The sequence below is a fragment of the Bradyrhizobium sp. MI1.7 genome (assembly GCF_055811795.1).
Window position 1 is genome coordinate 14,252 of sequence record NZ_JBVVPO010000046.1, and the last position, 56,401, is coordinate 70,652.

General features: G+C 64.5%; 55 protein-coding genes (1 of these 55 only partly in view). 39 read left to right on the top strand and 16 right to left on the bottom strand.

Going from position 1 to position 56,401, the window contains the following annotated elements:
- Positions 1-73 precede the first annotated feature (73 nt).
- On the bottom strand, positions 74-1,618 hold the full coding sequence (locus AC0L3X_RS31965; protein WP_063985756.1) for an acyl-CoA synthetase: 1,545 nt from the start codon (positions 1,616-1,618) through the stop codon (positions 74-76).
- 177 nt (positions 1,619-1,795) lie between these two features.
- Positions 1,796-2,968, bottom strand: a complete 1,173-nt coding sequence (locus tag AC0L3X_RS31970; protein WP_063985755.1) for an acetyl-CoA C-acetyltransferase — start codon at positions 2,966-2,968, stop codon at positions 1,796-1,798.
- A gap of 238 nt (positions 2,969-3,206) precedes the next feature.
- Here AC0L3X_RS31970 and AC0L3X_RS31975 point away from each other — a divergent pair, with 238 nt between their 5' ends.
- The 8 genes from AC0L3X_RS31975 to AC0L3X_RS32010 all read left to right on the top strand — a co-directional run bounded on the left by AC0L3X_RS31975 (position 3,207) and on the right by AC0L3X_RS32010 (position 12,363).
- Positions 3,207-3,785, top strand: coding sequence for a TetR family transcriptional regulator (locus AC0L3X_RS31975; protein WP_231143663.1), 579 nt, complete (start codon positions 3,207-3,209; stop codon positions 3,783-3,785).
- Between the two features lie 55 nt (positions 3,786-3,840).
- On the top strand, positions 3,841-4,599 hold the full coding sequence (locus AC0L3X_RS31980) for an SDR family NAD(P)-dependent oxidoreductase (protein ID WP_063985753.1): 759 nt from the start codon (positions 3,841-3,843) through the stop codon (positions 4,597-4,599).
- A 185-nt stretch (positions 4,600-4,784) separates the two neighbouring features.
- Positions 4,785-5,591 (top strand): enoyl-CoA hydratase/isomerase family protein, encoded by an 807-nt coding sequence (locus tag AC0L3X_RS31985; RefSeq protein WP_063985752.1) that lies wholly within the window; start codon positions 4,785-4,787, stop codon positions 5,589-5,591.
- Positions 5,592-5,635: 44 nt separating this feature from the next.
- Positions 5,636-7,507: an AMP-binding protein gene (locus tag AC0L3X_RS31990; RefSeq protein WP_063985751.1), complete on the top strand. Its 1,872-nt coding sequence runs from the start codon at positions 5,636-5,638 to the stop codon at positions 7,505-7,507.
- 158 nt (positions 7,508-7,665) lie between these two features.
- Complete coding sequence (locus AC0L3X_RS31995; protein ID WP_231143662.1) at positions 7,666-8,793, top strand: acyl-CoA dehydrogenase family protein; 1,128 nt, start codon at positions 7,666-7,668, stop codon at positions 8,791-8,793.
- Between the two features lie 119 nt (positions 8,794-8,912).
- Positions 8,913-10,157 carry an acyl-CoA dehydrogenase gene (locus tag AC0L3X_RS32000; RefSeq protein WP_063985749.1) on the top strand — a complete coding sequence of 415 codons (1,245 nt, stop codon included), beginning with the start codon at positions 8,913-8,915 and terminating at the stop codon, positions 10,155-10,157.
- Between the two features lie 123 nt (positions 10,158-10,280).
- Complete coding sequence (locus AC0L3X_RS32005) at positions 10,281-11,525, top strand: acyl-CoA dehydrogenase (RefSeq protein ID WP_231143661.1); 1,245 nt, start codon at positions 10,281-10,283, stop codon at positions 11,523-11,525.
- A gap of 136 nt (positions 11,526-11,661) precedes the next feature.
- Positions 11,662-12,363 (top strand): nitroreductase, encoded by a 702-nt coding sequence (locus AC0L3X_RS32010; protein WP_063985747.1) that lies wholly within the window; start codon positions 11,662-11,664, stop codon positions 12,361-12,363.
- A gap of 96 nt (positions 12,364-12,459) precedes the next feature.
- On the opposite strand, the gene AC0L3X_RS32015 is transcribed toward AC0L3X_RS32010, so the two are convergent.
- Positions 12,460-13,008 carry a sigma-70 family RNA polymerase sigma factor gene (locus AC0L3X_RS32015; RefSeq protein WP_014491704.1) on the bottom strand — a complete coding sequence of 183 codons (549 nt, stop codon included), beginning with the start codon at positions 13,006-13,008 and terminating at the stop codon, positions 12,460-12,462.
- A complete protein-coding gene (locus tag AC0L3X_RS32020; RefSeq protein ID WP_063986724.1) occupies positions 13,008-13,238 on the bottom strand; it encodes a NepR family anti-sigma factor in 231 nt (76 codons plus the stop codon). The genes AC0L3X_RS32015 and AC0L3X_RS32020 overlap by 1 nt, the downstream gene beginning before the upstream one ends.
- 221 nt (positions 13,239-13,459) lie before the next feature.
- Between AC0L3X_RS32020 and AC0L3X_RS32025 the strand changes: the two genes are divergently transcribed.
- Positions 13,460-14,266: a response regulator gene (locus tag AC0L3X_RS32025; RefSeq protein WP_014491706.1), complete on the top strand. Its 807-nt coding sequence runs from the start codon at positions 13,460-13,462 to the stop codon at positions 14,264-14,266.
- 82 nt (positions 14,267-14,348) lie between these two features.
- Here AC0L3X_RS32025 and AC0L3X_RS32030 read toward each other — a convergent pair whose 3' ends face one another.
- Positions 14,349-15,197 carry an energy transducer TonB family protein gene (locus tag AC0L3X_RS32030; RefSeq protein WP_354115282.1) on the bottom strand — a complete coding sequence of 283 codons (849 nt, stop codon included), beginning with the start codon at positions 15,195-15,197 and terminating at the stop codon, positions 14,349-14,351.
- A 200-nt stretch (positions 15,198-15,397) separates the two neighbouring features.
- On the opposite strand from AC0L3X_RS32030, the gene AC0L3X_RS32035 reads away from it, so the two are divergent.
- The 5 genes from AC0L3X_RS32035 to AC0L3X_RS32055 all read left to right on the top strand — a co-directional run bounded on the left by AC0L3X_RS32035 (position 15,398) and on the right by AC0L3X_RS32055 (position 19,424).
- The gene (locus AC0L3X_RS32035) at positions 15,398-16,012 is read left to right on the top strand and encodes a nuclear transport factor 2 family protein (protein ID WP_063985745.1); all 615 of its coding nucleotides are present in this window, start codon (positions 15,398-15,400) and stop codon (positions 16,010-16,012) included.
- 264 nt (positions 16,013-16,276) lie between these two features.
- Positions 16,277-16,702, top strand: a complete 426-nt coding sequence (locus tag AC0L3X_RS32040; protein ID WP_071909388.1) for a hypothetical protein — start codon at positions 16,277-16,279, stop codon at positions 16,700-16,702.
- A gap of 135 nt (positions 16,703-16,837) precedes the next feature.
- Positions 16,838-18,715, top strand: coding sequence for a molecular chaperone HtpG (gene htpG, locus AC0L3X_RS32045; protein WP_063985743.1), 1,878 nt, complete (start codon positions 16,838-16,840; stop codon positions 18,713-18,715).
- Between the two features lie 127 nt (positions 18,716-18,842).
- Positions 18,843-19,121, top strand: coding sequence for a DUF3551 domain-containing protein (locus AC0L3X_RS32050; protein ID WP_063985742.1), 279 nt, complete (start codon positions 18,843-18,845; stop codon positions 19,119-19,121).
- A 33-nt stretch (positions 19,122-19,154) separates the two neighbouring features.
- Positions 19,155-19,424: a DUF3551 domain-containing protein gene (locus AC0L3X_RS32055; RefSeq protein ID WP_063985741.1), complete on the top strand. Its 270-nt coding sequence runs from the start codon at positions 19,155-19,157 to the stop codon at positions 19,422-19,424.
- A gap of 44 nt (positions 19,425-19,468) precedes the next feature.
- Here the strand turns inward: AC0L3X_RS32055 and AC0L3X_RS32060 are convergent, their stop codons facing one another.
- Positions 19,469-20,182: an SGNH/GDSL hydrolase family protein gene (locus AC0L3X_RS32060; RefSeq protein ID WP_354102782.1), complete on the bottom strand. Its 714-nt coding sequence runs from the start codon at positions 20,180-20,182 to the stop codon at positions 19,469-19,471.
- A 285-nt stretch (positions 20,183-20,467) separates the two neighbouring features.
- Here AC0L3X_RS32060 and AC0L3X_RS32065 point away from each other — a divergent pair, with 285 nt between their 5' ends.
- From AC0L3X_RS32065 to AC0L3X_RS32085, 5 genes are all read left to right on the top strand, one after another.
- Positions 20,468-22,282 (top strand): long-chain-acyl-CoA synthetase, encoded by a 1,815-nt coding sequence (locus AC0L3X_RS32065; protein ID WP_063985739.1) that lies wholly within the window; start codon positions 20,468-20,470, stop codon positions 22,280-22,282.
- Positions 22,283-22,430: 148 nt separating this feature from the next.
- On the top strand, positions 22,431-22,676 hold the full coding sequence (locus AC0L3X_RS32070; protein WP_014491754.1) for an acyl carrier protein: 246 nt from the start codon (positions 22,431-22,433) through the stop codon (positions 22,674-22,676).
- Positions 22,663-24,045: a class I adenylate-forming enzyme family protein gene (locus AC0L3X_RS32075; RefSeq protein WP_063985738.1), complete on the top strand. Its 1,383-nt coding sequence runs from the start codon at positions 22,663-22,665 to the stop codon at positions 24,043-24,045. Before AC0L3X_RS32070 ends, AC0L3X_RS32075 begins: the two co-directional genes overlap by 14 nt.
- A complete protein-coding gene (locus tag AC0L3X_RS32080) occupies positions 24,038-24,760 on the top strand; it encodes an SDR family NAD(P)-dependent oxidoreductase (protein WP_063985737.1) in 723 nt (240 codons plus the stop codon). The genes AC0L3X_RS32075 and AC0L3X_RS32080 overlap by 8 nt, the downstream gene beginning before the upstream one ends.
- A 126-nt stretch (positions 24,761-24,886) precedes the next feature.
- Complete coding sequence (locus tag AC0L3X_RS32085) at positions 24,887-25,096, top strand: hypothetical protein (RefSeq protein ID WP_155794867.1); 210 nt, start codon at positions 24,887-24,889, stop codon at positions 25,094-25,096.
- A gap of 4 nt (positions 25,097-25,100) precedes the next feature.
- On the opposite strand, the gene AC0L3X_RS32090 is transcribed toward AC0L3X_RS32085, so the two are convergent.
- The gene (locus tag AC0L3X_RS32090; RefSeq protein ID WP_231143659.1) at positions 25,101-25,478 is read right to left on the bottom strand and encodes a hypothetical protein; all 378 of its coding nucleotides are present in this window, start codon (positions 25,476-25,478) and stop codon (positions 25,101-25,103) included.
- A gap of 225 nt (positions 25,479-25,703) precedes the next feature.
- Between AC0L3X_RS32090 and AC0L3X_RS32095 the strand changes: the two genes are divergently transcribed.
- Entirely contained in the window at positions 25,704-26,858 is a 1,155-nt protein-coding gene (locus AC0L3X_RS32095; RefSeq protein ID WP_063985734.1) for a DUF3095 domain-containing protein, read from the top strand.
- On the opposite strand, the gene AC0L3X_RS32100 is transcribed toward AC0L3X_RS32095, so the two are convergent.
- From AC0L3X_RS32100 to AC0L3X_RS32110, 3 genes are all read right to left on the bottom strand, one after another.
- On the bottom strand, positions 26,855-27,289 hold the full coding sequence (locus AC0L3X_RS32100; protein WP_063985733.1) for a DUF2147 domain-containing protein: 435 nt from the start codon (positions 27,287-27,289) through the stop codon (positions 26,855-26,857). The two genes, AC0L3X_RS32095 and AC0L3X_RS32100, sit on opposite strands and share 4 nt — an antisense overlap.
- A gap of 96 nt (positions 27,290-27,385) precedes the next feature.
- A complete protein-coding gene (locus tag AC0L3X_RS32105) occupies positions 27,386-28,771 on the bottom strand; it encodes an MATE family efflux transporter (RefSeq protein ID WP_473317113.1) in 1,386 nt (461 codons plus the stop codon).
- An 82-nt stretch (positions 28,772-28,853) separates the two neighbouring features.
- The gene (locus AC0L3X_RS32110) at positions 28,854-29,381 is read right to left on the bottom strand and encodes a GNAT family N-acetyltransferase (protein WP_063985731.1); all 528 of its coding nucleotides are present in this window, start codon (positions 29,379-29,381) and stop codon (positions 28,854-28,856) included.
- Positions 29,382-29,612: 231 nt separating this feature from the next.
- Here AC0L3X_RS32110 and AC0L3X_RS32115 point away from each other — a divergent pair, with 231 nt between their 5' ends.
- From AC0L3X_RS32115 to AC0L3X_RS32180, 14 genes are all read left to right on the top strand, one after another.
- A complete protein-coding gene (locus AC0L3X_RS32115) occupies positions 29,613-30,209 on the top strand; it encodes a superoxide dismutase (protein ID WP_063985730.1) in 597 nt (198 codons plus the stop codon).
- 215 nt (positions 30,210-30,424) lie between these two features.
- Positions 30,425-31,036: a permease gene (locus tag AC0L3X_RS32120; protein ID WP_063985729.1), complete on the top strand. Its 612-nt coding sequence runs from the start codon at positions 30,425-30,427 to the stop codon at positions 31,034-31,036.
- Entirely contained in the window at positions 31,033-31,533 is a 501-nt protein-coding gene (locus AC0L3X_RS32125; protein ID WP_008138982.1) for a hypothetical protein, read from the top strand. The genes AC0L3X_RS32120 and AC0L3X_RS32125 overlap by 4 nt, the downstream gene beginning before the upstream one ends.
- A gap of 44 nt (positions 31,534-31,577) precedes the next feature.
- Positions 31,578-31,826: a hypothetical protein gene (locus AC0L3X_RS32130; protein ID WP_063985728.1), complete on the top strand. Its 249-nt coding sequence runs from the start codon at positions 31,578-31,580 to the stop codon at positions 31,824-31,826.
- 2 nt (positions 31,827-31,828) lie between these two features.
- Positions 31,829-32,581: a metal ABC transporter ATP-binding protein gene (locus AC0L3X_RS32135; RefSeq protein ID WP_063985727.1), complete on the top strand. Its 753-nt coding sequence runs from the start codon at positions 31,829-31,831 to the stop codon at positions 32,579-32,581.
- 6 nt (positions 32,582-32,587) lie between these two features.
- Positions 32,588-33,457, top strand: a complete 870-nt coding sequence (locus AC0L3X_RS32140) for a metal ABC transporter permease (protein ID WP_063985726.1) — start codon at positions 32,588-32,590, stop codon at positions 33,455-33,457.
- 2 nt (positions 33,458-33,459) lie between these two features.
- On the top strand, positions 33,460-34,323 hold the full coding sequence (locus tag AC0L3X_RS32145; protein ID WP_063985725.1) for a metal ABC transporter solute-binding protein, Zn/Mn family: 864 nt from the start codon (positions 33,460-33,462) through the stop codon (positions 34,321-34,323).
- A gap of 55 nt (positions 34,324-34,378) precedes the next feature.
- Positions 34,379-35,419, top strand: coding sequence for a CobW family GTP-binding protein (locus tag AC0L3X_RS32150; protein WP_063985724.1), 1,041 nt, complete (start codon positions 34,379-34,381; stop codon positions 35,417-35,419).
- On the top strand, positions 35,419-36,438 hold the full coding sequence (locus AC0L3X_RS32155) for a WD40 repeat domain-containing protein (protein WP_354098032.1): 1,020 nt from the start codon (positions 35,419-35,421) through the stop codon (positions 36,436-36,438). Before AC0L3X_RS32150 ends, AC0L3X_RS32155 begins: the two co-directional genes overlap by 1 nt.
- A gap of 211 nt (positions 36,439-36,649) precedes the next feature.
- Complete coding sequence (locus tag AC0L3X_RS32160; RefSeq protein WP_063985722.1) at positions 36,650-40,192, top strand: FG-GAP-like repeat-containing protein; 3,543 nt, start codon at positions 36,650-36,652, stop codon at positions 40,190-40,192.
- Between the two features lie 321 nt (positions 40,193-40,513).
- Positions 40,514-43,663, top strand: a complete 3,150-nt coding sequence (locus AC0L3X_RS32165) for a beta strand repeat-containing protein (protein ID WP_354132633.1) — start codon at positions 40,514-40,516, stop codon at positions 43,661-43,663.
- A gap of 108 nt (positions 43,664-43,771) precedes the next feature.
- Positions 43,772-44,482, top strand: coding sequence for an MgtC/SapB family protein (locus tag AC0L3X_RS32170; RefSeq protein ID WP_283017745.1), 711 nt, complete (start codon positions 43,772-43,774; stop codon positions 44,480-44,482).
- A 101-nt stretch (positions 44,483-44,583) separates the two neighbouring features.
- Complete coding sequence (locus tag AC0L3X_RS32175; protein WP_063986723.1) at positions 44,584-44,916, top strand: hypothetical protein; 333 nt, start codon at positions 44,584-44,586, stop codon at positions 44,914-44,916.
- Between the two features lie 94 nt (positions 44,917-45,010).
- Positions 45,011-45,751: an acetoacetate decarboxylase gene (locus tag AC0L3X_RS32180; protein ID WP_063985719.1), complete on the top strand. Its 741-nt coding sequence runs from the start codon at positions 45,011-45,013 to the stop codon at positions 45,749-45,751.
- A 63-nt stretch (positions 45,752-45,814) separates the two neighbouring features.
- Here AC0L3X_RS32180 and AC0L3X_RS32185 read toward each other — a convergent pair whose 3' ends face one another.
- The 5 genes from AC0L3X_RS32185 to AC0L3X_RS32205 form a co-directional block, all read right to left on the bottom strand.
- On the bottom strand, positions 45,815-47,257 hold the full coding sequence (locus AC0L3X_RS32185) for a homospermidine synthase (protein ID WP_063985718.1): 1,443 nt from the start codon (positions 47,255-47,257) through the stop codon (positions 45,815-45,817).
- 68 nt (positions 47,258-47,325) lie between these two features.
- Complete coding sequence (locus AC0L3X_RS32190; RefSeq protein WP_063985717.1) at positions 47,326-47,715, bottom strand: RidA family protein; 390 nt, start codon at positions 47,713-47,715, stop codon at positions 47,326-47,328.
- 134 nt (positions 47,716-47,849) lie between these two features.
- The gene (locus tag AC0L3X_RS32195; protein WP_283017744.1) at positions 47,850-48,437 is read right to left on the bottom strand and encodes a GNAT family N-acetyltransferase; all 588 of its coding nucleotides are present in this window, start codon (positions 48,435-48,437) and stop codon (positions 47,850-47,852) included.
- Between the two features lie 145 nt (positions 48,438-48,582).
- Positions 48,583-49,725 (bottom strand): type III PLP-dependent enzyme, encoded by a 1,143-nt coding sequence (locus tag AC0L3X_RS32200; RefSeq protein ID WP_063985715.1) that lies wholly within the window; start codon positions 49,723-49,725, stop codon positions 48,583-48,585.
- Positions 49,726-50,400: 675 nt separating this feature from the next.
- Positions 50,401-50,655, bottom strand: coding sequence for a hypothetical protein (locus tag AC0L3X_RS32205; protein ID WP_063985714.1), 255 nt, complete (start codon positions 50,653-50,655; stop codon positions 50,401-50,403).
- Positions 50,656-50,792: 137 nt separating this feature from the next.
- Here AC0L3X_RS32205 and AC0L3X_RS32210 point away from each other — a divergent pair, with 137 nt between their 5' ends.
- From AC0L3X_RS32210 to AC0L3X_RS32220, 3 genes are read left to right on the top strand one after another with little or no spacing between them, the layout of a single operon-like run.
- Positions 50,793-52,874, top strand: coding sequence for a M3 family metallopeptidase (locus AC0L3X_RS32210; protein ID WP_063985713.1), 2,082 nt, complete (start codon positions 50,793-50,795; stop codon positions 52,872-52,874).
- Positions 52,874-53,512: a DUF1007 family protein gene (locus AC0L3X_RS32215; RefSeq protein ID WP_063985712.1), complete on the top strand. Its 639-nt coding sequence runs from the start codon at positions 52,874-52,876 to the stop codon at positions 53,510-53,512. Before AC0L3X_RS32210 ends, AC0L3X_RS32215 begins: the two co-directional genes overlap by 1 nt.
- A complete protein-coding gene (locus AC0L3X_RS32220) occupies positions 53,509-54,639 on the top strand; it encodes a nickel/cobalt transporter (protein ID WP_187387826.1) in 1,131 nt (376 codons plus the stop codon). The genes AC0L3X_RS32215 and AC0L3X_RS32220 overlap by 4 nt, the downstream gene beginning before the upstream one ends.
- 175 nt (positions 54,640-54,814) lie before the next feature.
- Here AC0L3X_RS32220 and AC0L3X_RS32225 read toward each other — a convergent pair whose 3' ends face one another.
- Complete coding sequence (locus AC0L3X_RS32225; RefSeq protein ID WP_063985710.1) at positions 54,815-55,213, bottom strand: MAPEG family protein; 399 nt, start codon at positions 55,211-55,213, stop codon at positions 54,815-54,817.
- A gap of 82 nt (positions 55,214-55,295) precedes the next feature.
- Here AC0L3X_RS32225 and hemH point away from each other — a divergent pair, with 82 nt between their 5' ends.
- Positions 55,296-56,333, top strand: coding sequence for a ferrochelatase (gene hemH, locus AC0L3X_RS32230; protein ID WP_063985709.1), 1,038 nt, complete (start codon positions 55,296-55,298; stop codon positions 56,331-56,333).
- Between the two features lie 11 nt (positions 56,334-56,344).
- Positions 56,345-56,401, top strand: partial view of an ABC transporter substrate-binding protein gene (locus tag AC0L3X_RS32235; RefSeq protein ID WP_063985708.1) — the start only. Its footprint extends 921 nt past the window's final position; 57 of the gene's 978 nt are visible here — the first part of the coding sequence; the start codon lies at positions 56,345-56,347; the stop codon falls past the right edge of the window.

Sequence of the window (56,401 nt, forward strand, 5' to 3'; positions counted from 1 at the left end):
GACTGTCACCCCGCCCCGCTGCGCATTCCGCTTCGCGCCGACCCTCCCCCTCCAGGGGAGGGTAAGCAAGTGGCTAAATCTTTGCCGTCGTCTTCGGCCAATACCGGTCGCGCAGATGCCGCTTCACCAGCTTGCCCGTCGGCGTGCGCGGCAGCTCGGCTTCGAAATCGATCGAGCGCGGGCATTTGATCGCCGAGAGACGTGTCTTGCAGTAGGCGATCAGGTCGGCTTCGAGCGCCTTGCCGGCGCGGCTCATGTCGTGTGGCTGCACCACCGCCTTCACCTCTTCGCCCATCTCCTCGTTCGGCACGCCGAACACGGCGACGTCGGCGATATCAGGGTGAGTGATGAGCACGTCCTCGGTCTCCTGCGGGTAGATGTTCACCCCGCCGGAGATGATCATGTAGGACTTGCGGTCGGTGAGGAACAGAAAACCGTCCTTGTCGAGGTAGCCGACGTCGCCAAGCGTCGACCAACCCTTGGCGTTGTAGGCCTTCTTCGTTTTCTCTGGATCGTTGTGATAGGTGAAAACAGGCGCATCGGCGAAATAGACCGTGCCGATCTCGCCCACCGGCTGCTCCTCGTCGTTCTCGTCCAGGATCTTGATCTTGCCGACCACGGCGCGGCCGACGCTGCCGCGATGCTCCAGCCATTGCTGCGAATTGCAGACGGTGACGCCGTTGCCTTCCGAGCCGGCGTAATACTCGATCAGGATCGGTCCCCACCATTCGATCATTTTTGCCTTGACGTCGACAGGGCAGGGGGCAGCGGCGTGGATCGCGCCCTTCAGCGTGGAGACGTTGTACTTGCCGCGAACCTCGTCCGGCAGCTTCAGCATGCGCACGAACATGGTCGGTACAAGCTGTGACTGCGTGACCTTGTACTTCTCGACGAGCTTGAGAAAATCCTCGGCGTCAAAATGCTCCATGATGATGGAGGTGCCGCCCAGCACGATCGCCATCATGTTGAAGCGCAGCGGAGCCGCGTGATAGAGCGGCGCCGGCGAGAGATAGGTGCTCTCCGCATTCATGCCGCACATGTCGGCGCAGAGGACGCGCAGGAAGGCGTTCGGCACGTCGATCTTGTTGCCTTCGAAGGCCCTCTTGATGCCCTTCGGTCGGCCGGTGGTGCCGGACGAATACAGCATGTCGTAGCCGGCGACCTCGTCCGCAATCGGCGTTGTCGGCTGTGCCGACGCTTCCTTGTCGTAGGAGCGGAAGCCGGGCTGGGGTTCGTCGACCATGTAGAAGATCGGCTCGCCTGCGGTCCCCTTGATCAGGGCCCTGATCTGGTCGGCGCATTTCGGCGTGGTGATCACGACCTTGGCGCCGCAATCGCCGATGATGTAGTCGATCTCGTCCTGCTTCAGATAGCGGCTGATGGCGGTGTAATAGAGCCCGCTGCGTTGCGCGGCCCAGCAGATCTCCATGAACGCGAGACGGTTTTCCATCAAGAGCGCGATGTGGTCGCCGGCCTTCAGGCCGAGCGAGCGGAACAGGTTTGCGCCCTGGTTCGAGAGCTCGTCGAGCTCGCGATAGGTGATCGCCTTGCCGGTCCCGGCCATCTGGTAGGCGATCTTGTCGGGCGTGGTTTTGGCGTAGACGGACGGATGGGTCATAAGCGTAGGTCCCAAGGCACACGAGATGTCGTCCCGGCGAAAGCCGGGACCCATAACCACAGGGCGTCGTTTGGCAGAGGATTGTCGTTCGGTACTGCGACCAACCACAATCGATAGATTTCGCGGTATGGGTCCCGGCTTTCGCCGGGACGACACCGTTAGTGTGGCAGCAGCAGCTTACAGCCGCTCCACGATCGTTACATTCGCCATGCCGCCGCCTTCGCACATGGTCTGAAGACCATAGCGCTTGCCGCGCTGGTGCAGGGCGTGGACCAGTGTGGTCATCAACTTGGTGCCGGAGCCGCCGAGCGGATGACCGAGCGCGATGGCGCCGCCATTGACGTTGAGGCGGGCTGGATCGGCGCCGGTGGTCTTGAGCCAGCCGGTCGGCACCGAGGCGAAGGCCTCGTTGACCTCGAACAGGTCGATGTCGTCGATCGTCATGCCGGCCTTCTCCAGCGCGCGCTTGGTGGCGTGCAGCGGAGCATCGAGCATGATGACGGGATCGCCGCCGGTCATGGTCATGTGATGGATGCGCGCCAGCGGCGTGAGGCCGAGCTGCTTGAGGCCGCGCTCGTTCACCACCATGACACCGGAGGCGCCGTCGCAGATCTGGCTGGCGCTCGCCGCCGTCAGCTTGCCGTTCTCGGCAATCAGCTTGACGCCCTTGATGCCGTCGAGCGTGGCGTCGAAGCGGATGCCTTCGTCGATGTGATGGGTGTCCTTGCTGCCGTCGGCGCGGGTGATCTCGAGCGGCACGATCTCCTTCTTGAAGTGGCCGGCTTGCGTCGCTGCGATCGCGCGCTGATGGCTGTTGTAGGAGTATTCGTCGAGATCATTCTTCGACAGGCCGTACTTCTCGGCCATCATCTCCGCGCCGGTGAACTGGCTGAACACGATGTTCGGATATTTGTGCTCGATGCCCGGGCTCTTGTAATTGCCAAAGCCGTTCTTGGCCGGAAGCTGCGAGGACAGGCCCATCGGCACGCGCGTCATCGATTCCACGCCGGCGGCGATCACCACGTCCATCGTGCCGGACATCACGGCTTGCGCGGCGAAGTGCAGCGCCTGCTGCGAGGAGCCGCACTGCCGGTCGATCGAGGTGCCCGGAACGCTCTCCGGCAGCTTCGAGGCCATGATCGCGTTGCGCGCGACGTTGTTGGACTGCTCGCCGACCTGCATCACGCAGCCCATGATCACGTCCTCGACCAGGGCGGGATCGACCTTGGTGCGATCGACCAGTTCGTCCAGCACCTTCGCGGCGAGATCGGCCGGATGCCAGCCGGCGAGGCGGCCCCCCTTGCGCCCGCCCGCGGTACGCGCAGCGGCGACGATGTAAGCCTCGGCCATGTCGGTCTCTCCCTGGATTGTTCTCTATCGAGTTTGGATTGTCGCGGCGGATTTAATGGGCGCGATATCGTTTAGTCAATCGATCAATTAACTCTTGTGATGAGGCGCTGCTTCGGCTTATCTGCGGCCGCTTCAAGCGGCGAGAACAGGGAACTCCGTGACTACCAGCGTACCGAACAGGCTCCCCAGCGGAAAGAATTCCACGGCAGAGAAATTGCTCGTGGCCGCGAGCGAGCTGATGATCGAACGCTCGTCGATCGAGATCTCGCTGTCCGACATCGCCCAGAAGTCGGGCGCCAATGCCGCGCTGGTCAAATATCATTTCGGCAACAAGGACGGCCTCTTGCTGGCGCTGCTCGCGCGCGATGCCGCGACCGAGATGTCAAATCTCGAATATCTGCTGGCGCAACCGATCACATCGACGGCGAAGCTGAAGCTGCACATCGCCGGCATCATCCGCGCCTATTACCGGTTCCCCTACATGAATCGGCTGATTCACTATCTGCTGCATGAGACCAATGCCGGCTCTGCCGACGAAGTCTCAAAGTTCTTCGTCGCGCCGCTGCTGGATTTCCATCGCCGCCTGCTCACTGAGGGCGTCAGCCGCGGCGAGTTCCGTGCCACCGATCCGGTGCTGTTCTACACCAGCCTGATCGGCGCCTGCGATCACCTGTTCTTTGGCCGGCACGCGATGTCTCGCGCGACCGGCGTCGGTCCGGTCACCGATGACGTATGCCGGCAATACATCAAGCACATGGAAACGCTGATTTGCGGTGGCATCCTCACGCAAGCCGAGGAAGCTGCCGCGGCCGGATAATCCGGCCGAGACGTACAAGTCTAGAGAAGAAACGCCCAAGGAAAGGTAGCCTGTCATGGAATTGAAAGACGTAGCCGTTCTCATCACCGGTGGTGGTTCGGGTCTTGGTGAAGCGACCGCGCGCGCCATGGCCGCCAAGGGCGCCAAGATTGGTGTGATCGATCAGAACAAGGACAATGCAGAGAAGGTCGCTACCGAAGTGAAGGGCGTCGCGCTTCATGCCGACGTCACCAGCGAGGAGCAGATCAAGGCAGCAATCGCGAAGGCGGAAGCCGCGCACGGCGTCGCGCGCGTGCTGATGAACTGCGCCGGCATCGGCGGCTCGCAGCGCATCGTCGGCCGCGACGGCATCTATCCGCTCGAAAAGTTTGCGCGCATCATCAACGTCAATCTGATCGGCACCTTCAACTGCCTGCGTCTGTTCGCCGAGCGCCTCGTCACGATCGAGCCCGTCGGAGAAGAGCGCGGCGTCATTATCAACACTGCCTCGGTGGCCGCCTATGAAGGCCAGATTGGCCAGATCGCCTACTCGGCCTCGAAGGGCGGCGTCGTCGGCCTAACGCTGCCGGCCGCGCGCGACCTCGCCAGCCAGAAGATCCGCGTCAACACCATTGCGCCCGGCCTGTTCTTCACGCCGTTGTTGATGGGTCTGAATGAAGAAGCCCGCAAGAGCCTCGGTGCCCAGGTGCCGCATCCCTCGCGCCTCGGCGATGCCAAGGAATACGGCTCGCTCGCGGTGCATATCGTCGAGAACGCGATGCTCAACGGCGAGACCATCCGTCTCGACGGAGCCATCCGTATGGCGCCGCGGTAGTAGATGCGCTCTTCCTTCTCCCCTCGTGGGAGAAGGTGGCGCGAAGCGCCGGATGAGGGGTCTCTATCCGCGGAGACAGACCCCTCACCCCGGCGAGTATGTGGCTAGCGATGTACATGCCCTCTCCCGCAAGGGGAGAGGGCACAATAATCGGCACCGCCAAGACCGGTAAGCAGGAGCGCACCATGTCCCAACCGCTGCTGATCGAGCACAACGACGGCGTCGATACGGTGACGCTCAATCGTCCTGAAAACCTCAATGCCCTCGATCCCGCGCTGATCGATGCGCTCAACGTCTATTTCCAGGGCCTCCAGCGCAACCGCGACACGCGCGTCGTCGTGCTGAAAGGCGCCGGCAAGAATTTTTGCGCCGGCCTCGACCTCAAAGCGGCGATGGCCCGCCGCGCCGGGCAGCAGGAGCCGCCCGGTGTCACCGAGTCGCTCGACTCGCAGCGCCGCATCGCCGACATCGTGATGCTGATGCGGCGTTGTCCGCAGCCGATCATCGCTCTGGTACAGGGCGCGGCGGCCGGCGGCGGGTTCGCGCTGGCGCTTGCCTCCGACATCCGCATCGCGACGAAGTCGGCGCGGATGAACTGCGCCTTCATCAAGCTCGGCCTCGGCGGCTGCGACATCGGCACCAGCTACTTTCTGCCGCGGCTCGTCGGCGTCTCTGTGGCGTCCGAATTGATCCTGACCGGACGTTTCATCGGCGCCGAGCGCGCGCTCGCGGTTGGGCTCGTGTCCGAGGTCGTCGATGAAGATAAGCTCGATGCTGCTGCTGCGCCCTATGTCGATGCGATGATGACGGCGTCGCCCGTGGGACTGCGCCTGTCAAAAGAATGTCTCAACATGAGCGTCGATGCGGGATCGCTGGAAACCGTTATCGCGATAGAGGACCGCAACCAGGTCCTGTGCAGTCGCTCCGAGGAATTTTCGGAAGGCATCAGGGCCTTCCTTGAGAAGCGAAAGCCTGTCTATATCAGGCGCTGAAACGAGAACGATCCGCAAAGGACGATAATTCCGGGAGACGCAAAATGAGTGGAAGTGCGGCGGCCGTGATGACGAAGCCCGCCTTTCGCAAGGTCGAGTGGCTCGCGCGCGACATCGACGTCGAGCGGCGCGACGACGGCACGGTGGTGCTGAAGTCGCGCATTCCGCTGCAAGCCTACGAGACGCATCTTCCGGCCTCGCTGGCGAAATGGGCCAGGCAAGCGCCTGAGCGCATCTGGCTCGCGCAGCGCGGCGGAGCGAACCGCGAATGGCGCAAGGTCTCCTACGGTGAGGCCAAGCGCACCGTGGATGCGCTGACGCAGGCGCTGCTTAATCTCAGGCTCGAGGGACGCCCGGTCACGATCCTCTCCGGCAATTCGATCGAGCACGCGCTGATGACGCAGGCCGCGATGCAGGCGCGCTTGCCAGCAGCGCCGGTGTCGCCGGCCTACTCGCTGATGAGCCATGACCACGTCAAGCTGAAGTATCTGTTCGACCTGATCAAGCCGGCCGTGGTGATGGTGCAGGACGGCCCGACCTTCGAGAAGGCGCTGAACGCACTCGACCTCACCGGCGTCACCGTCGTTCACGTCGCTCGTCCCTGCGACGGCATCACGAGCGTCAGCTTTGCCGAGCTCGCGGCAACGTCCGTGACCGCCGATGTCGAAGCATCGATCGCGAAGATCACGCCGCAGACCGTGGGCAAGCTGTTGTTCACCTCCGGCTCGACCGGCATGCCCAAGGCGGTCATCAACACGCAAGAGATGATGTGCGCCAATGCGGCGATGATGATGCAGGTGCGGCCGCGCGATCCCGGCGGTCCGATCTCGACCATGCTGGACTGGATGCCATGGAACCACACCATGGGCGGCAATGCGGCGTTTCACCCGGTGCTGGTCGACGGTGGCACGCTCTATATCGATGACGGCCGGCCGATGCCGGGCCAGTTCGAGGAGACGCTGCGGAATCTGCGCGAGATCTCGCCGACCTATTACGCCAACGTGCCGGCCGGCTATGCCGCGCTCGCGGCGGCCATGGAGAAGGACGATGCGCTGTGCCGCTCGTTCTTCAAGAACCTGTCGATCATGGCCTATGGCGGCGCGCGGCTGCCCGACGATCTCTATGAGCGCATGCAGGCGCTCGCGGTGAAGACGACCGGCGAGCGCATCGTGTTCTACACCGGCTGGGGCTCGACCGAGACGGCGCCGACCTCGACCGGCACCTATTGGGACACCGAGCGCGTCGGCCTGATCGGCCTGCCGTTCCCCGGCGTCGAATTGAAGATGGTGCCGTGCGGCTCAAAATACGAGCTGCGCCTGCGCGGCGTCAACGTCACGCCCGGCTATTTCGGCCAGCCGGACCTGACGAAGAAGATGTTCGACGAGGAAGGTTTTTACTGCATCGGCGATGCCGGCATCTTCGTCGACGATGCCGATCCGGTGAAGGGCATCATCTTCGCCGGCCGCGTCGTAGAGGACTTCAAGCTCACCACCGGCACCTTCGTCCATGTCGGATCGCTCCGCACTGACGCGATCGCCGCGGCGACGCCCGTTGTGCATGACGCGCTGGTTGCCGGGCAGGATCAATGCTCGATCGGTCTGCTGGCATGGCCGAACCTGCACGCCTGTCGCCAGCTCGTCGGCAATCTCGAGCTGAGCTTCGAGGACGCGGTGAAACATCCCGAGGTGATCGCCTGCTTCAGACGTGGCCTCGAAGCACACAACACGGAGTGTGGCGGCGCCAGCAGCCGCGCTATCGCGCGCGCAATGCTGATGGCCGAGCCGCCCTCCATCGACGGCAATGAACTCACCGACAAGGGCTACATCAACCAGCGCGCCGGCCTGGAGCGCCGTGCGGCGCTGGTGAAGCGGCTCTATGCGGACAAGCCTGATCAGGATGTGATCGTGCTGCGATGAATGCGCAACTCTCTCAACTCGTCATTCCGGGATGGCCCGAAGGGCCAGGCCCGGAATCCATAACCCCGGCTGGTGGATATGGATTCCGGGCTCGCGCTCCGCGCGCCCCGGAATGACGGCGCAAATAAATGACAACGAATAAATAAGGGTAGCCCGCCATGAACTTCGATTTCTCCGACGACCAGAAACAGCTCCGCGACCAGGCGCGCAAATTCCTCACCGAAAAATGCTCGCCGAAGGCGGTGCGCGTCGTGCTCGACGGCAAGGCGCCCTACGACAAGGACCTCTGGAAAGGCCTCGCCGAGATGGGCTTTCTCGGTGTCGCGATCCCAGAGGAGTTCGGTGGCGCTGGCGCGGGCCATCTCGAGCTCTGCGTGATCGCGGAGGAGATGGGCCGGGCGAATGCGCCGGTGCCGTTCTCCTCGACAGTGTATCTTGCCGCCGAAGCGCTGCTGATCGCGGGCAGTGATGCCCAGAAGAAGAAATGGCTGCCGGCGATTGCCTCGGGCGAGGCGATCGGCACGCTGGCGCTGTTCGAGGGCAAGGGCAATCCGTCGCCGAAGAACGTCAAGCTCACCGCTGCGAATGGCGTGCTCAACGGCGTGAAGAAGCCGGTCGCGGATGGTGCGATCGCCGACTTCGCTGTCGTCGCCGCGCGCACCGGATCGGGCGGTCGCGACGGCGACATCTCGCTGTTCCTCGTCGACCTCAAGGCCGGTGGCGTCGAGGTGAAGAGCCTCACCAATCTCGATCCGACCCGCGGACAGGCCGAGATCACGTTTAAGGATTGCAAGGCCGAGCCGCTGGGAGCTGCGGGTGAAGGCTGGAGCATTTTGACCCAGGTGCTCGATCGCGCGGCGGTGCTGTGCGCATTCGAGCAGGTCGGCGGCTCCGACCGCGCGCTCGAAATGGGCCGCGACTACGCGCTCGACCGCATCGCCTTCGGCCGCCAGATCGGCTCGTTCCAGGCGGTCAAGCACATGCTCGCGGACATGTATGTGTCGGCGACGCTGGCGCGCTCCAACAGCTATTACGGCGCCTGGGCGCTCTCGACCAACGCGGCCGAGCTGCCGGAAGCCGCCGCCGCCGCGCGCATCAGCGCGACGCAGGCGTTCCAGCATTGCGCCAAGAACAACATCCAGGTTCACGGCGGTATGGGATTCACCTGGGAGTTCGACTGTCACATGTACTACCGCCGCGCCAACGCCATGGCGCTCGGGCTCGGCAGCCTGTCCTATTGGGAAGACCAGTTGATCGACCGCATGCGCAAGAAGAACGCGGCGTAACGACAGGTGATTTGTAGGATGGGTAGAGCGTAGCGAAACCCATCATGACGCGGGTGGTCTGACAGATGGGTTTCGCTTCGCTCTACCCATCCTACGACGCCGGCGAAGGATGACAGACCATGAATTTCGACGACACCCCGCAGGAAGCCGAATTCCGCGCCACCGCCCGCGCCTGGATCGGCGCGAACGCGCCCAGGCAGTACGAGGAAGAGCTGCGCAAATCCTCGCTCGGCCGCACCCAGCTCAAGAACGCCAATATTCTCGAGGTCGCCAAGGCCTGGCAGAAGAAGAAGGCCGATGCCGGCTGGGCCTGCCTGCACTGGCCGAAGGAGTATGGCGGGCGCGGCTCGTCGCCGATCGAGCGCGTGATCTGGCAGCAGGAAGAGGGGCCGTTCGGCCAGCTGTCCCGCATGTTCATCATCGGCCATGGCATGTGCGGGCCGACCATGATGGCGTTCGCCCGCGAGGAGCATAAGCGCACGTACCTCCCGCCGCTCGCATCCGGCGAAAAGGTCTGGTGCCAGCTGTTCTCCGAGCCGGCCGGCGGCTCCGACGTCGCGGGCCTGCACACGCGCGCGGAAAAGGACGGCGACGACTGGGTCATCAACGGCCAGAAGATCTGGACGTCGGGCGCGCATTATTCCGACTATGGCATCCTGCTGACCCGCACCGATCCGACCGTGCCCAAGCACAAGGGCCTCACCATGTTCTTCCTGGACATGAAGAGCCCGGGCGTCGAGGTGCGGCCGATCAAGCAGGCGAGCGGTGCATCCGACTTCAACGAGGTCTATTTCACCAATGTCCGTATTCCCGACCATCAGCGCCTCGGCGAGGTCGGTGACGGCTGGAACGTCTCGCTGACCACGCTGATGAACGAGCGCAGCGCGATCGGCGCGGCCGTCTCGACCGGCTTCCCGGAGCTGTTCGAATATTGCTCCAGCCTGATGCTCGACGACGGCCCGGCGATCGAGGATCGCGCTGTACGCTCGAAGCTCGCGAACTGGGCGGTGAAGGCGAGCGGGCTGAAGTACACCAGCATGCGCGCGATCTCGGCGCTGTCGAAGGGCGAGCGCCCGGGTCCGGAGAATTCCATCGGCAAGCTGGTGGCGGGCTCGATGATCCAGGACGTCGCGACCTACGCGCTGGACCTGCAGGGTGCGAACGGCGTGATCAGCGGCGAGGATGGCGAACTCGCCGGCCGTTTCCAGGCGATGCTCTTGCGCGCGCCGGGCACGCGCGTCGAAGGCGGCACCGACGAGATCATGCGCAACATCATCGCCGAGCGGGTGCTGGGCCTGCCCGGCGATATCAGGGTCGACAAGGACGTGCCGTTCAACAAGATCCCGACGAAGGGAAGAGGCTAGAGTCGTAGGGTGGGCAAAGGCGCGTAGCGCCGTGCCCACCAATTCTGTCGAGAACGAGGGAAGGTGGTGGGCACGCTTCGCTTTGCCCACCCTACGCACCGAGCAAGAATTGAGAGGTTCGCCATGAATTTCGACGACACCCCGCAGGAAGCCGCTTTCCGCGAGACCGCGCGCAAATGGGTCGAGGCCAATGCGCCGAGGGAGTTGCATGCCGAGCTGTCAAAATCCTCGCTCGGCCGCATCCGGCTGGCCAATCATGACATCGTCGATGTCGGCAAGGCCTGGCAGAAGAAGAAGTTCGAAGGCAATTGGGCCTGCCTGCACTGGCCGAAGGAATATGGCGGCCGCGACGCCACGCCGATCGAGAAGGTGATCTGGCAGCAGGAGGAGGGCGTCTACGGCAAGCTGACGCAACCGTTCCAGATCGGCGAGGGCATGTGCGGCCCGACCGTGATGGCTTTTGGCAGCGAGGACGCCAAGCGCCGCCATCTGCCGAAGCTCGCCTCCGGCGAGGAGATCTGGTGCCAGCTGTTTTCCGAGCCGTCCGCCGGCTCCGACGTCGCGGGGCTGCGCACCCGCGCGGAGAAGAAGGGCGACAATTGGGTCGTCAACGGCCAGAAGATCTGGACCTCCGGCGCGCATTATTCCGACTTCGGTCTGTTGATCGCGCGGACCGATCCGAACGTGCCCAAGCACAAGGGCCTCACCATGTTCTTCCTGGACATGAAGAGCCCGGGCGTCGAGGTTCGCCCGATCAAGCAGGCCAACGGCATGCAGGAGTTCAACGAGGTCTATTTCACCGATGTGGTGATCCCCGACAGCCAGCGCCTCGGCGCCGTCGGCGAGGGCTGGAGCGTGTCACTGACGACGCTGATGAACGAGCGGATGTCGATCGGCTCGCGGCTTGCGACCGGCGTCCCTGAAATGTTCGAGTTCTGCTCCAATCTGATGCTCGAGGACGGGCTCGCCATCGACGATCCCGCCGTGCGCTCGAAGCTCGCGAGCTGGGCGGTGAAGTCGAGCGGGCTGAAATACACCAGCTACCGCGCGATCTCGGCGCTCTCGAAGGGCGATCGGCCGGGGCCGGAGAATTCGATCGGCAAGTTGGTGTCGGGCATGATGCTCCAGGACATCGCGACCTACGCCATGGACCTCCAGGGCGCGGCCGGTGTTCTCACCGGCACCGACGAGGAGACGGTGCAGGGGCAGTTCCAGCAGATGCTGCTGTCCTCGCCCTCGATGCGCATCGCTGGCGGCACCGACGAGATCTTGCGCAACATCATCGCCGAGCGCGTGCTGGGATTGCCGGGCGACATTCGCGTCGACAAGGACGTGCCGTATAACAAGATCCCGACCAAGGGTCGGTGATCCAGCCTCTCGCTGTATCGCGTAGGGTGGGCAAAGCGAAGCGTGCCCACCATATGCAGATGCGCCGGGGTAAGTCTGTCGGTGGGCACGGCGCTATCGCGCCTTTGCCCACCCTACGAGGAGCGCGAGCTAATTCATGGATGCAAAAGTGAGCCAGACCCAGGACCGCATCGGCGTGCTCGAAGAGCTCCTCAACGAGCGCTACTCCGTCCGCGCCTTCTTGGCCAAGGAGGTCGACCGCGCGACCATCGAGCATGTGCTGACCACCGCGCAGCGCACCGCGTCCTGGTGCAACAGCCAGCCCTGGCAGGTCATCATCGCCAGTGGCGCGGCCAAGGAGCGCTTCCGCCAGGCGATCTACAAGGAAGCGTCGGGCGGATTGGGTGACGATTACGATTTCACGCCACCTCGCGAGTATGCCGGCGTCTATCTCGAACGCCGCCGCGAGAGCGGCTTTCAGCTCTACAACACGCTCGGCATCGCCCGCGGCGACAAGATGGCTTACGCAAAACAGGCGCTGGAGAATTACAATTTCTTCGGTGCGCCGCATGTCGCGATCATTCACACCGACGAGCCGCTCGGCATCTACGGTGCGATCGATTGCGGCGCTTATGTCTCGAATTTCATGCTGGCCGCGCAGGCGCTCGGGCTCGGCACCATTCCGCAGGCGGCGCTCGCGCGCCATTCCGGGCTGATCCGCCGCCACTTCAATCTGCCCGACGACCGCCGCGTCGTCTGCGGCATCTCGTTCGGCTATGCCGACGACGCCCACAAGGTCAACAGCTACCGCACCTCGCGCGCGAGCGTCGCCGACACCGCCACGTTCGCGGACGAATGATCCGTCTCGCGCGCGCCATCCGGCTTTCACACACGCGCAAAGGCGGCCGCAGAAACGGCCGCCTTCACATTCGTCTCGGTCCGGTTGACGCGGCCGCTATCCGCCGCTGCCGCCGATCACGGCGCGCACGGTCTCGTCGGGCCCGAAGTCCTCGGCGCCATCGACATAAAGCAGCGCAGCGAGCTTCGAGCGCGCGCGATTGACGCGGCTCTTGATCGTGCCGACGGCACAGCCGCAGATCGAAGCTGCGTCCTCATAGGAGAAGCCGGAGGCGCCGACCAGGATCAAGGCCTCGCGCTGGTCCTGCGGAAGCTTCTCGAGCGCGCCGCGGAACTCCTCGAACTCGAGATGCGCGTTCTGCGACGGCTGCGTCTTCAGCGTCTTGGCATAGTTGCCCTCGGCATCCTCCACCTCCCGCCGCCGCTTGCGATAGTCGGAGCGGAACAGATTGCGAAGGATCGTGAACAGCCACGCCGGCAGGTTGGAGCCGGGCTGGAACGAGTCGATGTTGGCGAGCGCACGCAGAAGCGTTTCCTGCACCAGATCGTCGGCGCGGTCGGCATTGCCGCTCAGCGAGATCGCGAACGCGCGCAGACTTGGCACGGCCGCGAGGATGTCGTCACGAAGGGAGTCCGTGAGAGGCATTAATCCCTCCCATTGTTGTCGTTGGAGCCCCTGTCAGGTTCCACTTGGGGTGCGCCTCCGGGCGCATCAAGCTTCTTGATCAGTTCCGCGAACCGGTCCGGAACCCCCTGCCGCACCACGTCGTCGTACATGGCGCGCAGCTGGTGGCCGATCCGGGACTGAATCTCCGGAGTGAGGCCTCCCTTGCCGGGGGTCGTGCTTTTGCTGGCTTGAGACTTGAGATCTTTCATGACCTGTTCCACGTTTCCCCGAGTTAAGTAACTGTAAAATCGAGAAGTTCTCTCAACCGGGAGCCGTTCCCTGAATAGGCACAATTCCAGGTTCGACAAAAAGTTCCCAGATAAGCGGAACTTTTCTTGGCGTGAGGCGTAGACAGCCCAGCAGGGGAACCCGGGCCTCCCCGCTTGTTGCCTGGTTCGTCAAGGTTGGCCCGAAGATGAATGGAGTGGGGATGTCCCGTTCGCAGCTTGTTGCTGAACACTTGCCGTTGTTGCGCCGGTACGCGCGCGCCCTGACGGGCAGCCAGGCCTCCGGTGACGCCTATGTCGCAGCCATGTTGGAAGCGATGCTCGGAGATCCGTCCGTGCTCGACGAGAGCCACGGTCCGCGCGCCGGCCTGTTCCGGCTGTTCACCCAGATATGGAATTCGGTCTCCGTCAACGACGATGCCGAGGTAACGACCTTGCCGATGCCGCCGGAGCGGCGGCTGTCGAACATCACGCCGCTGCCGCGGCAGGCATTCCTGCTGCTCTCGCTCGAAGGATTCTCGGAAGAGGAAGTCGGCTACATCCTCGGCACCGACGTCGCCGAGACGCGGCGGCTTGCCGATGCCGCGGGACGCGAGATGGCGGCCGAGATTGCGACCGACGTGCTGATCATCGAGGACGAGACCTTCATCGCCATGGACCTCGAGAGCCTGGTGAAGAATCTCGGTCACAATGTCGTTGGTGTCGCGCGCACCCATGCCGATGCGGTGGCGCTGGCCAAGAACAAGCGGCCGGGCCTGATCCTCGCCGACATCCAGCTTGCCGACGGCTCGTCGGGCCTGGACGCCGTCAACGAGCTGCTCCGCACCTTCGAGGTGCCGGTGGTATTCATCACCGCCTATCCGGAGCGCTTCCTGACCGGCGAGCGCCCCGAGCCGGCGTTCCTGATCTCAAAGCCGTTCCAGCCCGCGATGGTGTCGGCGGTGGCGAGCCAGGCGCTGTTCTTCCAGCGCAATTCGCGCAACCGCGCGCCGAAGGCGCCGGCGGCGTAAGCAAGCCTCTATCGGACTAAGGAGACGGCGCGTCGCAAGGCGCGCCGTTTTTGCATCTGGCAGAGAGTTGTTCTGCTCTGCTTCAGCAGCCGCGGCAGATGCTGCGAAGCATGGAATTCAGCTTGGTATCGTCTGGCCCAGGGGACTTCGCATTCAGCCTGGCCTGGTCCTCGATCCAGGATTTGAGCAATTTTTCTCGTTCCGGCGACGGCCCTGGGTTTAGCCGCGTTCCGTCGAAGCTCATGAGGACGGTCACTCTCTGCAGGTCGTCCTTCGCCTCAGCGGGCGGTTTCGGGAATGGCACGGATCGCTCGACCATGGCGAGCGTTGCGGCATCTAGCGGCGCGAAGCCTGTGCTTTCTACCAGCACGTTCGAGATCAATTTGCCTGAACGATCGACCACGAACGTGACGCCGGTATCGCCCCTCTGACCGATCGCCTCCGGAGGAAATGCCCTGTGGCGCCAGACGTGTTGGGTGACCGTCTTGCGCCAGGCGGCCATGGGATCGGCCTCCGTGGAGGCGGGATCCGTGGAGGCGGGATCCGGCCTGCTCAGCACGACCCCTAAGGGCGGCACCTGAAATTGACGGCCGCTGAAGACAATCTGCACCGTGAAAGGGAACGAGTCCTCCTTGAGCTCCGAAGGTGGCGCCGGAAACGGTTCGGCGCGGGCGATGATCGCCAGCGCAGCATCGTCGAGCGACCGCGAGCCGGCGCTTTCAGCCAACGCCCGCGAGATCAACGTGCCCGACCGGTCGATGACGAATGTGACTCTGGCCTTGCCGGTTTGCCCCCGTGCTCCAACTGGAAAGAACCTGTTGCTTGCAATATGTGCCGACAGCCCCGCCTTCCAGGCTTTGACGGTCTCGCTCTGCGGTTCAGTCTGCGCATGTGCGGGGAACGCCGCCAACAATCCGAGAAGCGCGGCCAACAAGGGGAATTTCGTCTGCATCGGTGCGGATACTAATCGCGGTCAGGTTGATTGCAAGGCTCCCTACCCGTATCGCGCTCGCGCGGCTGTGGGCAATTCGAAGGGCTGGGAAGCCCGCTTGACGGCGGCCAAATTGCCTCGTTCATACGTCGGGTCGATGACATCAATCGCGACCTCGAGCTGCCAGGAGATTTTTCATCATGGACCAGCAACTCCTCGACCGCCTCGCCATCCGCGACCTCGTCGAGAACTGGGCGGTGTGGCGCGACGCCGGCGACTGGGAGCGTTTCGCCACGGTCTGGCATGACGAGGGCTGGATGTCCGCCACCTGGTTTCAGGGGCCCGCGCGGGATTTCATGCGGGTCAGTCAGGAGGGGTTTGCCAAGGGCGTGCGCATCCTGCATTTCCTCGGCGGCACCAGCATTGATCTCGCAGGCGCGCGCGCCATTGCGCAAACCAAGATGACGATCTCGCAGCGTGCCCTGGTGCATGACGTGCTCTGCGACGTCGTCTGCACCGGACGCTTCTACGATTTCCTGGAGAAGCGGCATGACCAATCAGGCATTGGCAAATGGGGCATCGTCCGCCGCCAGCCGATCTACGAGAAGGACCGGATCGACCCGGTCGATCCCGCCGCAACGCTTCAACTCGACCAAAAAGCGCTCGCTGCGCTCCCCGAAGGCTACCGCCACCTCGCCTACATGCAGGAATTGATCGGCTACAAGGTCAAGCGCGACATGCCGGGCTTGATCGGCACTGAAGTCGAGAAGCTCTATGGCGAAGGGCGGGACTGGCTCGCGGGGAAGCCGAAGTGAGGCTCAGACAAAAGTAAGGCGCGACTGGCATCACCACAGTCGCGCCCTACGTCGCCGGCTTATGGGGCAGGGGGGAATAGCCGGCTGTTGAGACGACTCTCGGGCCTGAGAGTCGTTCCAGGCGGGTGAAAATTTTTTTGTGCGGCATTTTTATGCGGCCTGCGGTGAATTTCGCACACGGTTAAGTGATCTTAACAGCTGAGAACTGCCGGTCCTCCCATCGCGTTGTTCCCGCGATCGCCATGGGGCGAGGGATCGACAGCCATGTTGCAGATGCAAAAGGTATTTTTGGGTGTTGTCGCGATTGCCGCGACGCTTGGTGCCGTCCAGGTCGGTGCCGTCCAGCTGGCCTCCGGCCATGATCTGGCCGACCGCTGGCAGGCGGTCGCCGACAGGCCCACGCAAGATGCGGGTCACAACGTCAACCGTTCCGGCAAGGCCGACCGGTTCGCCGACGTCAAGCAGGCCCCGGTTCCCACCCGCACCGTGTCGATGCGGCTGAACGATCTGGCCGAGACGTCGGTGCTGCTGCGGGTCCGCGCGGTCATCGAGACCGGCAACGCCAAGCCGCCGGTGCTGCTCCAGAACCGGAAGCAGGGTCCCAAGAGGCCGACGATTGCCTGCGAGCCGATGGTCAGCTCCCTGACCGAGGTCGCAAAGCTGCTCCAGCCCGGCCGCTGTGTGACCTGATTCTTCTTCGCCGCCCTTGGCCGCCACGGACAAATCGCCTTCCCGCCGGGAGGGCGATAGTTCACGTCCACTTGATCCCCTATCCCCTCGCGTTATATCCCGGGTTTCTTTCCCCTTGATTGACCGGGTAAACGCATGACGACGTCAGATACGGCCGCGCATACGCAGCCTTTCCAGGCCGAGGTTTCCGAGCTTTTGCACCTCATGGTGCACTCCGTCTATTCCGAGACCGACATCTTCCTGCGCGAGCTCGTCTCCAACGCATCGGACGCCTGCGACAAACTGCGCTATGAAGCCATCGCCAGCCCGGCGCTGCTGGGCGAGGGCGACGCGCTCAAGATCCGGATCATCCCCAACAAGACGGCCGGAACGCTCACGATCGCCGACAACGGCATCGGCATGGAGCGCCAGGAGCTGATCGACCATCTCGGCACCATTGCCCGCTCCGGCACCAAGGCGTTCGTCTCGAAGCTGAAGGAGGCCAAGGACGGCCTCGGCCTGATCGGCCAGTTCGGGGTCGGCTTCTATTCCGCCTTCATGGTCGCCGAGAAGATCGTCGTCGTCAGCCGGCGTGCCGGCGAGAGCGACGTGTGGAGCTGGACGTCCTCCGGCGGCTCCGGCTTCGAGATCGCGCACGCAAGCGATGAGGAAGTGGCGCGCGTGGCACGCGGCACCGAGATCGTCCTGCACCTGAAGGACGACGCCAAGAAGTATCTCGAGACCTACGAGATCGAGCGCATCGTCAGTGCCTATTCCGACAACATCCTGTTCCCGATCGAGCTGGTGCCGGAAGAGGGCGAGCCGCGCCAGATCAACTCGGCGAGCGCGCTGTGGCAGCGTTCCAAGTCCGAGCTGACGGCCGAGGACTACAAGAAGGCCTATCAGCAGATCGCCTCCGCCTTCGACGATCCCGCGATGACGCTGCACTACCGCGCGGAAGGCCGCTATTCCTACGCCGTGCTGCTGTTCGCGCCGTCGACGAAGCCGTTCGACCTGTTCGAGCCGAACCGCAAGGGCAGGGTGAAGCTTTACGTCCGCCGCGTCTTCATCACCGACGATGCCGATCTGCTGCCCGGCTATCTCCGCTTCATCCGCGGCGTGGTCGACAGCGAAGATCTCCCGCTCAACATCTCGCGCGAGATGCTCCAGAACAATCCGCAGCTCGCGCAGATCCGGAAAGCCGTGGCGACCCGAGTCGTGTCCGAGCTGGAAAGCCTTGCCGACAAGGACCCGGAGAATTTTGCCAGGATCTGGGACGCCTTCGGCGCAGTGCTGAAAGAAGGCATCTACGAGGATTTCGAGCGGCGCGAAAAGCTGCTGTCCTTGTCGCGCTTCGCCACCACCTCGGGCGAGAAGCGTTCGCTGAAGGACGTCATCGCCGGTTTCAAGCCGAACCAGACCGAGATCTATTATCTCGTCGGCGACAGCATCGAGCGGCTGAAGTCCAATCCGCGGCTGGAAGCCGCGACCGCGCGCGGCATCGAGGTGCTGCTGCTGTCGGATCCGGTCGATGCCTTCTGGACCTCGATGCCATCGGAGTTTGACGGCAAGCCGCTGAAATCGCTGAGCCAGGGCGATCTCAATCTCGACCTGATCCCGCGCACCGACGAGGCCGACGAGGCGAAGAAGGACGAGCCGCAAGCCGACGAGGCCGCCACCATCGCGGTGATCAAGGCCGCGCTCGGCGAGCGCGTCAGCGACGTCAAGGTCTCGACGCGCCTCACCAGCTCCGCCTCCTGCCTCGTCGCCGACAGTCAGGGCCCGAGCCGCGAGCTCGAGCGCATCCTGTCGCAGCAGAACCGCGGCATGCGCACCAAGCCGATCCTCGAGATCAATCTGCGCCATCCGCTGGTGACGGCGATCACCGGGGCGCAGGCCGGCTCCAGGGCGGTCGACGATCTCAGTCTGATCCTGCTCGAACAGGCGCAGATCCTGGACGGCGAATTGCCCGAAGACCCTGCCGCGTTTGCGGCAAGGCTGAACCGGCTGGTCCTGCAGGGGCTGGGCGGGTAGCGCGCGCAGCGCACCCCGCTCACCTTGCCGTCATCCGCCGGAGGAACAGTCGCCTCCGGCGTGGTGTTATGCCATAGGAGGACGTCGGCATCAGATCCGACGCCGCCATCGATTCGAGGATGTCTCCATGCGCCTGCCTGTCCTGACCCTCACCGCGATTGCCACGCTGTTCGTGGCGGCAGATGCCGACGCCCAGACCTATGATCCGCGCTATCCGGTGTGCATGCACGTCTATACTTCGGGCGGCCGGGGCGGTGGCGGCGACTATTACGACTGCTCCTTCACCTCGATCCCGCAGTGCCGGGCCACGGCGTCGGGCCGCGCGGCGAGCTGCGATGTCAATCCCTATTACGCCTACAACGAACCGCCGCCGCCCCCGCGCAAGCGTCACAAGAAGGTGCAGTAGTTGTTCGCGATGCGGCACGCAGCAACATCCCTCATGCGTTTCTCATCCGGCCTGATCATCACCGTCGGCGCGCTGACCGCAGCTGCGCCGTCGCATGCGCAGACCTTTGATCCCAGCTATCCCGTCTGCATGCACGTCTATTCCGGCGCGAACGGCGGCGGCGGGGAGTGGTACGATTGCTCCTTCACGTCGCTGCCGCAGTGCCGCGCCACGGCGTCGGGCCGCGCCGCGACCTGCGATCTCAATCCGTATTATCCGGTCAATGTTGCGCCGCCGCGCCCACGCTACAGGCGAAGCGGCTAGCGCCCGCCACCCGTTCAGCTGCGAATCCGGCGGAGCGCGCAGAGCTAGGTGCCGTGAGGCGCCCTGTTGGCAGCGGCGACGATCGCGTCGGTCAATTGCCACGTCATCTTGTCCGTGGTCCAGTCGCTGGCGTGCAGTCTGCTATCATCGCCCGGGTCGACCATGCGGTCGAACGAAATCCTTGCGACATCGTACCAGCCCTTCATCAGCCCGAAGCGACCAAAGACGTTGACGCCCTTCACATGCGCGATCTCGCTGATCGCCTCGACCATGGCCTCCGTCTTTTTGAGCTTGGCCGGTGTCAGCAGCGCCGGCACATATTGAAGGTCCATCAGGATCACGTCGATCCGCTCGGCGTCGAGCAGCCGGTCGACACCTTCGCGGATGGCCTTCGTGGTGTCTGCGAACGAGGGAGGATTCTGATCGGCGGGTTGCCATACTGAATTGGTGCCGACCTGCCAGATGACGAGATCGGGATTCAGATCGAAGACGTCATGGTCGAACCGCTTGAGCTCAGCAGGGGCCTCTTCGCCGCCGACACCCCGGTTGATCACCTCGATTCCGACATTTGGATATTTGATCCGAAGATCCGCCAGCAGCCGCTGCGGATAGGGAGCGATGCCTCCTTCGCCCGCCGTGGTCGACGAGCCGATCGCAACCACCCTGGCCTGCCCACCCTTCACGCGGCCGGCGAAATTCGTCAGGCGCTGCTCGAACGGCGCGGCCTGGACCGGAAACTCTGACGGATCGTGAGCCACGGGACGTCTCCCTTTCGTAGCCATGACAACGCAGGGTAGAAAAGCATAGCCCGTTTGCCAGGGAGCGCCTAGCCTCGGCGAGGCCGGATCGCTACGCCTTCCTGATCCCCGACAACTCGATCACCTTGCGCCGGCGGTCGGTCGCCGCCGTCTGCATGCCGCCGAACTCGCCCGCGTCGGATGGCCAGAGTTAATCACGTACTAACCTGGCTTTACCTTGTCTCTTAACACCTGGGCAGGGCGCGCGAGCTAAGCTTGGGGAAGCAGCAGATACGTTCCGAAAGAATGGACGGCATGACCACCGGCGTCATCGAGCAACCGAAAGTCGCGCGCGCACCTTCGGCTTCAAAGATCTGGCTGAAGGCGATCGAGCTCACCGCGCGCATCGAGACGCTGCCGGGCCGGCTGTTCGCCGACGTCGTTGACGATTGGGCGCAGCGTCAGCCCGCTCGCACCGCGCTGGTCGCAGATGAGACAACGATCGACTACGCAGGCCTCTCGAAGCGCATCAACCGCTATGCGCGCTGGGCGCGCTCGGTCGGCGTGGCCAAGGGGGATACCGTCGCGCTGATCATGCGGAACGGCATCGACTATGTTGCCGCGTGGCTCGGCATCAGCCGGGTCGGCGGCGTGGTCGCGCTGATCAACACCAGGCTCGTCGGCCAGTCGCTCGCGCATTGCGTCGATGTCGCCAGGCCGTCGCATGTCATCGTCGCGCACGAGCTCATGGAAGCCTTGGACGGCGCGTCGCCGCACCTGAAGACAGAAGCAAAAGTCTGGACCCATGGCGATGCCCGCAGCGAGCGCGCGATCGACGTCGCACTTGCCGCGCTCGAGGACGGGCCGCTCTCGCCGGACGAGCATGGCGACGTGACGATCAACGACCGGGCCCTGCTGATCTACACCTCCGGGACCACCGGCCTGCCGAAGGCGGCGAGCATCAGCCACCGCCGCATCCTCAACTGGGGCTTCTGGTTCGCCGGCCTTACCGGCGCCACCCCGCAGGACCGGCTCTATGATTGCCTGCCGCTGTTCCACTCGGTCGGCGGCATTGTCGCCCCGTGCAGCATGCTCGCCGCCGGCGGCTCGGTGGTGATCGCGGAGAAATTTTCGGCCTCGAACTTCTGGCCCGACATCGTGCGGCACGATTGCACGCTGTTCCAGTACATCGGCGAGCTCTGCCGCTATCTTCTGAAGGCGGCGCCGTCCGAATACGAGAACCGTCACCGCCTGCGGCTCGTTTGCGGCAACGGCCTGCGCGGCGACATCTGGGAGGATTTTCAGGGTCGCTTCGCCATTCCGCGCATCCTCGAATTCTATGCGGCGACGGAAGGCAATTTCTCGCTGTTCAACGTCGAGGGCCAGCCGGGTGCGATCGGCCGCGTTCCGCCGCTGCTCGCGCATCGCTTTCCGGCGGGTCTCGTCAAGCTCGATCCTGATAGCGGTGCACCGCTGCGCAACGAAGAGGGCTTTTGCGTTGCGTGCGCCAGGGGCGAGGCCGGCGAAGCCATCGGCCGCATCGGCACCGCGGATGAAGGCGGTGGCCGTTTCGAGGGCTATACCGACGCCGGCGAGACCGAGAAGAAGATCCTGCGCGACGTCTTCGCCAAGGGTGATGTCTGGTTCTGCACCGGCGATCTGATGCGGCTCGATGACAAGGGCTTCTTCCATTTCGTCGACCGCATCGGCGACACCTTTCGTTGGAAGGGTGAGAACGTCGCGACATCGGAGGTCAACGACGCCGTGCGCGATTTCACCGGCGTGATCGATGCCACCACCTATGGCATCAGCATCCCCGGCACCGACGGCCGCGCCGGCATGAGCGCCATCGTCGTCAACGAGGGGTTTGACATCGAGGGGCTACCCGCCCATCTGGCGCAGCGCTTGCCGGTTTACGCCCGCCCTGTCTTCATTCGCATCTCGCGCGAGCTCGATGCGACCGAGACGTTCAAGCAGAAGAAAGGCGAGCTGGCCCGGGACGGCTTTGATCCGGCCACGATCAACGATCCGCTGTTCATGCTCGACCCGAAATCCGGCGGCTACATCGCCTTGGACGCGGATGTGTACGCAGGGATCATCGATGGCGCGATCAGGTTCTAGCCGCACGAAAATCCGCCAGATAGGTCCAATTTTATCTGAATTGTCCAAGAAGCCATTTACTTCTGTCGGGTAAACAACACGGGCCTTGGGGAGGCGGTCATCAAGAGCCGCTGCAACACGAACCATCAATAACAAGAGTGAGCCAGCCATGTCGGTAAGGTCTAAGGTCATCGAAGCGATCCAGCAGATCGCCAAGGAGCAGCACGTCACGCTTCCCGCACTCTCGGACGATCTGTCCCTGCACGAGACGGGTTTCGATTCCCTCGCCTTCGCAATTCTGGTGGCGCGCCTCGAGGACGAGACCGGCGTCGATCCCTTCACCATTTCCGAGGACGTAGCGTTCCCCGCCACCGTGGGCGATTTCGTGCGGGCCTACGAAAATGTCCCCGCGTGAGATTTTTGCGCTCCGCGACTATCTGAGCCCGGAGCTCAAGGGCCGCACGATCTCCGATGCCCATCATGTGGTGTCGCTGACGGATGTGCTGCCGCATACGGTTCTGGGCGGCCGCCTGCGTGAGCTGGCGGGCCGCTCTGTCCTGCTGAAGCTGTCGGACCAGCTCAAATCGGGCCTCGCCATGGTCGAGCTCGACGGTGTCGCGCGGCGCATGCTGCTGTGCCCGCCCGATCTCAATCCGGCGCATCTCGATGCGCTGATCGCGGACGCCGAGATCGATGCCGTCGTCACCGACGAGCCCGCGCAATGGGCCGCAAAGACAATCGCGCTCGTCGTCACCGCGCAATTGCCGCTTCAGGCCGCCACGCCGGCCAGGACCGAACGCGCCACCGAATGGCTGATGCTGACGTCCGGCACGTCGGGCGTACCAAAAATCGCCGGCCATACGCTGGAAGCATTGACGGGCGCCATCGTCGCCGAAGGCCCTGCGCGCGGACCCGCGCCGGCCTGGGCGACATTCTACGACATTCGCCGCTATGGCGGCCTGCAGATCTTCCTGCGCGCCATCCTCTCCGGCGGCTCGATGGTGCTGTCCGATCCGCATGAAGCGCTCGGCGACCACGTCGCGCGCCTGAACGCGCGCGGTGTCACCCATATCTCCGGCACGCCATCGCACTGGCGCAAGCTCTTGATGAGCGGCTCGGCTGCACAGTTCGCGCCGGGATACGTCCGTCTGTCCGGCGAGATCGCCGACCAGGCGGTGCTCGACGGCCTGAAGGCCGCGTTCCCGAATTCCTCCGTCGGTCACGCCTATGCCTCGACCGAGGCGGGCGTCGGCTTTGCCGTCAATGACGGGCTGGAGGGCTTTCCGGCCGATTATCTCGGCAACCGCAACGGCGTCGAGATGAAGGTCGTCGACGGCTCGCTGCGCATCCGCTCGACGCGCACGGCGCATGCTTACATCGGCCGCAATGCGGCCGCGTTGACCGATGACGACGGGTTCGTCGACAGCGGCGACATCGTCGAGCTGCGCGGTGACCGCTATTATTTCGTCGGCCGCCGCGGCGGCATCATCAATATCGGCGGGTTGAAGGTTCACCCCGAGGAGATCGAGGCGGTCATCAATCGTCATTCCGACGTGCGGATGTCGCGGGCGAAATCGCGCCGCAGCCCGATCACCGGCGGCATCGTCGTCGCGGACGTGATCCTTGCCGACGGCACCGATCAGGCGCGGGTGAAGGAGATCCGGGACCAGATCCTGGATCAATGCCGCGCGCAGCTCGCGTCCCACAAGGTGCCGGCGGTGATCCGCTTCGTCGATGCACTCGACGTCACCCCGGCCGGAAAACTGGCGCGCACCGATGCATAATGTCCTCGTCACCGGCGGCAGCCGCGGCATCGGCCTTGCGATCGGCAAGCGGCTGGCTGATGCCGGTTATAATGTGATTGCGGCGGCACGGCGCGAGAGCGAAGAGCTCAGGGCGGCGATCGGCCCCTCCGAAGGGCGCCTGCATTTCCGCGCCTGCGACCTCGCCGTGATCGACGCGATCCCGGCGTTCGCAAAGCTTATCCGCGACGAGTTCGGCCCGATCTACGGCCTCGTCAACAATGCCGGCCTCGGCACCGAAGGCCTGCTCGCCACCATGCACAATTCCGAGATCGAGGCGCTGGTGCAGCTCAACGTGCTGTCGCCGATCATTCTCACCAAATATGTCGCGCGCCAGATGATGGCGGACGGTGCCGGCCGCATCATCAACATCTCCTCGATCATCGCGACCACGGGCTACAACGGCCTGTCCGTCTACGGCGCGACCAAGGCCGCCGCCACCGGCTTCACCCGCTCGCTCGCGCGCGAGGTCGGCAAGCTCGGCATCACCGTGAACGCGATCGCGCCTGGTTTCATCGACACCGAGCTGACCCACAATCTCTCCGACGAAGGACGCAAGCGCATCGCCGGCCGCAGCGCGCTACGTCGCCTGCCGGAGACCGACGATGTCGCGCGCATGGTGGAATATCTGCTCGGCGAGGGCGGCCGCAACGTCACCGGCACCGTGTTCACGATCGATGCGGGGAACACGGCGTAAGCGGAACTCCGCCGCCACGATTGAGTTGATCCGACGCAATGACATCGAGCCGGATTTGGTCGTAAGATGCCCCGCAATCGATTGGCTTACGTCAATCGATCTGCCCTAATCGAGAGGGAGCAGTCGATGGCCACTTCAAACATGACCGCTTCAAATCAAGCCCGGATCGAGGAGCCTCGCGCGAAGCCGGACGATGTCCATTGCCCCCCGATGACGCATCAGAATTCCGGCGGACACGGTCATGAAATGTATCCGCAGCAATTCGTGCGCCTGGTCGGCTGCCACGATCTCTCTCTCGACGCCCTGCGCAAGCGCGAGGACGAAAAGCTCCACTAGGCGTTCACTTCGGCAGGTCAATCCGCTCGCGTGAAAATTCCGGCGGCCCTTCGGTCAGGCGGCGTATGCGGCGTTCGCGTTCGTCCGTTGGCAATGCGGGGTCGAGCAGCCGCTCGATCTCGTGCACGGCCAGCGCCTCGATCCTGGTGGCGTCGGATGCGACCGGCTGGGCCGACGAGAATGCCGGGGGCGCGACCTTCAGGCCCAGTTCGACCAGCTTGCAGATCGCAGCCGAACGCGACAAGTGATGAGCTTCAGCCCAGGCGTCGACGGCCGCGGTCAGTGCTTCCGGCATCTTCACCGCGCTGAGCGGATCGAGCCGCGTGCGTCGGCGCACTGGAGCCGTCGAGTCCTTGTTGCCGAAGTCGGGCACTTCGATCATCCCATGTAATCTCTGGATATGCCCCGACCATAGCCGCTCTTCCGGCCGGCTCTTTGACGCCGATCAATGACGGACTGCGGCATTTGCAGCGTGCGCGATCTTGTTGTCCGGGTGCATTTCGGCCAATGATCGGGAATCGAAAGAGGGGACGCCGGGCGGCGAACCCGGATCGATCCTGCCTCGTATCTTCCTCGGACGCGCTTCCCAACCATCCGGCATCACTCGATGACATCAGGCGAATCCTTCTACGGCAGCATTCCCGTCTTTCGCGGCTTCACCAGCCTGATGGACCCCGCGCTCTATTCGCGATTGCCTGACGACTGGAGCATCGGCGTTGCCGACATCGTCGATTCCACCAAGGCGATTGCGGCGCAGCGCTACAAGGCGGTCAACATGGCCGGTGCCGCCGTGATCGCGGCGGTGACCAACGCGCTCGAGGGACGCGAATTCCCCTTCGTGTTCGGCGGCGACGGCGCGAGCTTTGCGGTCGCGCCTTCCGATGTCGAACGTGCCCGCGAGGCGCTGGCCGCGACCGCAACCTGGGTGCGGGAAGACCTCGATCTGAAGATGCGCGTCGCGCTGGTGCCGGTGGGTGCAATTCGCGCGCAGGGGCTCGACGTGCGCGTCGCACGCTTCGGTCCGTCGGCCAATTTGTCCTATGCGATGTTTTCCGGCGGAGGGCTCGCCTGGGCCGACGCCGCCATGAAGCGCGGCGAGTTCGCGGTCGCCGAGGCACCCGCCGGCACGCAGCCCGATCTTTCCGGCCTGTCCTGCCGCTTCGAGGTGATGCCGTCCGCGCGCGGCCTGATCCTGTCGGTGCTGGTGATGCCGGCGCGCGGTGTCGATCCGCACGCCTTCCGCAAGGTGATCGAGGACATCATCCATCTCGTCGAGCGCAGCCCTGATGGCGGCCGCCCGGTGCCGCCGCAGGGGCCGCCGCTGAAATGGCCGCCGCAGGGGCTGGAATTCGAAGCCCGCACCAAACGCGGCGGTCCGCTGGTCGCGCGCCGCGCCCGCGTGCTGGCCTACACGCTGTTCGTCTATCTGATCATGCGTTTCGACCTCAACGTCGGCGGTTTCGTGCCAAACGTCTACAAGCGCCAGGTGGTCGAGAATTCTGACTTCCGCAAATATGACGACGGCCTGCGCATGATCCTCGACTGCACCCCGCAGCTCGAGCGCGCGTTGAGCGACCGTCTCGCGGCTGCGGCACGCGACGGCGTCGTGCGCTACGGCCTCTACCCGCAGGACGCCGCGATGATGACCTGTTTCACGCCATCGGCCCTGCGCAGCGACCACGTCCATTTCATCGACGGCGCGCGCGGCGGCTACGCGTCGGCGGCAACGGCGTTGAAGGCGATGATGGCAGGCGCGAGCTAGCGTCCCGCGCGCGTCCAGGTCTCGCCGCCGCAGAGCGCGCCGACGCAACCTTCGACCCGCAGCGAATCCGCACCAGTCACGGAGACGTTGCTCGCATAGGTGCTGCCGTCATCGGCATTGTAGATCTGGCCCGACCATTTGTTCGGCCCTGAGGGCTCCATGCCGCTGAACAGCGGCAGCCCGATCATCGCGCGTTTGGCGAGCGCTGGATTGGGATTCTTGCTGTCGATCGCAGGCTGGCCGGTCGCGGTGTCATAGGGCTCGCGCAGCCAGACGATATGGCCGCAGATGCCGCCGCCGCACTTGCTGATCTTGACGCGCGCATCGCCGGCCTGCGTCAGCCAGGTCCCATCGGCGCTCTGCGCGTGGGCGGCGGTCGCACCAAACAGTGCAGTCAGGATGATGGAAAGGATGGCGAATCTGCCGAACATGGAAAGTGCCCCCGAAAATGGAGGCGCCTCCATAGCAGTCCGGCAGGATAGTGCAACGCTGGATGGAATCACATTCCCGCGCTTATTTGCCTGCGCTCATTTGCCCCAGCGTGCGAAGGCGACCGAGGCCGCGGTCGAAAGCCCGAACACGACCATGGCGACGCCGACCAGTGCGAACAAGGTCCAGGCCGGCGCCTGCGCCGTCATGAGACCGACGCCGCCGATCGCGACGATCAGCAGCCGCGCCGTGGAGGCCAGCACCGGACCGCCGACGCGCGCTGCGCCTTGCGAGGAAAAATACAGCGACACGCCCATGCCGAAGAACACGAAGGCCGGACCGGCCCAGTGGAAATAGCTGTGCGCCGCCGCGGTGACGCCGGGATCCCCGGTGAAGAGCGATACCCACAACGCCGGATCAAGCGCGATGACGAGGCCGATCAGGCCGACGGTCAATCCCGAGGCCGCGGCCGCGGTCCAGGCGACACGCCGCGCGCGTTTCACATGCCCGGCGCCCATCGCCATGCCGACCATCGGCACCGAGGCGATGCCGAAGGCGAAGGTGATCGGGATCAGCAGGAATTCCAGCCGTGACCCGATGCCGTAGCCGGCCAGCATCTCGGTGCCGAAGGTCGCGAGGATTTTTGTGAAGATCAGAATCGTGAGCACGGTCTGGAGCGGCGACAGGCAGGCGACCGCGCCGACCTTGAGGATGTCCAGGAACATCGCGCGTTCGAAATGGAAGGTGCGGACCTTCAGCGGCAGCCGGCTGCGGCCGGACAGGAGATACCAGAGGAAGAAGATCGCCGCGCAGGTGAAGGCGATCAACTGGCCGGCAGCGACACCCGGCATGCCGAATTGCTTCAAGCCGAATAGGCCGAGCCCCAGCGTGCCGCCGAGCGCGATCTGGAGCGCGCTCGCCCCGATCAGAATCATCGAAGGCAGGCGCATGTCGCCGGTGCCGCGGATCACCGAGGCCAGCGTGTTGACGAGCCAGATCGCGACCGCGCCGGAGAACAGCATTTGCGAATAGCCGCTGGCTTCCTCGAGCACGCGCTCGCGTCCGCCGAGCAGCGTGAAGAAGCTGCGGCCGAAGGCGAGCATCATCACCGTGAAGAACAGTCCGCCGCAGAGGCCGATGATGGCGGCGTGCAGCGCCAGCGTCGCGGCGCGGTCACGATCGCCTGCGCCGAGCGCGCGGCTGATCGCGGACGAAACGCCGCCGCCCATCGCGCCCGCGCTCATCATCTGCGTCAGCATCGCGAACGGAAACACCAGCGCGATCGCCGCCAGCGGAATGGTGCCGAGCCGGCCGATATAGGAGGTCTCGGCAATCGCAACCAGCGTGCTGCCGACCATCGCGATCATGTTGGGGATCGCGAGCCGCAGCAGTGTCGGCAGGATCGGCGCCGTCAACAGGCTCGCAATGGGGGAAGCGACCGGTGCACGTGGCGGCGCGGCGTCTGCGGAGGCGTCGATCGTCATGTTCACCGGGCGGAATATTGGATGACGATCGACATCTTATCGGGCGCAGCATCTTCGCGCCAGTCCTCCCCTCACGCAGGGCTCACCAGGGCAGGCCGCATAGGTCGATGGTGCCCAGCGTCGGCGCGCGGACGATGTTGAAGACGTAGGGCGCCATGTAGTCGAAGCGGATCCGACCCTCCGGCTGCTCGCAATAGACCTCGCCCTTGAAGGGGAGCCAGCTGCGGGCCTCGTAGAACGCAAAATTGTTCGATTCGGAGAACAGCAGCCCGAAACGGACCGCCTCGTTGGCGCGCATGGTGTGGATGGCTGCGTCGATCGCCATGGTCGCGTAGCCGCGGCCGCGCCGGTCCTCGCGGGTGCAGACCCCGCCGATGCCGCCGATGTGAACCTTCTGTCCATTCCAGGTGACGGTACGGAAGTAGATGCCGACGTGGCAGACGAGGCCGTCCTCGGGCGTCTCGATCAGCACGCGAAGGTCGGCATTGGCCCATTTAACGTGGCTCCACGACGGCTTCTCGGCGGCGTCGCGTCCCCAGACCGCACTGAGCAGGGGCTGTGCGATCCGCCACGAAGCGTCGCCGTTCAGGATGTCGATCTCGATGCTCATTGCTTTCTCTTTTGCATCTCCGCGCCATGGTGCGTTCGTTCCGCCATAAGCGCCTCAAAGGCAATGATATTTTACGGCCTGTCGAAGCGCGCCCCACATGCGTCGATTTTATGCAATCCGGCCAATCGGCCGCATCACGCAATTTCGCAAATTGGCGGTATTTAACGGCGGTGGAACCTTCTATAAGAGTCCCCGTTAAGCCAGTTCCCCATCAGTCGCGGACAACAACCCATGACCTTTACGCTGCCCCCACTCCCTTACGCCTATGACGCCCTCGGCCAGTTCATGTCGAAGGAGACGCTGGAATTCCACCACGACAAGCATCATCAGGCCTACGTCACCAACGGCAACAACGCGCTTAAGGGCACCGAATGGGAAGGCAAGTCCCTTGAGGAGATCGTCAAGGGCTCGTTCGGCAAGAACCCGGCCGTGTTCAACAATGCCGGCCAGCACTACAACCACATCCACTTCTGGAGCTGGATGAAGCCCAATGGCGGCGGCACCAAGCTGCCGGGCAAGCTCGAGAAGAAGATCAACGAGGACCTCGGTGGCTTCGAGAAGTTCAAGACGGACTTCCAGGCGGCCGGCGTTGGCCAGTTCGGCTCCGGCTGGGCCTGGCTCCAGGTCAAGAACGGCAAGCTCGAGATCGCCAAGACCCCGAACGGCGAGAATCCGCTGGTGCACGGCGCCACCCCGATCCTCGGCGTGGACGTCTGGGAGCACTCCTACTACATCGACTATCGCAACCGCCGTCCGGACTATCTGAAGGCGTTCGTCGAGAACCTCGTGAACTGGGAATACGTCGAGTCCCTGTTCGACAAGGCCTGAGCCATCACACTTTCCGGGTGCGGCGTCGCCGCTCCGGGATGACGAACTCGAAAAGGCGGTCGCATGCGCGACCGCCTTTTTGCTGTGCGGAATTCGACTGCTGCTTCGCATGGCCCTGCGCGAGGTGCGCATCGCTTCCCGCCATCGTACTGTTTGCATCGCATGGGCGGCGCCCTTAATCAGGATGGGCATCACCCTCGAGCCCACCGAGCCCGTTGTCAGAGCCTTCCCCGAACAATCCGGCGCCTGCCGAGGACGCGGAGTCCGAGCCGCGGCCGGGGCGTGTGCGCGAGCCGATCGGCTGGTCGACCATCATCATCGCGGTGCTGGTGGCGGTGAGCGCGGGCCTGGTCTGGCGGCGTGATGGCACGGACGGTGTCCTGGAGATTCTCACGCACGACCTCTCGCTGTTCGGCGGCATCCTGCCGCGCGTGCTGGCCGGCTGCCTGCTCGGGGCCTTCATCTCCGAAATCCTGCCGCACGAAAAAGTCTCGCGCTCGCTCGGGCCGAAATCCGGCCTGATGGGCCTTTTGATCGGCACCGCCTTCGGTGCGATCCTGCCGGGCGGACCCTTCACCGCCTATCCTGTGGCGAGCGCGCTGCTCGCCGTCGGCGCCGATTTCGGCGCCACCATCGCCATGGTCGTGAGCTGGACCCTGATCGGCTACGGCCGCGCGGTGGCCTGGGAAATCCCGATCATGGGCACCGACTTCACGCTGTGGCGGATCCTGATCTCGCTGCCGCTGCCGGTGCTCGCCGGCGCGCTCGGCCGCTTCGTCTATGTTCGGATCTATCCGCAGCCGGCCGCGAAGGACGACGAGAATTGAGCGCCGCGCTTCTGATCGACATCCTGTTGTGGGGCTCGGTGTTCGGCGTCGGCCTGATCGCCTTTCGCCGCGGCCCACCGGTGTTCAAGGCCTCGCTCCGCGAAGGCTCCATGGACTTCATCAACATCGTGCCGCGCATCGCGCTCGGGGTGATCGGCTCCGGCTACATCGCCGCCATCATCCCGCAGGAGGTGATCACCGGCTGGCTCGGGCCGGACAGTGGCTGGCTCGGGGTTGCGACCGCCGTGGTCGCCGGCGCCGCCACGCCCGGCGGACCCGTGATCGGCTTCTCCATCGGCACGGTGGCGCTGAAGTCGGGCGGTGGGGTACCGCAGGTGGTTGCCTATGTCGTCGCCTGGGCCTTATTTGCCTTCCAGCGGGTGATTTTATGGGAAATCCCGTTCATGCCGGCCCGGTTCGTCTGGTTCCGCTGCGCCGTCTCGGTGCCGTTCCCGTTCGTCGCCGCAGCCATCGCGATGGTGATCGGCAAGCCTTGAGCCGGCCGTGGACAGGGGTAATGTTATAATATAACGTCGCTGGCATGGTTCCCGCCGCGTCCCACGCTCATCACCACGACCACGTTCATGGCCAGTCCCATGACCATTCTCATGGCGACGGGCATTCGCATGGACACGATCATACCCACGCCCATGTCCATGATGCGGCCTCGCCCCATCCGGCCCAGGACGCGCCCTGGTCGATCCTGCGCATGACCATGGCCGGCCGCCTCGCGGCCGCGCTTGCCGTCTGTGCCGTGCTCTGGGGCGTGGTCTTCCTGGCGATGAGGTGACCATGGCGGCCGTGCACTTCCATAATGTCACGCTCGGCTACGACCGGCATCCGGCCGTGCATCATCTCAACGGCGAGGTCGCCTCCGGTGCGCTGGTAGCCGTGATCGGCCCGAACGGCGCCGGCAAGTCGACGCTGTTGCGCGGCATCGTCGGCATCCTCCGGCCGCTCGACGGCAGCATCCATCTCGGCGGGCTCGATAGCCGCGATATCGCCTATCTGCCGCAGAGCGCGGAGATCGACCGCAGCTTCCCGATCTCGGTGTTCGACTTCGTCGGCACCGGGCTGTGGCGCGACGCGGGCCTGTTCGGGGGCATCGGCAAGGCTGCGCGGGAGAAGATCCTGCGCGCGATCGCTTCCGTCGGCCTCAACGGCTTCGAGAACCGCCCCATCGGAACGCTCTCGGGCGGGCAGATGCAGCGCATCTTGTTCGCGCGCGTGCTGCTCCAGGACGCGCGCCTGATCGTGCTCGACGAGCCCTTCAACGCGATCGACAGCAAGACCACGGCCGATCTGCTCGCGCTGGTGAAGCACTGGCACGGCGAGGGCCGCACCGTGCTCGCCGCGCTGCACGACATGGAAATGGTGCGCAACCATTTCACCGAAACACTGGTGCTGGCGCGCGGTCCCGTGGCCTGGGGGCCGACGGCGGAGGTGCTGACGCCGGAAAACCTGCTGGTCGCGATGCGGATGTGCGAGGCTTTTGACGATAGTGCCACGGCTTGCGCCGAGGACGGACGCTCGCGGGCGGCGTGATCGCAGATGATCTATGACGCGCTGATCGGCCCGTTCACCGAATTCGAGTTCATGCGGCGCGCGCTCGCCGCCGTGATCGCGCTGTCGCTGGCGGGTGCGCCGATCGGCGTGTTCCTGATGCTGCGGCGAATGAGCCTCGTCGGCGATGCCATGGCGCATGCGATCCTGCCCGGCGCTGCCGTCGGCTTCCTGCTCTCCGGCCTCAATCTGTTCGCGATGACCGCCGGCGGCCTGGTTGCAGGATTTGCGGTTGCGATCCTCGCCGGCGTGGTCGCGCGTTCGACCGGGCTCAAGGAGGACGCCTCGCTTGCGACCTTCTATCTGGCCTCGCTGGCGCTGGGTGTGACCATCGTCTCGATCAAGGGCACCAACATCGACCTCTTGCACGTGCTGTTCGGCAACATCCTCGCGATGGACGACCAGACGCTGCTGGTGGTGGCCTTCAACGCCACGGTCACGCTGCTGGTGCTCGCGGTGATCTATCGCCCGCTGGTGATCGAGAGCGTCGATCCCTTGTTCCTGCGCACCGTCAGCCGTGCCGGCGGCCCCGCGCATCTCGCCTTCCTCGCGCTCGTCGTGATCAACCTCGTCAACGGCTTTCAGGCGCTCGGCACGCTGCTCGCGGTGGGCCTGATGATCCTGCCGGCCGGCATTGCCCGGTTCTGGTCGCGCGATCTCACTGTCATGATCTGCATCGCCGTCGTCGCTGCCGCCGTCTCGGGCTATGCGGGCCTCGTGCTGTCGTTCCAGACCCGCGTGCCGTCGGGGCCTGCGATCATTCTGGTGGCGACGGTGCTCTACATCGTCTCGGTGCTGTTCGGCCGCGTCGGCGGCATCGTCCGGCAGATGTTTCCCGGCCGGCATCTGGAGGCGTGACGATGCGGCGCCTCCTGCTTTGTGTGCTCCTGCTGATCGCCTCGCCGCTGCATGCGGCTGAGCGGCTCAATGTCGTCGCGAGTTTCTCGATCCTCGGCGATTTCGTCCGGAACGTTGGCGGCGATCGGGTCGACGTCACGACGCTGGTCGGCCCCGACAGCGACGTCCACGTCTACACGCCCGCGCCAAGCGATGCGAAGCGGATTGCGGATGCAAAGCTCGTCATCGTCAACGGGCTCGGCCTCGAAGGCTGGCTGCCCCGTCTGGTGCAGTCCGCAGGAAGCAAGGCGCAGGTGGTCACCGTGAGTGCCGGCATCGCACCGCTGAAGCTCGGCTCGGCCGCGGATCCACATGCCTGGCAGTCCGTCCCCAACGCCAGGATCTACGTGAGCGACATCGCCAATGCGCTGGCTGCGGCCGACCCTGACGACGCCGAGTTCTTCCGCGCCCGGGCAAAGGCCTATCTGGACAAGCTCGAAGCGCTCGACCGCGAGGTGCGGGAGGCCGCGGCGAAAATCCCGCCGGAGCGGCGCAAGGTGATCTCCACCCACGACGCCTTCGGCTATTTCGCCGCCGAATATGGTGTCCAGTTCGTGGCCCCCTTGGGGGTCTCCACGGAGACCGAGCCCAGCGCGCGGGACATCGCCGCCATCATCGGCCAGATCAAGGCCCAAAAGATCCCGGCCGTGTTCCTGGAAAACATCAGTGATGACCGTCTGATCCGGCGGATCGCGGCCGAGACCGGGGCCAAGGTCGGCGGGACCCTGATTTCGGACGGTCTGACGGGCGAAAAGGGGCTTGCCCCCACTTACATTGACATGGTCAGGCACAATATAAAGGCCCTGACCAGCGCGCTTGACCACTAGGGCAGGGGGCCACCCCGCCTCGCGTCGCGCGGAAAAGCCCGATGTCGGAGTTCTTATGTCTGAAGCGACTTCCCCGAAAATTCCCGTGACCGTGCTGACCGGCTATCTCGGTGCCGGCAAGACCACGCTTTTGAATCGCATCCTGTCGGAAAACCACGGCAAGAAATACGCCGTCATCGTCAACGAATTCGGCGAGATCGGCATCGACAACGACCTCATCATCGGCGCCGATGAGGAAGTGTTCGAGATGAACAATGGCTGCATCTGCTGCACCGTGCGCGGCGACCTCGTGCGCATCATGGACGGCCTGATGAAGCGCAAGGGCAAGTTCGACGCCATCATCGTCGAGACCACCGGCCTTGCCGATCCCGCGCCTGTCGCCCAGACCTTCTTCGTCGACGAGGACGTGCAGAAGAACGCGCGGCTCGACGCCGTCGTCACGGTTGCCGACGCCAAATGGCTGTCGGACCGGCTCAAGGATGCGCCCGAGGCCAAGAACCAGATCGCCTTCGCCGATGTCATCGTGCTCAACAAGACCGATCTCGTCACCAAGCCGGAGCTTGCCGAGGTCGAGGCCCGCATCCGCGCCATCAATCCCTATGCGAAGCTGCACCGCACCGAGCGCTGCTCGGTGGCCTTGGCTGACGTGCTCGACCGCGGCGCGTTCGACCTCGACCGCATCCTCGACATCGAGCCGGACTTTTTAAATGCCGATGATCATGACCATGACCATGATCATCACGGCCACGACCATCACCACCATGATCACGGCCACGGCCTGAAGCACTATCACGACGAGGACATGCAGTCGCTCTCGCTCAAGACCGACAAGCCGCTTGATCCGAACATGTTCATGCCCTGGCTCCAGAACCTGGTGCAGGTGGAGGGCGGGAAGATTTTGCGCTCCAAGGGCATCCTTGCGTTCCACGACGACGATGACCGCTACGTCTTCCAGGGCGTTCACATGATGCTGGAGGGCAACCACCAGCGGAAATGGAAGGACGGCGAGCCGCGCCAGAGCCGCCTCGTCTTCATCGGTCGCGAATTGCCGGAAAAGGCCATTCGCGAGGGTTTTGAGAGCTGCATCGTCTCGTGATGAAAGAGTTTACGCCGGCCCCCGATTCCGCCTCGATCGTCTCCGTCACCGATCGCGTCAAGCCTGTTACGCTCGGGATGGGCGTGACCTCGGTGTATTTCCTTGGGCCCCGCGCCGCCTTCGTCGGCGGCGAGGAGAATGTCGCGTTCGTCGACGCCAAGGGCGAGATCACGACGGTCGCCGTGCATAGTAGCGGCATTCTGTCGACCGCCTCCGACGGCAAGCGCCTCATGATGGGCGGCGACGATGGCAAGGTCGTGTCGCTCGACGCCAAGGGTGAGGTGACGCTGCTCGCCACCGATCCGAAGCGGCGCTGGATCGACGCGGTGGCGCTGCATCCCGACGGGGCCTATGCCTGGTCGGCCGGCAAGACGGCCACCGTCAAGAGCGGCAAGACCGAGGAGAAGTCGCTCGAGGTGCCCTCGACCGTCGGCGGTCTCGCGTTCGCGCCGAAGGGCCTGCGGCTCGCGATTGCCCATTACAACGGCGCGACGCTGTGGTTTCCGAACATGGAAGGATCGGCCGAATTCCTGCCCTGGGCCGGCTCGCATCTCGGCGTCACCTTCAGCCCGGACAACAAGTTCCTGGTCACCACGATGCACGAGGCGGCGCTGCACGGCTGGCGGCTTGCCGACAACAGGCACATGCGCATGACCGGCTATCCCGGCCGCGTCCGCTCGATGTCATGGAGCGCGGGCGGCAAAGGATTGGCGACTTCGGGTGCCGACACAGTCATCATCTGGCCGTTCGGCAGCAAGGACGGCCCGATGGGCAAGGAGCCCGCGATGCTCGCGCCCCTGCAGGCGCGCGTGTCCGTGGTCGCCTGCCATCCGAAGAACGACATCCTCGCCGCCGGCTACAGCGATGGCACCGTGCTGATGGTGCGGCTCGAGGACGGCGCCGAGATCCTCGTTCGCCGCAATGGCACGCCTCCGGTCGCCGCGATTGCCTGGAACGCCAAGGGCACGCTGCTGGCCTTCGCCGACGAAAATGGGGACGGCGGTCTACTGGAGCTATGAGGCCGACTATCCACAGCCTCTCCCTGTTATGTTATTTTTGTTATCGTGTAACATAACCGACAAGCAGCCTCTGTAGGGTCGCAGATGTAGAGAGCACGGCGTGCAATTTCGAATTGCTGCCGCGCGATCGAATGTGCCTGGCGCCGGTTTGTCCGGGGCCAGTGTGCATTTCGAATCCCCGCATCAACACGCGCCACCGCAGGGAATTCAGATGCCCGTCATCCCCGATCTTCCGACCATCACCAGCATCACAGCGACCGATCCGACCCAGACCGACGCCGGAACGGTGCACTACACCGTCACGTTCTCGAAGCCTGTTCTTGGCGTCACGATTGATCAGTTCAGCCTTGCAACGAGTGGCAGCATCGGCGGCGCGGGCATCACCGACGTGACACCGGTCGCCGGCAGCAACCTTTCGAGCTATACGGTCACGGTGAATACCGGATTCGGCTCCGGCTCGGTGGCGCTCCAGTTCACGGGAAGCAACGTCCACGATACCAATGGTTACTATGTCGGACCGTACCAATCCGAATCGAAGCTGACCGTAAACAGCCCGACGTCCTTCGCGATCGGCGACGTCAACGGAGACGGGAAGCTGGACGTCGTGATGGGGACAAACTTTTTCGTCAACCCGAGCTACGTCAGCGTGGCGCTGAACGACGGCACCGGTCACTTCTCCTCAGCCTCGAACACCTCGAGCCCAGGCCTATTGCCCTTGCTGGCGCTTGCCGATCTGAATGGCGACGGCAAGCTGGACATCGCACAGGTCACCCTCGACGGTACCGTGACTGTTCGTCTCGGCAACGGTAACGGCACGTTCGGGGCCAACACGAGCTATTCCGCCGGCAGCGGCGTCTATCAAACACCTAAAGTGATCGACGTGACCGGCGATGGCGTGCTCGACATCGTCGTCGGCAGCACGGTCCTGCCAGGAAATGGCAACGGTACGTTTGGGACTGCCATCACCACGAATCTCGGCGTCGGCTCCATCGCCTATGGCGACTTCAATGGAGACGGCAAGCTCGACCTCGTGACGAGGAATTCGACCAATCTGGCAATAGCGCTGAGCTTCGGCAATGGTGACGGCACGTTCCAGGCTCCGTCGTCCCCGGTCAAGACGGCGACATCTGTCCTCACCGGCGATTTCAACGGTGACGGCAAGCTCGACATGGCGGCCGTCAGCAGCGCCACAATCTCGATCCTGCTCGGCAACGGCGACGGTACTTTCACCTCGTCCGGGACGACTCTTCAGGCGGCGGGTACGATCGGATCCGGCGCGGTCGCCGACATCAACGGCGATGGCGTGGCTGATCTCGTGGTCGTCGGAACCAACAACACGCTCTCGACCTTCTTCGGTCACGGCGACGGCACGTTCGGGCAAGTGAGGATCTCGCCGCTCGACAAGACCGCCGGGCAGATCGGCGTCGGTGACCTGAACGGCGACGGCAAGGCCGACGTTCTGGTCGGATATCAATTCGGCACCAATCCTTTCACTCAAAGTTCGGGCACCGATATCCTGCTGACCGGTTCATCCAGCGAGACGGGACCGGCGTACACGATCGCGCGGACGTCGCCGGCGCTGACCATCACCGACGGGGACGTCACGCTCGGCGCCGACGGCAACAATTACATCAACGCGGCGCATTTCCATGGTGGGGCGACGATGTTGGCCGGCACCGGCAATGCCGGCGACACCATCTCGGTCACCGACGCCATGACTCACGCAGTCGTCGGCACGGCCACGGTCGGCCAGAACGGCACGTGGAGCCTCGGCGTGTCCGGCCTGCAGGACGGCACCACTTACAGCTATGTCGCGGCTGCGACCGACTCCCACGGCAACAGCAGCGTCGGCCCGGCGTTCACCTTCACGGTCGATGCGACCGCATCGCTCGGGATCACGGGCATCAATTTGTCGGCCGACTCGTCGGTGTCAAACCCGAAGGTCACCCTGCAGGGGACGACCGACGTGCCGGCGCAGGTGACCGTCTCGATTGGAGGGACCGACGTGATCGTCTCCAGCGCGACCGGATCGTGGCAGTTCAATAGCCAGGTCGTGCCATACGGATTGACGACGATCGTGGCTAGATTCTCGGATGCCGCAGGCAATGTCGGCGCCTCGCCGACCTATACGCTCATCAGGGGCAACTATACGCTTGTCTCCAGCACGCAGCTCGCCAACGCGGTGGTTGTCGACAGTTTCTTCACCGTGGATTCCAACGCCGCGGAGACCGGCGCGATCGTTCTCTCTGGCGCGGGCGAAATCGTCCGCGGGACCTCGACCGGGGCAACGATATACAATGGTGGGAGCCAAGGGCTCGAATACGGCACGGCGACCGGGACCCTGGTGCAGGCTGGCGCCACTCAGCTCGTGAGCTTCCAGGGGACCGCCAAGGACACGGTGCTTTATGGCACGCAAACGGTCGGCAACACGGCGATCCACACCACGATCAAGTCGGGCGGACTCCAGAACATCTACGTCAACGGCAGCACCTACGGCACCGTCATCGAGGCTCTTGGCACCCAAAGCACGGCCGGCGCCGACCACGATGCGACTGTCTTCGGTACGCAATATGTGACGGGCAGCAGCGCGAATGCCACGATCGGCTCGGGTGGCAATCAATACGATTACGGCACAGCGACCGGCGCAATGGTCCAGAGCGGCGGCTCCCAACACGTCTATCAGGGCGGCAGTGCCAGCGGCACCACCGTTGCTGCGGGCGGCTATCAGGACGTCTACCAGGGGACGGCCACCAACACCGTGCTCGCCGGCAATCAGCAGGTGCTTGCCGGTGGCCAGGCTGCCGGCACCGTCATCAATGCCGGTGGCCGGCAATATGTCGGCTCCGGTGGCGCGACCACCAATACGACCATCGCGATCGGCGGCTTCCAGTATGTCGACGCCGGCGCCACCGACAGCGGTGCGACCATCGCTGGTGGCCGGCAGTACATCGTCGGGTCAACGACGAGCGCGACCGTTGGCGCAGGCGGCGTTCAGTACGACTACGGGACGTCTATCGCGGTTCTTGTCGAGAGCGGCGGCATCCAGCATGTCTATCAGGGCGGCAGTGCGGATGGCACGACCGTTGCGGCGGGCGGCTATCAGGACGTTTCCCAGGGGACAGTCACCAACACCGTGCTCGACGGTGAGCAGCAGGTGCTCACGGACGGCCATGCCACCGGCACCACCATCAATGCCGGCGGGCGGCAATATGTCGGTTCGGGCGGCGCAACCACCGCCACGACCATCGAGACCGACGGCTTCCAGTATGTGGACTCCGGCGCCACCGACGGCAGTGCGACGATCAATGGCGGCTATCAGTTCGTCGCAGGTGCTGCGACCGCCGCAGCCGTCAGCGGTGGTGGCGAGCAGGAAGTGGGGGCGGGCGGCATCGCCTCGAACTCGCATCTCGACGGCGGCAGCGAGCATGTCTACGCCGGCGGCCTGCTCCAGAACGTCGATTTCGGCGGCTCGAACGGCGCAACGCTGGTGCTCGACGCGCCGACGGGCCTGTCTGGCGCGATCGCCAATTTCGGCGCTGACGACACCATCGACTTCCGCAACACGGTGGTCAGTAGTGTCGATGTCGACAGCGCGAACAATCTGACGGTCACGACCGACGGCGGCCAGAGCTACTCCTGGGCGCTGCTGGCGCAGTACGCAGCTTCGTCCTTCGTGCTCGCGGCCGACGGCAACGGCGGAACGATGCTGAGCTATGTGCCGCCACAGCAGACCTTGCTCGCGGCCGCTCACTAAGGCAGGCAAAACCAAGACGGACGGGCATTGGCTTCCATAGCGCCGATGCCCGTTCAAATTGACCGCGGCGCAACTCTCGCATGGATCGTCTGTCGATCTTGCGAGGGACCGGTTTCTGCGAGGCACAGGCTCCCTGCGTTATGTTGTTTATCGTTAATGTGTAACATAACCGACAAGCAGTCCCTGTAGGGTCGCAGATGTAGAGAGCACGGCGTGCAATTTCGAATTGCTGCCGCGCGATCAGTTGCGCTTGGCGTCGGCCTGTCCGGAGCCGGCGTGCAATTCGAATCCTCGCATCAAGCGCCACGCCAGGGAATCCCCATGCCACTCATCCCCGATCTTCCGACGCTCGTCAGCATCACAGGCACCGATCCGTCGTCGACCGACGCGTCCGTCGTGCACTACACCGTCACCTTTTCGAAGCCGGTGTCCGGCGTCACGGTCGATCAGTTCACCCTCGCCACGACGGGGAGCATCAATGGTGCCGGCATCACGGACATCACGCCGGTGGCTGGCAGCAACGGCGCGAGCTACACGGTCACGGTCAACACCGGCTCGGGCAGCGGTTCGCTGGGGCTGCAACTGACCGGCACCAATGTGCACGATTCCAGCGGCTATTATATCGGGCCATTCCAGTCCGAGTCGCAGATGGCCGGCCCGCGCTTCAGCATCATCAACACGGCGGCGGTCGGCGACGTCCACGGCGATGGCAAGCAGGATATGGTGTACATCCGAACCGTCAGCGCTTCCGCATATTTTCTCGATGTCAGGACCAATGACGGCACGGGCCAGTTCAAGCAAACCTCGCTGACCGGCGCCTCGGAGCTGGAATCGTCGATTCGACTCGGCGACGTCAACGGCGACGGCAAGCTGGACGTCCTGATGGGCAACATCTTCACCGGGACCCTGGACGTCAGGCTGGGCAATGGCGACGGCACGTTCGCGGCGGCGACGAAGTATGCGACGGGTGGCAGCACTGGCGGCAATATCAGGGCGTTTGCCGACTTCAACGGCGACGGCAGGGCCGACGTGATCATGTCGAACAACATCGGCACGTCGCTGCTGCTCGGTAACGGCGATGGTTCTTTCGGATCGCCCATTGCCACGAATGCCTCCAACGCCTTCGCAAGCGGAGATTTCAACGGCGATGGAAAGATCGATCTGCTTGTGCAGGACTCGTCAAGTTCGCCGGTTGCCGTGCGGCTTGGCAACGGGGATGGCACGTTCCAATCCCCGATCACGGCCGGCACCTCATCCAGAACGATCAGCGGCGACTTCAACGGCGACGGCAAGCTTGATCTTGCACTCGGAACCAACAACTCGATTGCGATCCTGCTCGGCAACGGCGACGGCACCTTCGCGTCGCCACAGACCTTCCTGACACCGGCGCCCATCTGGAACTTGGCGGCCGCGGACTTCAATGGCGACGGTAAAACGGACCTCGCCGTGGTCGCTAGCAGCAACAATACGCTTTCGACCTTCTACAGTCGCGGTGACGGCACGTTCGGCCCGGCGGTGACGTTGCCGCTCGCTTCGGGCGCCAACGGAATCACCGTCGGTGACCTCAATGGAGACGGAAAAGCCGACGTGGTGGTGGAGTGGACAACGAGCAACTCCTCGACCGGCGAGGATGTTTTCCTCACCGCGCCGAATTCGACCACCACGCAATATACGATCAGCCGCACGCCTCCGGCCCTGACGATCGTCGATGCGGACGTGACGCCGGGTGCGGACGGCAACAATTACATCAACGCGGCGCACTTCCATGGCGGGATGACGACCCTGTCCGGCTCCGGCAATGCCGGAGACACCGTCACGGTCACGAATGCCGGCGACAATTCCGTCGTTGGCGTCACCACGGTTGGCAGCGACGGCAGCTGGAGCCTCGGCGTGTCCGGCCTCCAGGACGGCTCGACCTACAGCTACGCCGCGACCGCCACGGATAGCCTGGGCAACCATAGCAACCCCGGGCCCGCATTCACCTTTACGGTCGATGCGACCGCCCCCGTCCTCGCGATCACGAGCATCGAAAATTCCGATGCAACGCCCTTTTCGATCACCGTCCGGGGCACGCTCGACCTGGCTGACGCGACCTCCGCGCTCACCTTGTCGTTTGGTCCAACGGATCACGCAGTCACCAGCGCCGCCGACGGCACCTGGCGGCTGGACAATCTGTCTCCGGCAACCGGACTTTCCTATGTGACGGCCCGTCTGCGCGACGCCGCCGGCAATACCGGCGTGTCGCAATCGATCCCTCTCGCCTTTGGCTACACGCTAGCGAGCGGCGCCTCACTTGAGAACGCGATCGTCGCGGCGGCCTCCTCGTCCTTCAACCCGAGCCTTGTTGTCCGCGGCACCTCGGTCGGGGCGACCGTCTTGCGCAACGGAATCGAAGAAGACTACGGCATCTCGACCGGATCGGTGGTCAAGAACGGCGGCCAGCAGCATGTTTTTGGCACCGGCACGACCGGCGCGATGATCGAAGCCGGCGGCTATCAGGACATCCGCGCCGGTGGGCGTGCGACAGATACCCTGTTGTACGGTTTCGGGCAGGTCTACGCTAACGGCACCTCGGCCCACACCACGATCAAGGCTGGCGGACAGCAGTCCGTTGCCGCCGGCGGCCGCGACGTCAACTCGACGATCGACGGCGGAACGCAATATCTGAGCGGAACGGCGACGGGCACGACGGTGGGCGCCGGCGGCAATCAATACGATTACGGCACGGCGAATGGCGTCCTCGTCGCGAGTGGCGGCTCCCAACACGTCTATCAGGGCGGTAGGGCCGCCGGAACGACGGTCGCGGCGGGTGGCTACCAGGATGTTTACCAAGGTACCGTCACCGACACCGTGCTCGACGGCGATCAGCAGGTGCTCGGCAATGGCCACGCTGCCGGCACCGTCATCAATGCCGGTGGGCGGCAATATGTCGGCTCCGGTGGCGCGACAACGGGCACGACGATCGCAGCCGGCGGCTTCCAGTACGTGGACGCCGGCGCTACCGACGGCAGCGCGACGATCAATGGCGGCTATCAGTTCGTCGCAGGCGCTGCGACCGCAACGACGGTCAGCGGCGGTGGCGAGCAGGATGTCGGGGCGGGCGGCAACGTCTCGAACGCGCATCTGGATGGCGGCAGCGAGCATGTCTACGCCGGCGGCCTGCTCCAGAACGTCGATTTCGGCGGCTCCGACGGCGCAGCGCTGGTGCTGGACACGCCGGCGGGTCTGACCGGCTCGATCGCCAATTTCGGCGCCGATGACACCATCGACTTCCGCAACACGGTGGTCAGCAGTGTCGATGTCGACGGCGCGAACAATTTGACGGTCACGACCGACGGCGGCCAGAGCTACTCCTGGGCCCTGCTGGCGCAATACTCGGCCTCGTCCTTCGTGCTCGCCTCCGACGGCAACGGCGGCACCGTGCTGAACTACACGCCGCCCCAGCAGATGTTGCTCGCGGCCGCTCATTAAGGCGGAGAAAGCAAGACGACCGGGCATCGGCTTCCACAGCCGGTGCCCGTTCAAATTGACCTCGTCGGCACTCTCGCATAGATCGTGTGCCAACCCGTGCGAGGGACCATGCGGTTTTTGACGACCTTCCAGATTGCTGACTTCGCCGACACGCTGGTCAGCCTGTTCACAGCCTTCGTGCTGGGCACGCTGATCGGCGCCGAGCGGCAGTACCGCCAGCGCACCGCGGGTCTGCGCACCAACGTGCTGGTCGCGGTCGGTGCTGCCGCCTTCGTCGATCTCGCCATGCACCTGACCGGCGCCGACGGTGCGGTCCGCGTGATCTCCTATGTTGTCTCGGGCATCGGCTTCCTCGGCGCCGGCGTCATCATGAAGCAGGGCATGGACGTGCGCGGGCTCAACACCGCGGCGACGCTGTGGGCCTCGGCCGCCGTCGGCTCCTGTGCCGGCGCGGACATGGTCGCGCAGGCGGCCGCGCTGACCGTGTTCGTCATCGCCGGCAACACCATGCTGCGCCCGCTGGTCAACGCCATCAACCGCATTCCGCTGAACGAGAAGACCTCGGAGGCGACCTACTATTTCAAGCTCGCCGTCGCGGCCGACGCCCTGCCCGACATGCGCGACCGTCTCGTCGACAAGTTGGAGGCCGCGAAATATCCGGTGGCCGATATCGACGTGGTTGAGACTGGGGATGACCTGATCGAGATTGTCGCAAAGCTGGTTGCGACCGCAGTCGATCCGAACGAGCTGAACGCGGTGGCGACCGATCTCCAGCACCTGCCGGGCGTCCGCCACGCGGAAGTCAACACCTCCGACTGAGCGTGGCGTTTTGGCGCGCGAAGGCACGGTTCCCGCCTCGTCCGCCATGGAACCGCAGTCGGGCAAGTTCGTTGGTCCCGCGGACAAAGGCGGTGATCGACATGCCCGGCCCAAATGACAAGCGCAGACTGAAACGCGACCTGATGATCGCCTGCTCGCTGTTCGCAGCAGGCGTCGTGGTGTCAGGTCTATCGCTGGCGCAGATCCGGGCCGAAAGCCGGACGCAGACGGCGCAGGCGACGCAACCGCTCCAGGGCACGCCGTCCAGCGATCAGGACAAGACGCCCGCGCAGGCCAAGCCCGGTGGCGACCGGCCGACCACGCCGGCCCCCGAGCCCGCGCGCCCCGATCCGCAGACGCAGGGTGCGGCGACCAAGCCGGCACTGCCGGCGGCGCCCGCGGAGAAGATCGCGCCGCCGATCAAGGAGAAGTAGCCCGGCGGCCGGCGTATTGTGACGCGCATTTGATCTCGCCTCGGCAGACGGCCCGTTCCATAATCTGTCGCGCCAACGACAGATGGGGCCTCCCATGAAGATCGAAGACGTCCGCCGCACCGCTTATTCGATGCCGCTCACCAACCCGGCATTCCCGCCGGGGCCATATCGCTTCTTCGACCGCGAATATTTCATCATCACCTACAGGACCGATCCCGAAGCCCTCGCCGCCATCGTGCCCGAGCCGCTCGAGGTGGCGGAGCCGGTGGTGAAATACGAATTCATCCGCATGCCCGACTCGACCGGATTCGGCGACTACACCGAAACCGGGCAGGTGATTCCGGTCCGCTTCAAGGGCGAGGAGGGCGGCTACACCCACGCGATGTATCTGGACGACGAGGCCCCGATCGCCGGCGGCCGCGAGCTGTGGGGCTTTCCGAAAAAGCTCGCAAGGCCCAAGATCGAGATCGAGAGCGACGTCCTGGTCGGCTCGCTGCATTACGGCTCGGTCCTCTGCGCTTCGGCCACGATGGGCTACAAGCACCGCAAGGTCGACCACGACATGGTGCTGAAATCGATGGCGGCGCCGAACTTCATCCTGAAGATCATCCCGCATGTCGACGGCAGCCCGCGGATCTGCGAGCTGGTGCGGTTTCATCTCGATGACGTCGTGCTGAAGGAAGCATGGACCGGCCCTGCCGCGCTTGGCCTGTTTCCTCACGCACTCTGCGACGTCGCCCGCCTGCCGGTGCGCGAGGTGGTCTCGGCGCTGCATTTCAAAGCGGACCTGACGCTCGGGCTCGGCAGCGTGGCGTTCGATTACTTGGCGAAATAGGTCGGCAAAAAGAAATGCCCGGCACAAGGCCGGGCATCGCTATCAACCGGAAGCGCTGAGAGGTCAGCGCACCAGGACATTCCGGAACTGCCAGGGATCGCTCGTGTCGATGTCTTCCGGGAACAGTCCCGGACGATCCGTCAGCGGCGTCCAGTCGGTGTAGTAACCCTTCACCGGGCCGAGATACGGCAGCTGGATCTCCAGCAGACGATCGAAATCCATCTCGTCGGCTTCGACGATGCCTTCGTTCGGGTTTTCCAGCGCCCACACCATGCCGCCGAGCACGGCGGAGGTCACCTGCAGGCCGGTGGCGTTCTGATAGGGCGCGAGTTGGCGGGTCTCTTCGATGGAGAGCTGCGAGCCGTACCAATAGGCATTGTTGTCGTGGCCGAACAGCAGCACGCCCAGTTCGTCGATGCCGTCGACGATTTCGTTCTCATCGAGGATGTGGTGCTTTTCCTGCATCTTCGCGGCACGGCCGAACATTTCGTGCAGCGACAGCACGGCATCGTCGGCCGGATGGTAGGCGTAGTGGCAGGTCGGCCGGTAGACCGCTGTGCCCGATGCGTCGCGCACCGTGAAGTAATCGGAGATCGAGATCGACTCGTTGTGGGTGACGAGAAAGCCATACTGCGCGCCGCGGGTCGGGCACCAGGTGCGCACGCGCGTGTTGGCGCCGGGCTGCATCAGATAGATGGCGGCGCCGCAGCCGGCTTCGTGGGTCCGCGCATTCTCGGGCATCCATTTTTCATGGGTGCCCCAGCCGAGTTCGGACGGCTGCACGCCTTCCGACAGGAAGCCTTCGACCGACCAGGTGTTGACGAAGACATCAGGCTCTTTCGGCGACTTGGAGCGCTGGGTGTCACGCTCGGCGATGTGGATGCCCTTGATGCCGGCCTGCCGCATCAAATCGGCCCACTCGGCCTTGGTCTTCGGCTTGGGGGCATTGAGCTTCAGGTCGGCGGCGACGTTGAGCAGCGCCTGCTTGACGAAAAAGGAGACCATGCCGGGATTGGCGCCACAGCAGGAGACGGCCGTCGTCGAGCCCGCCGGGCGCGCCTTCTTGGCGGCCAGCGTCACTTCGCGAAGCGCGTAGTTGGAACGCGCTTCCGGGCCCTTCGAGGAATCGAAATAGAAACCGAGCCAGGGCTCGTTGACGGTATCGATGTAGAGCGCGCCGAGCTCATTGCAGAGCTCCATGATGTCGGTGGAGCCGGTATCGACCGAGAGATTGACGCAAAAACCCTGGCCGCCGCCTTCGGTGAGCAGCGGGGTCAGCAACTCCCGGTAATTGTCCCGGGTCACGGCCTTCTGGATGAAGCGGACGTTCTGCTTCTCGCAATGCGCCTTGCGGCCCTCGTCCTTGGGATCGATCACGGTGACGCGCGACTTGTCGTAGTCGAGATGCCGCTCGATCATCGGCAGCGTTCCTTTGCCGATGGAGCCGAAGCCGACCATGACGATGGGACCAGTGATCTTCGCGTAGATCTGCGAGGGGTGGCTCATGGGATGGTTTCTCCGGAACGTGCTGGCAGACAAAGGGTGGGGGGGTGGATCAGGCGCTGCGGCGCTTGTCAGACGCTGCGGCGCTTGGCGGTGACTTCGATCTCGACCTTCATCTCGGGCTTGGCGAGGGCGCTGACGACCAGCAATGTCGCAGCCGGCCTGATATCGCCGAGAACCTCGCCGCAGACGGCGAAGTGGGCATCGATGTAGCTGGCGTCGGTGACGTAGTAGGTCGCACGGACGATATCGGCCATCTCGAATCCGCCCTCCTTCAGGGCGGCTTCGATGGTCTTGAAGCAGTTGCGTGACTGGCTCGTGACATCTGATGGCATCGTCATCGTCGTGTAGTCATAGCCGGTGGTTCCGGCGACGAAGGCGAACTCGCCGTCGATCACGGCGCGGCTGTAGCCGACAGTCTTCTCGAGGGGAGAGCCGGTGGAGATCAGGCGACGGGACATGGTCGTGGGCCTCGACTGAACGGGGTGTTGGCGGGTTAAAGGGCGTTTCTCAGGCCCGCGCAACCCCAAAGGAACGGGCACGCGCGAGCATCGCCGCGGAACGCGGCTTAAGTCGTCGCCATCATGGCAATCCCTTAGGCCGCGTGCGCCTGGAGGGCGCGAACTACCCTCCGTTTGGGCAGGGCCGTGCCGGTCGGCACGATCATCCCCTCAACGCCATCCAGCGCACCGGCCTGGAATTCGATCGCCAGCAGGCGATCGCGCTCGAACGGGCCGGGCAGCATCAATGCGCCGGTCTTCTCGGGCGAGAAGCCGAAGCGGGCGTAATAGGGGGCATCGCCGAGAAGGATCACGGCGGCATGCCCGCGCGCCCGGGCGGCGGCCAGCGCTTGATGCATCAGCGCGGCGCCGATCCCGAGCTCGCGGAAGGCAGGGTCCACCGCCAGCGGTCCGAGGACCAAAGCGGGCCTGCCTCCGGCGCTGACGTGCCACAGCCGCACGGTTCCCACGAGTGTCCCCTCGCGCACAGCCGACAGGGCAAGGCCTGCGGCAGGTGCACGTCCGTCGCGCAGGCGCTGGCAGGTGCGGCCGTGGCGGTTCTCGCCAAAGCTTGCATCCAGCAGCGCTTCACGGGCGGCGACGTCGGCAGCACGTTCCGCACGGATCGCGAACGGAGCGGCTTTCGAAGTGAGGGCGACTTGTGGCTTCCGAAAAGCAGTCATGGCGCGTCAGTCCCCGCTTGAACCCGCGTGCGAGAAGCACGCCGGCTCAAGACGTCGTCAGAATGGCAATGTCAGGAAGGGAGCCGGCGGACCGGCTCCCGGGTTCGTCAGGCCTCAAAACGAGAGGCGGATCAGATGTGGCAAATCAGATGTGGTACGTCTTCAGCGGCGGGATGCCGTTGAACGCCACCGCCGAGTAGGTCGACGTATAGGCCCCGGTGCCTTCGATCAGCAGCTTGTCGCCGATCTCGAGCGTGACGGGGAGCGGATACGGGCTCTTCTCGTACAGCACGTCGGCGCTGTCGCAGGTCGGGCCTGCGAGCACGCACGGCGTCATGTCCGCACCGTCATGCGGGGTGCGGATGGCGTAACGGATCGACTCGTCCATGGTCTCGGCGAGACCGCCGAACTTGCCGATGTCCAAATACACCCAGCGCACCTCGTCCTCGTCGCTCTTCTTCGAGATGAGCACGACTTCGGATTCGATGATGCCGGCATTGCCCACCATGCCGCGACCCGGCTCGATGATGGTCTCCGGAATCTGGTTGCCGAAGTGCTTGCGCAGCGCGCGGAAGATCGAGCGGCCGTAGGTGACCACCGGCGGCACGTCCTTCAGGTACTTGGTCGGGAAGCCGCCGCCCATGTTGACCATAGAGAGGTTGATGCCGCGCTCGGCGCAGTCGCGGAACACCTGCGAGGCCATCGCCAGCGCACGGTCCCACGCCTTCACCTTGCGCTGCTGCGAGCCGACATGGAAGGAGATGCCGCACGGCTCCAGGCCCAGGCGCTTGGCAACGTCGAGCACGTCGACAGCCATTTCCGGGTCGCAGCCGAACTTGCGCGACAGCGGCCATTCGGCGCCGGCGCAGTCATAGAGGATGCGGCAGAACACCTTCGCGCCGGGAGCGGCACGGGCGACCTTCTCGACCTCAGGAACGCAGTCGACCGCGAACAGCCGGATGCCGAGCGCGAAGGCGCGCGCGATGTCGCGCTCCTTCTTGATCGTGTTGCCGAAGGAGATGCGGTCGGGCGTAGCTCCTGCTGCCAGCGCCATTTCGATCTCGGCGACTGTCGCGGTGTCGAAGCAGGAGCCCATGGATGCTAGCAGGGACAACACTTCCGGCGCCGGGTTCGCCTTGACGGCATAGAACACGCGGCTGTCGGGCAGCGCCTTGGCAAAGGTCTGGTAATTGTCGCGCACGACCTCGAGGTCGACGACGAGGCAAGGCTCGGTGTCCCGGCCCTCGCTGCGGCGGTTGCGCAGGAATTCCTGAATACGTTCGGTCATAGCACTCTCCCAAACGGCCCAGCGACGGGGATCCGTTCAAAAAATGTCGTCGGATAAGAGCGCTCCGGCCAGATCGCGCGATGGAGGCGCGACGAGCCAAAGACTCAAACCAGACTGTGCTGCCGTGGATTGGTTGGGATTGTTCCCGCCCGCACACCTGGCAATGAAGGACAAGCCTTTTCAGTAGCCCGCGCCGGCGTTGGACTGCCGGTAGAGACCAAAAAAGCCCGATCCGTCGTTGCTTTAAGTCGCGTCCCCCGTTGAGAGCGGGGTGCGCCGGTTCGCCTCCGGCTGCCAGTCACGGTTGCAAAAAGTGAAGTCACCTTCGACTAGGCATCTCTTTGAGAGAGATGCTGGACGCTCCGGGTTTGCTTCCTCGTCCGACCTTTCGGTCTCGCGACTTCCGCACTTCCGAAGAGCCCCTCGGCTTCTTCACCCCTTGGCGGCTGTCCGGCCTCTTGTCCGGATACCTACCGACTGACACACGACCACAGGCACGTGCGAAATTGGGCAAGAGCGCACATAAGCGTTTTGACTCAGCTTCGCAAGAATTTTTTTAGGCTGAGGACAGAATTGCCTAACATCTGCTTGCGCAGTGTTGCACGAGCGGCGCGGAAGATGAACGCGCGTTAAGTTTTCTCAGCCGTGCGCGCGTCTTGCGCGCGCGAGGAAGCGTCAGCGGCGCTTCGTGAACGGCTCGACGCGCTGAGCCGCGCGGATGAACGCGGTCATCACGAGCACGCCGAGCGCGAACAGCACAGCCTGCAGGATGTGCGTGCCCTGCTCGCCGAGCCCGAACAGGATCGCGAGCGCCCAGCCGCCGGCGAACGCGGCGCCGAACACCTCGGCGCCGATCAGGATGGCGGCGCTGACGACAGTGATGACGCTCGGCCAGACGATCTGACGGGAAGAGGAGACAGGCGCGTTCATGAGCTCTGGGGTCCGTGGCTTCGAGGGCCGCAATCTCCCCGAAAAGGCGGCCGGGAGCAAGGGCAAATGGCCCAAAAAAGCCCCATCGCGTGCTATAGCTGACCCCAACAATCGAACCACAAAAACCGGGACTAGCGATGTCAGACCCCCGCCAAACCACGGACCCCGAGACCAACCCGCTGCTGAAGGCCTGGGTGACGCCGTTTGCGACCCCGCCCTTCGACGAGGTCAAGCCCGAGCACTTTCTGCCCGCCTTCGAGCAGGCCTTCGCCGATCACTCCGCGGAGATCGCGGCGATCACCAACGATCCGGCGGCCGCCGACTTCGCCAACACCATCACGGCGCTGGAGCGCTCCGGCAAGCTCCTCACCAAGGTCGCGGCGGTCTTCTACGACCTCGTCTCGGCGCATTCCAACCCGGCCATCCTGGAGATCGACAAGGAGGTCTCCTTGCGGATGGCGCGGCACTGGAATCCGATCATGATGAACGCCGTGCTGTTTGGTCGCATCGCCCATCTGCACGAGAACCGCGCCGGTCTTGGTCTTTCGCCGGAGCAGCTCCGCCTGCTGGAGCGCACCTACACCCGTTTCCACCGTTCCGGCGCCGGCCTCTCCGAAGAGGCGAAGGCGCGGATGGCGGAGATCAACGAGAAGCTCGCCCAACTCGGCACCGGCTTCAGCCACCACCTGCTTGGCGACGAGCAGGAGTGGTTCATGGAGTTGGGGGAGGCCGACCGCGAGGGCCTGCCGGAGAGCTTTGTCGCCGCCGCCAAGGCTGCGGCGGAAGAGCGCGGCATGCACGGCAAGGCCATCGTCACGCTGTCGCGCTCCTCGACCGAGCCGTTCCTGAAGAGCTCGGCCCGCCGCGACCTGCGCGAGAAGGTCTACAAGGCCTTCACGGCGCGCGGCGACAACGGCAATGCCAACGACAACAACGGCACCATCGTCGAGATCCTGCAACTGCGCGAGGAGAGCGCCAAGCTTCTGGGCTATCCGACCTTCGCCGCCTACCGGCTCGAGGATTCCATGGCCAAGACGCCGGATGCGGTGCGCGGCCTGCTGGAGCGGGTCTGGAAGCCGGCGCGTGCGCGTGCGCTCTCCGACCGCGACGAGATGCAGGCGCTGATCACGGAAGAGGGCGGCAATTTCAAGCTCGCGCCCTGGGACTGGCGCTTCTATGCCGAAAAACTCCGCCTCCAGCGCGCCAATTTCGACGACGCCGCGATCAAGCCGTATCTTACGCTCGATCACATGATCGCCGCCGCCTTCGACTGCGCCACCCGCCTGTTCGGCATCACCTTCGAGGAGCGCAAGGACGTGCCGGCCTGGCACCCGGATGTAAGGGTCTGGGAGGTAAAGGGGCCGGACGGCAAGCACAAGGCGCTGTTCTACGGCGACTACTATGCTCGGCCGTCGAAGCGCTCCGGCGCCTGGATGACCTCGCTGCGCGACCAGCAGAAGCTCGACGGCGAGATCGCGCCGCTCGTCATCAATGTCTGCAACTTCGCCAAGGGCGCGAACGGCGAGCCCTCGCTGCTGTCGCCCGACGATGCCCGGACCCTGTTCCATGAGTTCGGCCACGGCCTGCACGGCATGCTCTCCAATGTGACCTATCCGTCACTCTCGGGCACCGCGGTGTTCACCGACTTCGTCGAGCTGCCGTCCCAGCTCTACGAGCACTGGCAGGAGCGGCCCGAGGTGCTGCAGCAGTTCGCCCGCCACTACCAGACCGGCGAGCCGCTGCCGGACGATCTGCTCCAGCGCTTCCTCGCCGCACGAAAGTTCAACCAGGGCTTTGCCACGGTCGAGTTCGTCTCCTCGGCGCTGGTCGATCTCGAATTCCACACCCAGCCGGCTTCCGCCGCGCAGGATGTCCGCGCCTTCGAGAAGAAGGAGCTGGAGAAGATCGGCATGCCCGAGGAGATCTCGCTGCGCCACCGCCCCACCCAGTTCGGCCACATCTTCTCCGGCGACCATTATGCCTCCGGTTACTACAGCTACATGTGGTCGGAGGTGATGGACGCCGACGCCTTCGGCGCCTTCGAGGAGGCCGGCGACATCTTCGATCCTGCAGTGGCAAAGCGCCTGCACGACGACATCTACTCCTCGGGTGGATCGGTCGATCCCGAGGCCGCCTATGAAGCCTTCCGCGGCCGCCCGCCGGAGCCCGACGCGCTGCTCCGCCGGCGCGGCCTGCTCGATGGCGCAAGGGCAGCCTGATGGGCATGCGTGCCCTGTTCGGCCTGTTGCTCGCCGCTGCGATGACGTTCGCAGCCGGCGCGGCGCGGGCGCATCCGCATGTCTGGATCACCGCGACCAGCGAGCTGCTCTACGCCGCCGACGGCTCGATCACCGGCGTCCGCCACGCCTGGACCTTTGATGACATGTTCTCGGCCTATGCCCTGCAGGGGCTCGAGAGCAAGACCAAGGGCGCCTATACGCGCGAGGAGCTGGGGCCGCTGGCGCAGACCAATGTCGAGTCGCTGAAGGAATACGCCTACTTCACCTTCGCGCGAGGCGACGGCAAGAAGGAGCGATTTAACGAGCCGGTCGACTACTTCCTCGACTACAAGGATACCGTGCTGACCCTGCACTTCACGCTGCCGCTGAAGAACCCGGTCAAGCCCAAGCAGCTGGTGCTCGAAGTGTTCGACCGCTCCTACTTCATCGACTTCCAGATGGCCAAGGACAATCCGGTCAAGCTGGTCGGCGCGCCCGCCGGCTGCCAGATGAAGCTCGATCGTCCCAACGACGGCTCCGCCGCCGCGCAGAAGCTCAACGAGCAGACCTTCCTGAACGGTGAGAACTCGAATTTCGGCATGATGTTCGCCAACAAGATCACGGTGGATTGCCCTTGAAGCCGCAACTCTCCCCGTTCGCACGCGGGCTGCTTGCCTGCGCTGCGGCTGTCGTCGTGCTCGGTGTGGCGGACGCCGCGCTTCACGATCTCCTCGCGCAAAATCCGTTCGGTGCACCACGCCCGGCGCAGGCCGCGGAGCCCGAGGCCAGCGGCGTCATTGGCTGGCTGTTGGCAAAGCAGTCGGAATTCTATCGCCAGATGTCGGCGACCATTCGCGCCGCGAAGTCCGACGGCTCGGCGGTGTGGACGCTGCTCTTCATCTCCTTTGCCTATGGCATCTTCCACGCCGCCGGCCCCGGCCACGGCAAGGCGGTGATCGCCTCCTATCTCGTCGCCAACCGCGAGACCGCGCGGCGCGGCATCGCGCTGTCGTTTGCCTCGGCGCTGATGCAGTCGCTGGTGGCGATCCTGATCGTCGGCATCTCGGCCTGGGTGCTGAACGCCACCGCCAAGACCATGTGCAAGGCGGAAGGCGCGATCGAGATCGCGAGCTACGGCCTGATCGCGCTGTTCGGCCTGCGGCTGGTCTGGGTCAAGGGCCGCACCTTCATCCGCGCGCTGCAGGCGGTCCAGCCGGTGCCGGCGATCGCCGGCGTGCCGCATGACCATCACGATCACGGCCATCACCATGATGTCCATGATCATCACGACCACGATCACGGTCATGATCACCATCATCACGACCAAGGTCACGCCAACGCCCATCACCACCACGGGCACGACCACGTCCATGACGAGCATTGCGGCCATTCCCACGGCCCCACGCCGAGCGAGCTCGCCGGTCCCGGCGGCTGGCGGCGCGGGTTCGCTGCGATCCTGACCGTCGGCATCCGGCCCTGCTCGGGCGCGATCCTGGTGCTGGTGTTCGCGCTCGCGCAGGGCCTGTTCTGGGCCGGCATCGCCGCGACCTTGCTGATGGGACTCGGTACCGCAATTACGGTCGCGGCTATCGCCGTCGTCGCCGTCTCCGCCAAGGACATCGCCGCCCGCCTCAGCGCCGGGCGCGACGGCGGCGGTGCGCTGTTCATGCGCGGCATCGAATTCGGCGCCGCCGCTCTCGTGCTGCTGTTCGGCGCGGGCCTGCTGTTCGGCTACATCGCCGCCGAACGGACGACGTGTTTTTAAGGTTGCTCTTTCCCTCCCCCCTTGTGGGTGAGGGTGGCTCGCCGCGTAGCGGCGAGACGGGTGAGGGGTATCTCTCCGCGAGCAAACCTCTCACGATTGAATCGTGCGGAGAGATACCCCTCATCCGTCGCGCTACGCGCGCCACCTTCTCCCACAAGGGGAGAAGGAAGAAAGATCACACCGGCAAAAACCGCTTCAACGCCGGCATGAAGAAGATCCCGAGATTGATCGCAAAACCGATGCTCCAGAGGATCGAGCGCAGTGTCGGGCGGTTGCCGAGATAGGTCAGCACGTAGGCGATCCGCACGATCAGGAACAGCACGGCGAGCTCGTCAATCAGCCGCTGCGGCGAATCCCGGAATTCGGCAAGCAGCACCGCGAAGGCGAAGAACGGAAAGGTCTCGATGCCGTTCTGGTGGGCACCAAGCGCGCGCTGCGCCAGCGCATCCTCGAAGAAGGCGGGGTCGCGCGGCCGGGAATTGTCGAAGATGCGAAACCGCGTCCATTTGATCGAGACGATCGTCGCCAGATAAAGCAGCAGCGCTCCCAATACGCAGAATTCCGCGAGTGTCATCAGCCCCTCCCCGCTTGGGCGCGACCCTAGCGAAATCGACCTCATCTTGACAAGTTCGGAGCAACGCGCGACGCAACTGATCATGACGACAATTGCCCCCATCGCAGCGCAAAAGCCCGCCGTCCGGTCCAGCCTGCGGCGCGTCGGCGTGCTCCTGGTCAATCTCGGCACGCCCGATACGGCCGATGCGCCCGGCGTGCGGGTCTATCTCAAGGAGTTCCTCTCGGACGCCCGCGTCATCGAGGACCAGGGGCTGGTCTGGCAGTTCGTGCTCAACGGCATCATCCTGCGCAGCCGTCCCCGCACCAAGGCGCTGGACTATCAGAAGATCTGGAACAATGAGCGGAACGAGTCGCCGCTGAAGACCATCACGCGCTCGCAGAGCGACAAGCTTGCGGCCGCACTGTCTGACAGCGACCACGTCGTCGTGGACTGGGCGATGCGCTACGGCAATCCCTCGATCAAGTCGGGCATCGATGCGCTGATCGCGAAGGGGTGCGACCGCATCCTCGCCGTGCCGCTCTATCCGCAATATTCCGCCTCGACCTCGGCGACGGTCTGCGACGAAGTGTTTCGCGTGCTCGCCCGCTTGCGGAATCAGCCGACGCTGCGGGTGACGCCGCCTTATTACGAGGACGAGGCCTATATCGAGGCGCTCGCGATCTCGATCGAGACGCATCTAGCGACGCTGCCGTTCGCGCCGGAGCTGATCGTGGCATCCTTCCACGGCATGCCGAAATCCTATGTCGACAAGGGCGATCCCTATCAGTCCCACTGCGTCGCCACGACCGATGCGCTGCGCCGCCGACTCGGCATGGACGAGACGAAACTGCTGCTGACCTTCCAGTCCCGCTTCGGCAATGACGAGTGGCTCCAGCCCTACACCGACAAGACCATGGAGCGGCTGGCCAAGGAAGGCGTGCGCCGCATCGCGGTGGTGACGCCGGGCTTTTCCGCCGACTGCCTGGAGACGCTGGAGGAGATCGCGCAGGAGAATGCCGAGATCTTCAAGCATAATGGCGGCGAGCAGTTTTCCGCGATCCCCTGTCTCAACGACAGCGATCCCGGTATGGACGTGATCCGCACCCTGGTGCTGCGCGAGCTTCAGGGCTGGATCTGATGGCGTGTCCCATGAACCGCCGCGAGACTTTGGCGCTTCTTGGGACGATCGCCGCGCTGCCGGCCTCG

Bases quoted from the DNA above. Each gene is read 5' to 3' on its own strand.
- AC0L3X_RS31965 (WP_063985756.1), bottom strand. From the start codon at position 1,618: ATGACCCATCCGTCCGTCTACGCCAAAACCACGCCCGACAAGATCGCC.
- AC0L3X_RS31970 (WP_063985755.1), bottom strand. From the start codon at position 2,968: ATGGCCGAGGCTTACATCGTCGCCGCTGCGCGTACCGCGGGCGGGCGC.
- AC0L3X_RS31975 (WP_231143663.1), top strand. From the start codon at position 3,207: ATGATCGAACGCTCGTCGATCGAGATCTCGCTGTCCGACATCGCCCAG.
- AC0L3X_RS31980 (WP_063985753.1), top strand. From the start codon at position 3,841: ATGGAATTGAAAGACGTAGCCGTTCTCATCACCGGTGGTGGTTCGGGT.
- AC0L3X_RS31985 (WP_063985752.1), top strand. From the start codon at position 4,785: ATGTCCCAACCGCTGCTGATCGAGCACAACGACGGCGTCGATACGGTG.
- AC0L3X_RS31990 (WP_063985751.1), top strand. From the start codon at position 5,636: ATGAGTGGAAGTGCGGCGGCCGTGATGACGAAGCCCGCCTTTCGCAAG.
- AC0L3X_RS31995 (WP_231143662.1), top strand. From the start codon at position 7,666: ATGAACTTCGATTTCTCCGACGACCAGAAACAGCTCCGCGACCAGGCG.
- AC0L3X_RS32000 (WP_063985749.1), top strand. From the start codon at position 8,913: ATGAATTTCGACGACACCCCGCAGGAAGCCGAATTCCGCGCCACCGCC.
- AC0L3X_RS32005 (WP_231143661.1), top strand. From the start codon at position 10,281: ATGAATTTCGACGACACCCCGCAGGAAGCCGCTTTCCGCGAGACCGCG.
- AC0L3X_RS32010 (WP_063985747.1), top strand. From the start codon at position 11,662: ATGGATGCAAAAGTGAGCCAGACCCAGGACCGCATCGGCGTGCTCGAA.
- AC0L3X_RS32015 (WP_014491704.1), bottom strand. From the start codon at position 13,008: ATGCCTCTCACGGACTCCCTTCGTGACGACATCCTCGCGGCCGTGCCA.
- AC0L3X_RS32020 (WP_063986724.1), bottom strand. From the start codon at position 13,238: ATGAAAGATCTCAAGTCTCAAGCCAGCAAAAGCACGACCCCCGGCAAG.
- AC0L3X_RS32025 (WP_014491706.1), top strand. From the start codon at position 13,460: ATGTCCCGTTCGCAGCTTGTTGCTGAACACTTGCCGTTGTTGCGCCGG.
- AC0L3X_RS32035 (WP_063985745.1), top strand. From the start codon at position 15,398: ATGGACCAGCAACTCCTCGACCGCCTCGCCATCCGCGACCTCGTCGAG.
- AC0L3X_RS32040 (WP_071909388.1), top strand. From the start codon at position 16,277: ATGTTGCAGATGCAAAAGGTATTTTTGGGTGTTGTCGCGATTGCCGCG.
- htpG (WP_063985743.1), top strand. From the start codon at position 16,838: ATGACGACGTCAGATACGGCCGCGCATACGCAGCCTTTCCAGGCCGAG.
- AC0L3X_RS32050 (WP_063985742.1), top strand. From the start codon at position 18,843: ATGCGCCTGCCTGTCCTGACCCTCACCGCGATTGCCACGCTGTTCGTG.
- AC0L3X_RS32055 (WP_063985741.1), top strand. From the start codon at position 19,155: ATGCGTTTCTCATCCGGCCTGATCATCACCGTCGGCGCGCTGACCGCA.
- AC0L3X_RS32065 (WP_063985739.1), top strand. From the start codon at position 20,468: ATGGACGGCATGACCACCGGCGTCATCGAGCAACCGAAAGTCGCGCGC.
- AC0L3X_RS32070 (WP_014491754.1), top strand. From the start codon at position 22,431: ATGTCGGTAAGGTCTAAGGTCATCGAAGCGATCCAGCAGATCGCCAAG.
- AC0L3X_RS32075 (WP_063985738.1), top strand. From the start codon at position 22,663: ATGTCCCCGCGTGAGATTTTTGCGCTCCGCGACTATCTGAGCCCGGAG.
- AC0L3X_RS32080 (WP_063985737.1), top strand. From the start codon at position 24,038: ATGCATAATGTCCTCGTCACCGGCGGCAGCCGCGGCATCGGCCTTGCG.
- AC0L3X_RS32085 (WP_155794867.1), top strand. From the start codon at position 24,887: ATGGCCACTTCAAACATGACCGCTTCAAATCAAGCCCGGATCGAGGAG.
- AC0L3X_RS32090 (WP_231143659.1), bottom strand. From the start codon at position 25,478: ATGATCGAAGTGCCCGACTTCGGCAACAAGGACTCGACGGCTCCAGTG.
- AC0L3X_RS32095 (WP_063985734.1), top strand. From the start codon at position 25,704: ATGACATCAGGCGAATCCTTCTACGGCAGCATTCCCGTCTTTCGCGGC.
- AC0L3X_RS32100 (WP_063985733.1), bottom strand. From the start codon at position 27,289: ATGTTCGGCAGATTCGCCATCCTTTCCATCATCCTGACTGCACTGTTT.
- AC0L3X_RS32105 (WP_473317113.1), bottom strand. From the start codon at position 28,771: ATGACGATCGACGCCTCCGCAGACGCCGCGCCGCCACGTGCACCGGTC.
- AC0L3X_RS32110 (WP_063985731.1), bottom strand. From the start codon at position 29,381: ATGAGCATCGAGATCGACATCCTGAACGGCGACGCTTCGTGGCGGATC.
- AC0L3X_RS32115 (WP_063985730.1), top strand. From the start codon at position 29,613: ATGACCTTTACGCTGCCCCCACTCCCTTACGCCTATGACGCCCTCGGC.
- AC0L3X_RS32130 (WP_063985728.1), top strand. From the start codon at position 31,578: ATGGTTCCCGCCGCGTCCCACGCTCATCACCACGACCACGTTCATGGC.
- AC0L3X_RS32135 (WP_063985727.1), top strand. From the start codon at position 31,829: ATGGCGGCCGTGCACTTCCATAATGTCACGCTCGGCTACGACCGGCAT.
- AC0L3X_RS32140 (WP_063985726.1), top strand. From the start codon at position 32,588: ATGATCTATGACGCGCTGATCGGCCCGTTCACCGAATTCGAGTTCATG.
- AC0L3X_RS32145 (WP_063985725.1), top strand. From the start codon at position 33,460: ATGCGGCGCCTCCTGCTTTGTGTGCTCCTGCTGATCGCCTCGCCGCTG.
- AC0L3X_RS32150 (WP_063985724.1), top strand. From the start codon at position 34,379: ATGTCTGAAGCGACTTCCCCGAAAATTCCCGTGACCGTGCTGACCGGC.
- AC0L3X_RS32155 (WP_354098032.1), top strand. From the start codon at position 35,419: ATGAAAGAGTTTACGCCGGCCCCCGATTCCGCCTCGATCGTCTCCGTC.
- AC0L3X_RS32160 (WP_063985722.1), top strand. From the start codon at position 36,650: ATGCCCGTCATCCCCGATCTTCCGACCATCACCAGCATCACAGCGACC.
- AC0L3X_RS32165 (WP_354132633.1), top strand. From the start codon at position 40,514: ATGCCACTCATCCCCGATCTTCCGACGCTCGTCAGCATCACAGGCACC.
- AC0L3X_RS32170 (WP_283017745.1), top strand. From the start codon at position 43,772: ATGCGGTTTTTGACGACCTTCCAGATTGCTGACTTCGCCGACACGCTG.
- AC0L3X_RS32175 (WP_063986723.1), top strand. From the start codon at position 44,584: ATGCCCGGCCCAAATGACAAGCGCAGACTGAAACGCGACCTGATGATC.
- AC0L3X_RS32180 (WP_063985719.1), top strand. From the start codon at position 45,011: ATGAAGATCGAAGACGTCCGCCGCACCGCTTATTCGATGCCGCTCACC.
- AC0L3X_RS32185 (WP_063985718.1), bottom strand. From the start codon at position 47,257: ATGAGCCACCCCTCGCAGATCTACGCGAAGATCACTGGTCCCATCGTC.
- AC0L3X_RS32190 (WP_063985717.1), bottom strand. From the start codon at position 47,715: ATGTCCCGTCGCCTGATCTCCACCGGCTCTCCCCTCGAGAAGACTGTC.
- AC0L3X_RS32195 (WP_283017744.1), bottom strand. From the start codon at position 48,437: ATGACTGCTTTTCGGAAGCCACAAGTCGCCCTCACTTCGAAAGCCGCT.
- AC0L3X_RS32200 (WP_063985715.1), bottom strand. From the start codon at position 49,725: ATGACCGAACGTATTCAGGAATTCCTGCGCAACCGCCGCAGCGAGGGC.
- AC0L3X_RS32205 (WP_063985714.1), bottom strand. From the start codon at position 50,655: ATGAACGCGCCTGTCTCCTCTTCCCGTCAGATCGTCTGGCCGAGCGTC.
- AC0L3X_RS32210 (WP_063985713.1), top strand. From the start codon at position 50,793: ATGTCAGACCCCCGCCAAACCACGGACCCCGAGACCAACCCGCTGCTG.
- AC0L3X_RS32215 (WP_063985712.1), top strand. From the start codon at position 52,874: ATGGGCATGCGTGCCCTGTTCGGCCTGTTGCTCGCCGCTGCGATGACG.
- AC0L3X_RS32225 (WP_063985710.1), bottom strand. From the start codon at position 55,213: ATGACACTCGCGGAATTCTGCGTATTGGGAGCGCTGCTGCTTTATCTG.
- hemH (WP_063985709.1), top strand. From the start codon at position 55,296: ATGACGACAATTGCCCCCATCGCAGCGCAAAAGCCCGCCGTCCGGTCC.